Origin of the sequence: Sandarakinorhabdus sp. AAP62, from assembly GCF_000331225.1 — a bacterium.
Taxonomy (GTDB): domain Bacteria; phylum Pseudomonadota; class Alphaproteobacteria; order Sphingomonadales; family Sphingomonadaceae; genus Sandarakinorhabdus.
The window spans coordinates 171,389-229,059 of sequence record NZ_ANFY01000009.1 but is presented as its reverse complement, the minus strand read 5'-3'; the positions used below and the strand labels follow the sequence as shown (position 1 = coordinate 229,059).

51 protein-coding genes (2 of these 51 running past the window's edge) are annotated in these 57,671 nt (G+C 65.5%); 28 read left to right on the top strand and 23 right to left on the bottom strand.

All coding sequences use genetic code 11. The features are described from left to right. The 14 genes from D619_RS0110635 to D619_RS0110565 all read left to right on the top strand — a co-directional run. On the top strand, window positions 1-243 hold the 3' end of the coding sequence (locus D619_RS0110635) for a phosphoglycerate kinase (protein ID WP_017668575.1). 954 nt of this gene lie to the left of the window's left edge; only the last 243 of its 1,197 coding nucleotides appear in the window; the start codon falls outside the window, past its left edge; it ends in the stop codon at window positions 241-243. Window positions 244-255: 12 nt separating this feature from the next. Continuing rightward, window positions 256-1,170 (top strand): class I fructose-bisphosphate aldolase, encoded by a 915-nt coding sequence (locus D619_RS0110630; protein ID WP_017668574.1) that lies wholly within the window; start codon window positions 256-258, stop codon window positions 1,168-1,170. 116 nt (window positions 1,171-1,286) lie between these two features. Next, window positions 1,287-1,973 (top strand): thiamine phosphate synthase, encoded by a 687-nt coding sequence (gene thiE, locus D619_RS0110620; RefSeq protein WP_017668572.1) that lies wholly within the window; start codon window positions 1,287-1,289, stop codon window positions 1,971-1,973. A gap of 63 nt (window positions 1,974-2,036) precedes the next feature. After that, the gene (locus D619_RS0110615) at window positions 2,037-2,903 is read left to right on the top strand and encodes a DUF5694 domain-containing protein (RefSeq protein WP_017668571.1); all 867 of its coding nucleotides are present in this window, start codon (window positions 2,037-2,039) and stop codon (window positions 2,901-2,903) included. A 221-nt stretch (window positions 2,904-3,124) separates the two neighbouring features. Then, window positions 3,125-3,922, top strand: a complete 798-nt coding sequence (locus tag D619_RS0110610) for an inositol monophosphatase family protein (protein ID WP_017668570.1) — start codon at window positions 3,125-3,127, stop codon at window positions 3,920-3,922. Between the two features lie 169 nt (window positions 3,923-4,091). Next, window positions 4,092-4,469, top strand: a complete 378-nt coding sequence (ndhC, locus tag D619_RS0110605; protein WP_017668569.1) for an NADH-quinone oxidoreductase subunit A — start codon at window positions 4,092-4,094, stop codon at window positions 4,467-4,469. A 2-nt stretch (window positions 4,470-4,471) separates the two neighbouring features. Then, the gene (locus D619_RS0110600) at window positions 4,472-5,008 is read left to right on the top strand and encodes an NADH-quinone oxidoreductase subunit B (protein WP_051033491.1); all 537 of its coding nucleotides are present in this window, start codon (window positions 4,472-4,474) and stop codon (window positions 5,006-5,008) included. Between the two features lie 48 nt (window positions 5,009-5,056). Next, window positions 5,057-5,659, top strand: coding sequence for an NADH-quinone oxidoreductase subunit C (locus D619_RS0110595; protein WP_152417413.1), 603 nt, complete (start codon window positions 5,057-5,059; stop codon window positions 5,657-5,659). A gap of 89 nt (window positions 5,660-5,748) precedes the next feature. Continuing rightward, on the top strand, window positions 5,749-6,900 hold the full coding sequence (locus D619_RS0110590) for an NADH-quinone oxidoreductase subunit D (RefSeq protein ID WP_243442636.1): 1,152 nt from the start codon (window positions 5,749-5,751) through the stop codon (window positions 6,898-6,900). After that, entirely contained in the window at window positions 6,897-7,229 is a 333-nt protein-coding gene (locus D619_RS0110585; RefSeq protein ID WP_017668565.1) for a nuclear transport factor 2 family protein, read from the top strand. Before D619_RS0110590 ends, D619_RS0110585 begins: the two co-directional genes overlap by 4 nt. Continuing rightward, window positions 7,226-7,483 carry a hypothetical protein gene (locus tag D619_RS0110580; RefSeq protein ID WP_017668564.1) on the top strand — a complete coding sequence of 86 codons (258 nt, stop codon included), beginning with the start codon at window positions 7,226-7,228 and terminating at the stop codon, window positions 7,481-7,483. The genes D619_RS0110585 and D619_RS0110580 overlap by 4 nt, the downstream gene beginning before the upstream one ends. Continuing rightward, a complete protein-coding gene (nuoE, locus tag D619_RS0110575) occupies window positions 7,476-8,069 on the top strand; it encodes an NADH-quinone oxidoreductase subunit NuoE (RefSeq protein WP_017668563.1) in 594 nt (197 codons plus the stop codon). Before D619_RS0110580 ends, nuoE begins: the two co-directional genes overlap by 8 nt. Beyond that, window positions 8,069-9,376, top strand: a complete 1,308-nt coding sequence (gene nuoF, locus D619_RS0110570) for an NADH-quinone oxidoreductase subunit NuoF (RefSeq protein WP_017668562.1) — start codon at window positions 8,069-8,071, stop codon at window positions 9,374-9,376. The genes nuoE and nuoF overlap by 1 nt, the downstream gene beginning before the upstream one ends. A 133-nt stretch (window positions 9,377-9,509) precedes the next feature. Beyond that, a complete protein-coding gene (locus D619_RS0110565) occupies window positions 9,510-9,818 on the top strand; it encodes a GIY-YIG nuclease family protein (RefSeq protein WP_017668561.1) in 309 nt (102 codons plus the stop codon). A 132-nt stretch (window positions 9,819-9,950) separates the two neighbouring features. Here the strand turns inward: D619_RS0110565 and D619_RS0110560 are convergent, their stop codons facing one another. The 13 genes from D619_RS0110560 to D619_RS0110495 form a co-directional block, all read right to left on the bottom strand. Continuing rightward, window positions 9,951-10,661: a hypothetical protein gene (locus D619_RS0110560; protein ID WP_017668560.1), complete on the bottom strand. Its 711-nt coding sequence runs from the start codon at window positions 10,659-10,661 to the stop codon at window positions 9,951-9,953. Continuing rightward, window positions 10,658-11,638: a sterol desaturase family protein gene (locus D619_RS0110555; protein WP_017668559.1), complete on the bottom strand. Its 981-nt coding sequence runs from the start codon at window positions 11,636-11,638 to the stop codon at window positions 10,658-10,660. The genes D619_RS0110560 and D619_RS0110555 overlap by 4 nt, the downstream gene beginning before the upstream one ends. Before the next feature lie 184 nt (window positions 11,639-11,822). Beyond that, window positions 11,823-14,171, bottom strand: coding sequence for a TonB-dependent receptor (locus tag D619_RS0110545; protein ID WP_017668558.1), 2,349 nt, complete (start codon window positions 14,169-14,171; stop codon window positions 11,823-11,825). A 199-nt stretch (window positions 14,172-14,370) separates the two neighbouring features. Continuing rightward, window positions 14,371-15,927: a tetratricopeptide repeat-containing sulfotransferase family protein gene (locus tag D619_RS0110540; protein ID WP_017668557.1), complete on the bottom strand. Its 1,557-nt coding sequence runs from the start codon at window positions 15,925-15,927 to the stop codon at window positions 14,371-14,373. A gap of 14 nt (window positions 15,928-15,941) precedes the next feature. Further along, entirely contained in the window at window positions 15,942-16,871 is a 930-nt protein-coding gene (locus D619_RS0110535) for a hypothetical protein (RefSeq protein WP_017668556.1), read from the bottom strand. Between the two features lie 11 nt (window positions 16,872-16,882). Continuing rightward, the gene (atzF, locus tag D619_RS0110530; RefSeq protein ID WP_017668555.1) at window positions 16,883-18,646 is read right to left on the bottom strand and encodes an allophanate hydrolase; all 1,764 of its coding nucleotides are present in this window, start codon (window positions 18,644-18,646) and stop codon (window positions 16,883-16,885) included. Next, window positions 18,643-22,233 (bottom strand): urea carboxylase, encoded by a 3,591-nt coding sequence (gene uca, locus D619_RS0110525; protein WP_017668554.1) that lies wholly within the window; start codon window positions 22,231-22,233, stop codon window positions 18,643-18,645. The genes atzF and uca overlap by 4 nt, the downstream gene beginning before the upstream one ends. After that, complete coding sequence (locus D619_RS0110520; protein ID WP_017668553.1) at window positions 22,230-22,865, bottom strand: urea amidolyase associated protein UAAP2; 636 nt, start codon at window positions 22,863-22,865, stop codon at window positions 22,230-22,232. Before D619_RS0110520 ends, uca begins: the two co-directional genes overlap by 4 nt. 20 nt (window positions 22,866-22,885) lie before the next feature. Further along, window positions 22,886-23,734, bottom strand: a complete 849-nt coding sequence (locus D619_RS0110515; RefSeq protein ID WP_017668552.1) for an urea amidolyase associated protein UAAP1 — start codon at window positions 23,732-23,734, stop codon at window positions 22,886-22,888. Further along, window positions 23,731-24,231, bottom strand: coding sequence for a CopG family ribbon-helix-helix protein (locus tag D619_RS0110510; RefSeq protein ID WP_017668551.1), 501 nt, complete (start codon window positions 24,229-24,231; stop codon window positions 23,731-23,733). The genes D619_RS0110515 and D619_RS0110510 overlap by 4 nt, the downstream gene beginning before the upstream one ends. Further along, window positions 24,228-25,007 (bottom strand): ATP-binding cassette domain-containing protein, encoded by a 780-nt coding sequence (locus D619_RS0110505; RefSeq protein ID WP_017668550.1) that lies wholly within the window; start codon window positions 25,005-25,007, stop codon window positions 24,228-24,230. Before D619_RS0110505 ends, D619_RS0110510 begins: the two co-directional genes overlap by 4 nt. Next, complete coding sequence (locus D619_RS0110500; protein WP_020480464.1) at window positions 25,004-25,819, bottom strand: ABC transporter permease; 816 nt, start codon at window positions 25,817-25,819, stop codon at window positions 25,004-25,006. Before D619_RS0110500 ends, D619_RS0110505 begins: the two co-directional genes overlap by 4 nt. A 33-nt stretch (window positions 25,820-25,852) precedes the next feature. Beyond that, window positions 25,853-26,917, bottom strand: a complete 1,065-nt coding sequence (locus D619_RS0110495; protein WP_026090945.1) for a putative urea ABC transporter substrate-binding protein — start codon at window positions 26,915-26,917, stop codon at window positions 25,853-25,855. Between the two features lie 215 nt (window positions 26,918-27,132). Here D619_RS0110495 and gyrA point away from each other — a divergent pair, with 215 nt between their 5' ends. Beyond that, window positions 27,133-29,862, top strand: a complete 2,730-nt coding sequence (gene gyrA / locus D619_RS16375; protein WP_033373399.1) for a DNA gyrase subunit A — start codon at window positions 27,133-27,135, stop codon at window positions 29,860-29,862. Here gyrA and D619_RS0110485 read toward each other — a convergent pair. Next, window positions 29,859-30,548, bottom strand: a complete 690-nt coding sequence (locus D619_RS0110485) for a lysoplasmalogenase family protein (RefSeq protein ID WP_017668545.1) — start codon at window positions 30,546-30,548, stop codon at window positions 29,859-29,861. The two genes, gyrA and D619_RS0110485, sit on opposite strands and share 4 nt — an antisense overlap. A gap of 181 nt (window positions 30,549-30,729) precedes the next feature. Here D619_RS0110485 and D619_RS0110480 point away from each other — a divergent pair, with 181 nt between their 5' ends. The 4 genes from D619_RS0110480 (at window position 30,730) to D619_RS16370 (ending at window position 35,229) form a co-directional block, all read left to right on the top strand. Next, a complete protein-coding gene (locus D619_RS0110480) occupies window positions 30,730-31,965 on the top strand; it encodes a hypothetical protein (protein ID WP_017668544.1) in 1,236 nt (411 codons plus the stop codon). A 116-nt stretch (window positions 31,966-32,081) separates the two neighbouring features. Beyond that, window positions 32,082-33,575 (top strand): IMP dehydrogenase, encoded by a 1,494-nt coding sequence (guaB, locus tag D619_RS0110475; protein ID WP_017668543.1) that lies wholly within the window; start codon window positions 32,082-32,084, stop codon window positions 33,573-33,575. Beyond that, window positions 33,572-34,717: an RsmB/NOP family class I SAM-dependent RNA methyltransferase gene (locus D619_RS0110470; protein WP_020480463.1), complete on the top strand. Its 1,146-nt coding sequence runs from the start codon at window positions 33,572-33,574 to the stop codon at window positions 34,715-34,717. Before guaB ends, D619_RS0110470 begins: the two co-directional genes overlap by 4 nt. Before the next feature lie 26 nt (window positions 34,718-34,743). Beyond that, a complete protein-coding gene (locus tag D619_RS16370; RefSeq protein WP_017668541.1) occupies window positions 34,744-35,229 on the top strand; it encodes a tetratricopeptide repeat protein in 486 nt (161 codons plus the stop codon). Window positions 35,230-35,249: 20 nt separating this feature from the next. On the opposite strand, the gene D619_RS0110460 is transcribed toward D619_RS16370, so the two are convergent. From D619_RS0110460 to lptD, 5 genes are all read right to left on the bottom strand, one after another. After that, entirely contained in the window at window positions 35,250-36,908 is a 1,659-nt protein-coding gene (locus D619_RS0110460; RefSeq protein WP_017668540.1) for a M20/M25/M40 family metallo-hydrolase, read from the bottom strand. Window positions 36,909-36,986: 78 nt separating this feature from the next. Beyond that, complete coding sequence (gene rsmA / locus D619_RS0110455) at window positions 36,987-37,808, bottom strand: 16S rRNA (adenine(1518)-N(6)/adenine(1519)-N(6))-dimethyltransferase RsmA (protein ID WP_017668539.1); 822 nt, start codon at window positions 37,806-37,808, stop codon at window positions 36,987-36,989. Then, complete coding sequence (gene pdxA, locus D619_RS0110450; protein WP_017668538.1) at window positions 37,805-38,803, bottom strand: 4-hydroxythreonine-4-phosphate dehydrogenase PdxA; 999 nt, start codon at window positions 38,801-38,803, stop codon at window positions 37,805-37,807. The genes rsmA and pdxA overlap by 4 nt, the downstream gene beginning before the upstream one ends. Next, a complete protein-coding gene (locus D619_RS0110445) occupies window positions 38,803-40,146 on the bottom strand; it encodes a peptidylprolyl isomerase (protein ID WP_017668537.1) in 1,344 nt (447 codons plus the stop codon). The genes pdxA and D619_RS0110445 overlap by 1 nt, the downstream gene beginning before the upstream one ends. A 134-nt stretch (window positions 40,147-40,280) precedes the next feature. After that, window positions 40,281-42,482: an LPS assembly protein LptD gene (gene lptD / locus D619_RS0110440; protein WP_193743294.1), complete on the bottom strand. Its 2,202-nt coding sequence runs from the start codon at window positions 42,480-42,482 to the stop codon at window positions 40,281-40,283. A gap of 221 nt (window positions 42,483-42,703) precedes the next feature. On the opposite strand from lptD, the gene D619_RS0110435 reads away from it, so the two are divergent. Together D619_RS0110435 and ndk are read left to right on the top strand one after the other, a co-directional pair. After that, window positions 42,704-44,179 carry a leucyl aminopeptidase gene (locus tag D619_RS0110435; protein WP_017668535.1) on the top strand — a complete coding sequence of 492 codons (1,476 nt, stop codon included), beginning with the start codon at window positions 42,704-42,706 and terminating at the stop codon, window positions 44,177-44,179. A 100-nt stretch (window positions 44,180-44,279) separates the two neighbouring features. Beyond that, the gene (gene ndk, locus D619_RS0110430; protein ID WP_017668534.1) at window positions 44,280-44,702 is read left to right on the top strand and encodes a nucleoside-diphosphate kinase; all 423 of its coding nucleotides are present in this window, start codon (window positions 44,280-44,282) and stop codon (window positions 44,700-44,702) included. Between the two features lie 93 nt (window positions 44,703-44,795). Here ndk and D619_RS0110425 read toward each other — a convergent pair whose 3' ends face one another. Beyond that, entirely contained in the window at window positions 44,796-45,674 is an 879-nt protein-coding gene (locus tag D619_RS0110425; RefSeq protein ID WP_017668533.1) for a hypothetical protein, read from the bottom strand. A gap of 221 nt (window positions 45,675-45,895) precedes the next feature. On the opposite strand from D619_RS0110425, the gene D619_RS17340 reads away from it, so the two are divergent. Next, window positions 45,896-46,336, top strand: coding sequence for a DUF3237 family protein (locus D619_RS17340; RefSeq protein WP_017668532.1), 441 nt, complete (start codon window positions 45,896-45,898; stop codon window positions 46,334-46,336). Window positions 46,337-46,362: 26 nt separating this feature from the next. Here D619_RS17340 and purN read toward each other — a convergent pair whose 3' ends face one another. Both purN and purM read right to left on the bottom strand, forming a co-directional pair. Continuing rightward, window positions 46,363-47,301 carry a phosphoribosylglycinamide formyltransferase gene (gene purN / locus D619_RS0110415; protein ID WP_017668531.1) on the bottom strand — a complete coding sequence of 313 codons (939 nt, stop codon included), beginning with the start codon at window positions 47,299-47,301 and terminating at the stop codon, window positions 46,363-46,365. Continuing rightward, window positions 47,294-48,394, bottom strand: coding sequence for a phosphoribosylformylglycinamidine cyclo-ligase (gene purM, locus D619_RS0110410; RefSeq protein ID WP_026090941.1), 1,101 nt, complete (start codon window positions 48,392-48,394; stop codon window positions 47,294-47,296). Before purM ends, purN begins: the two co-directional genes overlap by 8 nt. Before the next feature lie 83 nt (window positions 48,395-48,477). On the opposite strand from purM, the gene D619_RS0110405 reads away from it, so the two are divergent. From D619_RS0110405 to D619_RS0110390, 4 genes are read left to right on the top strand one after another with little or no spacing between them, the layout of a single operon-like run. Then, entirely contained in the window at window positions 48,478-49,713 is a 1,236-nt protein-coding gene (locus tag D619_RS0110405) for a hypothetical protein (RefSeq protein ID WP_017668529.1), read from the top strand. A 10-nt stretch (window positions 49,714-49,723) separates the two neighbouring features. After that, entirely contained in the window at window positions 49,724-50,335 is a 612-nt protein-coding gene (locus tag D619_RS0110400) for a hypothetical protein (protein WP_017668528.1), read from the top strand. Between the two features lie 50 nt (window positions 50,336-50,385). Then, complete coding sequence (locus D619_RS0110395; RefSeq protein ID WP_017668527.1) at window positions 50,386-52,572, top strand: RNA degradosome polyphosphate kinase; 2,187 nt, start codon at window positions 50,386-50,388, stop codon at window positions 52,570-52,572. After that, window positions 52,565-54,091 carry a Ppx/GppA family phosphatase gene (locus tag D619_RS0110390; protein ID WP_243442635.1) on the top strand — a complete coding sequence of 509 codons (1,527 nt, stop codon included), beginning with the start codon at window positions 52,565-52,567 and terminating at the stop codon, window positions 54,089-54,091. Before D619_RS0110395 ends, D619_RS0110390 begins: the two co-directional genes overlap by 8 nt. Here D619_RS0110390 and rnd read toward each other — a convergent pair. After that, window positions 54,088-55,257 (bottom strand): ribonuclease D, encoded by a 1,170-nt coding sequence (rnd, locus tag D619_RS0110385; protein ID WP_017668525.1) that lies wholly within the window; start codon window positions 55,255-55,257, stop codon window positions 54,088-54,090. The two genes, D619_RS0110390 and rnd, sit on opposite strands and share 4 nt — an antisense overlap. A 93-nt stretch (window positions 55,258-55,350) precedes the next feature. Here rnd and aspS point away from each other — a divergent pair, with 93 nt between their 5' ends. Beyond that, window positions 55,351-57,132, top strand: coding sequence for an aspartate--tRNA ligase (aspS, locus tag D619_RS0110380; protein ID WP_017668524.1), 1,782 nt, complete (start codon window positions 55,351-55,353; stop codon window positions 57,130-57,132). A gap of 73 nt (window positions 57,133-57,205) precedes the next feature. Beyond that, a protein-coding gene (locus D619_RS0110375; protein WP_017668523.1) for a hypothetical protein crosses the window boundary here: on the top strand, window positions 57,206-57,671 show its 5' portion. The gene runs 323 nt beyond the window's last position; only the first 466 of its 789 coding nucleotides appear in the window; its start codon is at window positions 57,206-57,208; its stop codon lies off the right edge, out of view.

Sequence of the window (57,671 nt, the reverse complement as noted above, 5' to 3'; positions counted from 1 at the left end):
CCGCTGGGCGCGTTCGAAATCCCGCCCTTCGATGCCGCCACCGTGGCACTGGCCCGCACGGCGGCTGCGCTCACGCAAGGCGGCACACTTCTCACTGTCGCGGGTGGCGGCGATACCGTGGCGGCGCTGGCCCATGCCGGCGTCACCCGGGATTTCAGTTTCATTTCCACTGCCGGCGGTGCCTTCCTGGAATGGATGGAAGGCAAGGCGCTGCCCGGCGTGGTGGCACTGCAACAGGCTTAAAGGGGACAGACCATGTCGATCACGCCCACCGTCAAGGCGATCCTTGCCAATTACGAGAGCGACAATCCCGGCACCAAGGGCAACATTGCCCGCATGCTGATGCAGGGCCGCCTGGGCGGCACCGGCAAGATGGTGATCCTGCCGGTGGACCAGGGTTTCGAGCACGGCCCGGCACGCAGCTTTGCGCCCAACCCGGAAGCCTATGATCCGCATTATCACTACCAGCTCGCCATCGATGCCGGCCTGTCGGCCTATGCGGCGCCCTTGGGCATGCTGGAAGCTGGCGCCGACACGTTCGCCGGCCAGATCCCGACCATCCTGAAGGTGAACAGCAGCAACAGCTGGGCCACCGGCATCAACCAGGCCGTCACCGGCGGGGTGGACGATGCGCTGCGCCTGGGCTGCGCGGCCATCGGCTTCACCATCTATCCGGGTGCGGACGACGTGTTCGACATGATGGAGGAGTTCCGCGAACTGGCCGCCGAAGCCAAGTCGGTTGGCCTCGCCACCGTGCTGTGGTCCTATCCGCGTGGCGGCAATCTCACCAAGGACGGTGAGCTGGCGCTCGACGTCGGGGCCTATGCCGCGCACATGGCGGCGCTGCTGGGCGCGCACATCATCAAGGTGAAGCTGCCGAGCGCGCACATCGAGCAGAAGGACGCCGTGAAGGCCTATGAAGGCGGCGATTGGTCAACGCAGGCCAAGCGCGTGTCCCATGTGGTGAAATCCTGCCTGAATGGCCGCCGCCTGGTGGTGTTCTCGGGCGGCGCCACCAAGGGCACCGATGCGGTGTTCGAGGATGCGGTGGCCATCCGTGATGGCGGCGGCAACGGCAGCATCATCGGCCGCAACACCTTCCAGCGCCCGCGCGCCGAAGCGCTGGCGATGCTGGACAAGATCGTGGACATTTACCTGGGCAAGGCGTGAGAGGGGGGCTTTTGCCCCCCATCTGTCATGCTGGCGCAGGCCAGCATCCACTTTGCCGGAAGCATTGTCTGCACGGTGGATGCTGGCCTGCGCCAGCATGACGAAGGGTTTGAGACATGACTGAAGACGAACTCGTTCCGCTCCCCACCGATTTTGCTGACCGCTTCGAGGCTGAAGAGCGGCCGGCCTGCCAGCTTTATGTCGTCTCGCCGCCGCGCATTGAAATCCCCGCCTTCACCGAAAGCCTGAAGGCGGCGCTGGATGCCGGCCCGGTGGCGGCGTTCCAGTTGCGGCTGAAGGACGTGAGCGACGATGACGTGCTGCGCGCCTGCGAGGCGTTGCTGCCGCTGTGCAAGGCGGCCGACGTCGCCTTCATCCTGAATGATCGCGCCGATCTGGCCAAACAGGCGGGCGCTGATGGCGTGCACCTGGGGCAGGGCGATGGCTCGATTGCGGATGCCCGCGCGCTGCTGGGCCGCGAGGCGCAGATCGGCCGCACCTGTCACGACAGCCGGCACCTCGCCATGGAAGCGGGTGAGCAGGGCGCGGATTATGTGGCGTTCGGGGCATTTTATGACACCACCACCAAGCCCAGCCATTACCGCCCGCAGCCGGAAATCCTCAGCTGGTGGATCACGCTGAGCCAGCTGCCCTGCGTCGCCATTGGCGGCATCTTCCCGCATAATGCGAAGCCGCTGGTGGAAGCCGGCGCCGATTTCATCGCCGTGGTGCGGGCGGTATGGGATCATGAAGGCGGGCCGGGGGCTGGCGTGAAGGCCTTTGGCGACGTGCTGGGCTGGTGAACCAGCACGCTTGACGTGGGGCTGTCGGGCGCTCACTGTATTGCAAATGCAATACAGGAGTGAATGATGCGTCAGGCAATCACGGCAGTGGCATTGATGATCGGGCTGTTTGCGGGAAGTGCGATGGCCCAGACAGGCGCAAAGCGCGGGCCGGCACCCGAGCCGGTTCAGGTGATGGTATTGGGCACCTATCACTTCGGCAATCCTGGCCTTGATATCAACAACATGAAGGCGGATTCGGTGTTGACGCCGCAGCGTCAGCGCGAACTGGAGCGCGTGGCTGATGCGCTGGCGAAATTCCGCCCGACCCATGTGATGGTGGAGATGCAGAGCCGGGAGCCCGATCTGGCGATTGGCGAATATCGCCGTTTCGATGCGAAGATGCTGGCCAGCGACGCCAACGAGATCGTGCAGATTGGCTACCGCACTGCGCAGCGCGCCGGCCTTGCCGCGGTGCAGGGCATCGATGAGCAGCCCGGCGACGGCGAGCCGGATTATTTCCCCTATGACAAGCTGGAAGCCACGGCAGGCCGGTTGGGCAAGACACCGCTGCTGCAAGCGTTGAACGCCGACACGGCGGCATGGCTGAAGGATTTTGAAGCAGCGCAGAAGACCAGCAGCGTCGGCCAGTTGCTGCTGCGGATGAATGATCCGGGCGGGCTGCAGGGCGGGATGGATTATTATTACAGCGCACTGGCCATCGGTGACCGGGATGATCAGGCTGGTGCCGATCTCAACGCCATGTGGTATCTGCGCAACGCCAAGATTTTCAGCAAGTTGATGCTGATCGCCAAGCCGGGCGCCAAGCAGCCGGCGCGCGTGCTGGTGGTGTATGGCGGTGGGCATCTGTTCTGGCTGAAGCATTTCGCCCGCCACACGCCGGGCTATGTCGATGTGGACGTGATGCCCTATTTGAAGCGCGCGCGCTGATTCCATCGGGAATTGTCATGCGGGCGCAGGCCAGCATCCATGGCGGACCAGGGGCTTGATCGAAGGTGGATGCTGGCCTGCGCCAGCATGACAGCGATTGGGAAGTTGTTGCCCCTGTGCGCCGCATCCGCTAAGGCGCGCCGCGTTCCCGCATTGCTCTTTCGCATCCCTGTTCCCCCAATCGCCGCCCGCGCGCTCGCGCCGGCTGCAAGGATTTCGCCATGGTCGCCCATAGCTCGCTCATCACCGTCATGGAAAAGGCCGCGCGCAAGGCCGCGCCCAAGCTGCGCCGCGATTTCGGGGAAGTGGATGCGCTGCAGGTGTCCCGCAAGGGCCCGGCCGATTTTGTTTCCAATGCCGATCGTGCCGCCGAAGCCAATGTGGTGGAAGTGCTGCGCCACGCGCGCCCGGATTGGGGCCTGCTGCTGGAAGAAGGCGGCGAGATCAAGGGCGCGGATGAACGCTGCCGCTGGATCGTCGATCCACTGGATGGCACGTCCAATTTCCTGCACGGCATTCCGCATTTCGCCATCTCCATCGCCGCCGAAATCGATGGTGAAGTGGTCGCTGGACTGATTCATCAGCCGCTGACCGGCGAAAGTTACTGGGCGGAAAAGGGCCGCGGCGCCTGGCTTTCCACCCAGCGGCTGCGCGTATCGGGGCGGCGTGATCTGAACGATTGCCTGATCGCCACCGGCATTCCCTATCAGGGCCATGGCGACCGCGCCCAGTTTGCCACCATCCTGAACGCCGTGATGCCGGAAGTGGCGGGCGTGCGCCGCTTTGGCGCCGCCAGCCTTGATCTGGCCTGGGTGGCGGCCGGGCGCTTTGACGGTTTCTGGGAAACCGGCCTTTCCTATTGGGATATCGCAGCCGGCATGTTGCTGATCCGCGAAGCTGGCGGCTTTGTCAGCGATTTCCGCGGGTCCGATGGCATGGTCGGCCGGCGCGAGATCATCGCCGGCAACCAGTCGATCCAGTCGCGCCTGCACAAGATCGTGGCCGGCGCGCTGCGCTGACCTCTGCCATCACCCCGGCGCAAGCCGGGGTGACATGACCGCGTGGGGCAAGCCCGCCAACGCCGCAGCCTTGACAAAATGTCGCATTTTTCGCGTGTCAGAGGTTGCCGCAGCGCAGCGGGGCGGCTAATCATGGTGCATCGCAACAGCTGTTGGAAACCCCCAGGCCATGTCGGCCATTGCCTCTGAATATCTGCCGGTCCTGCTGTTCTTTGCAGTCGGGATCGCCTTTGCCCTGATTTTCGTCAGTGCGCCCATCGCCGTTTCGGCGCTGATTGGCACGTCCAAGCCCGAAGCGGTGAAATTGTCGGAATATGAAAGCGGCTTCCCCGCCTTTTCCGACGCGCGCACCAAGTTCGATGTGCAATTCTACCTCGTCGCCATCCTGTTCATCGTGTTCGATCTGGAAGCGGCCTTCCTGTTCCCGTGGGCGGTGTCGCTGCACTGGGGCGGTGAAGCGGCGTGGTGGGCGATGATGGAATTCCTCGGCGAACTCGGCATCGGCCTTGTCTATGCCTGGAAAGTGGGAGCGTTGGAGTGGGAGTGATCGTGCCTGAGAATTCCGGTGCAATCGCGCTGCCGGAAACCAACCGCGACCTGTTCCTGGCCGATGTGAGCCAGGAAGTGGCGGACAAGGGCTTTCTGGTCACCTCGACCGAAGACCTGTTTCACTGGGCCCGCACCGGCAGCCTGTGGTGGATGACCTTTGGCCTCGCCTGCTGCGCGGTCGAGATGATGCACACCAACATGCCGCGGTACGACATGGAACGTTTCGGCATCGCGCCGCGCGCTTCACCGCGCCAGAGCGACGTCATGATCGTGGCCGGCACGCTGTGCAACAAGATGGCCCCGGCGCTGCGCCGCGTGTACGACCAGATGGCCGAACCGCGCTATGTGATTTCGATGGGCAGCTGCGCCAATGGCGGCGGCTATTATCACTACAGCTATTCGGTCGTGCGCGGCTGCGATCGCATCGTGCCGGTGGACATTTATGTGCCCGGCTGTCCGCCGACGGCGGAAGCCCTGCTGTACGGTATCCTGGCCCTCCAGCGGAAAATCCGCCGGGTGGGCGTGTTCGAGCGCTGAACCATGACGATTGTTGCTCCTGAATTGGGCAAGCACAGCTGGCCCGTGATGGCCACGCACAGCGGCCTGGCGGCGCGGTTGGGCGAAGTGCTGGGCACGGCCCTGATCGCGATTGTCGAGCATGCGGGTGAAACCACCGCGGTGGTGCAGCGCGACGCGCTGGTGACGGTGATTGCCGCGCTGCGCGATGCCGAGGATCTGAAGTTCAACCAGCTCACCGACCTTTGCGGCGCCGATTATCCGGAGCGGGCCGAGCGGTTCGAGATTGTCGTGCACCTGCTGTCGATGGCGCACAATCTGCGGCTGCGCGTGAAGGTTTCCACCGATGGCCGCGCGCCGGTGCCGTCGCTGACCACGCTGTTTCCCAACGCCGGCTGGTATGAGCGCGAGACCTGGGATTGTTATGGCGTGATGTTTGCCGGCAATCCCGACATGCGCCGCATCCTCACCGACTATGGTTTCGAAGGCCATCCGTTCCGCAAGGATTTCCCGCTGACCGGCCATGTCGAACTGCGCTGGTCGGAAGAGCATAAGCGGGTGGTGTACGAGCCGGTCAAACTGGCGCAGGATTTCCGCAGCTTCGATTTCCTCAGCCCATGGGAAGGCACGGACTATGTGCTGCCCGGTGACGAGAAGGCCGCAGGACAATGAGCAGCTTGGGCAATGCCGGCGTCGCCTGGACAGCCGGAGACACCACTGACGTGCTGCCCGCCAAGGACGGCAATGAAATCCAGAACTACATGATCAATTTCGGGCCGCAGCATCCGGCGGCCCACGGCGTGCTGCGCCTGGTGATGGAACTGGACGGCGAGATCATCGAACGCTGCGATCCGCACATCGGCCTGCTGCATCGCGGCACCGAGAAACTGATCGAGTACAAGACCTATCTGCAGGCGCTGCCCTATATGGACCGCCTCGATTATGTGTCGCCGATGTGCATGGAGCACAGCTATGTGCTGGCCATCGAGAAGCTGGCCGGCATCGAGGTGCCGCTGCGGGCGAAATATATCCGCACGATGTTTGCGGAAATCACCCGCATTCTCAATCACATCCTCAACACCACCGCGCACGCGATGGACGTTGGCGCGATGACGCCGATGCTGTGGCTGTTCGAGGAACGCGAAAAGCTGATGGAATTCTATGAACGCGTGTCGGGTGCGCGTTTCCATGCGGCCTGGTTCCGCCCGGGCGGCGTGCATCAGGATCTGCCGGCTGGCCTGCTGGAAGATATTGGCGCCTGGTGTGAGGGCTTCCCGCGCCTGCTCGATGAATTTCAGGGCCTGGTGGCGGACAATCGCATCTTCAAGCAGCGCAATGTCGATATCGGCGTGATCTCCAGGGAAGACGCCATCAACTGGGGCTTCACCGGGCCGTGCATCCGCGCTTCGGGCGTGGCCTGGGATATCCGCAAGGCCCAGCCGTACGACGCCTATCACCTGATGGATTTCGACGTGCCGGTGTCCAACGACGGCGATTGCTATGCCCGCTTCATGGTGCGGATGCAGGAAATGCGCGAGAGCCTGAAGATCATCAAGCAGTGCGTGAAGGACATGCCGGCCGGCAGCCACATCACCGACAATCGCAAGGTGGCGCCGCCCTCGCGCGGCGAGATGAAGCGTTCGATGGAAGCGCTGATCCACCATTTCAAGCTCTACACCGAAGGCCTGCACGTGCCGGCCGGCGATGCCTATGTGGCGACCGAAAGCCCCAAGGGCGAATTCGGCATCTACATGGTGGCCGATGGCACCAACAAGCCGTGGCGCTGCCACATCCGCGCCACCGGCATGGCGCACCTGCAGGCGATGGATTTCCTGTGCAAGGGCCATCTGCTGGCCGACGCGCCGGCGGTGCTGGGTTCTCTGGACATCGTGTTTGGCGAGGTTGACCGGTGACACGCCTTGAAATCGCCGAGGCGATGATCGCGCATTACAACGCGCAGGATGCCGATGCCTATGTGGCGCTGATGACCGACGATGCGGTGGAGGCCGGCTATCGCGGTGCGGCGCTGCGCGACGGCAAGGAAGGCGTGCGGGCGGGCCTGAAGGCGATGTTCGCGCAATTCCCCGAAAACCGCGCCGAAATCATCACCGGATACGAACTGGGGCCGTTTGCCGTGCTGCACGAGAAGGTGTGGCGCACGAACGATGGCGAGCCGTTCGAGGTGATGAGCGTCTACAGTTTCGAGGGCGAGCTTTGCAGCCGCGTGGAGTTCATCCGGTGAACCTGTGGCACGCCATCACCACTGTCGATGACTGGCTGCATGCCAATCATGTGCTGGTGGCCGGTGTGTCGATCGCCGCGTTCGTGCTGAGCTGCGCGCATTATGCCGGTTTCCTGCGACTGCCCGAACTGTGGCAGCTGCCGGCCCAATTTGCCTGGATCATCCCGGCCCTGCGATATGGTGTGTGGGAAGCCGCCGTCACGCCCAAGTTGCGCGACCGTCGCGCCCGCCTTGAAGGCAAGAGCAATGACTGATTTCGCCGATTTCACCTGGACTCACCAGAACGCCGCCGAGGCCGAGCGCCTGATTGGCCTCTATCCGCCCGGTCGCCAGGCCAGCGCGGTGATGCCGCTGTTGTGGCTGGCGCAATATCAGGTGCGGGACATGACGGGCGTGGCCTGGCTGCCGGTGCCGGTGATCGAGTTCGTCGCGAACCAGATCGGCATGCCCTATATCCGCGCCTATGAAGTCGCCAGCTTCTACACCATGTACAATCTGAAGCCGATCGGCCGCTTCCACGTGCAGGTCTGCGGGACCACGCCGTGCATGCTGCGTGGCAGCGACGACATCATGAAGGCCTGCAAGGACAAGGGGATGAAGAAGGGCGCCACCACGGCGGATGGCCTGTTCACCCTGACCGAAGTCGAATGCCTGGGCGCCTGCGCCAATGCGCCGATGGTGCAGATCAATGATCATAATTATGAAGACCTGAGCTACGACAGCATGTCCGCCATCCTGGACATGCTGGCGCGTGGCGAGGAACCGAAGGTGGGCAGCCAGATCGGCCGCACCGCTTCGTGCCCCGAAGGTGGCCCGACGACATGCAAGGAGATGGTGTGATGCTGGCCGACAAGGATCGCATCTTCACCAACCTCTATGGCTTCCAGCCGTGGACCCTCGATGCCGCGAAAAAGCGCGGCGATTGGGCCGACACCAAGGAGCTGATGAGCATTGGCCCGGATGCGCTGATCGACGCGGTGAAGGCCAGTGGCCTGCGCGGGCGCGGCGGCGCCGGCTTCCCGACCGGGATGAAGTGGAGCTTCATGCCCAAGACGCCGAACCCGGACCGGCCGAGCTATCTGGTGATCAACGCCGATGAATCCGAACCTGGCAGCTGCAAGGATCGCGAGATCATCCGCCACGATCCGCACAAGCTGATCGAAGGCGCGCTGATCGCCGGCTTTGCCATGCGGGCGCGCGCGGCGTTCATCTATATCCGCGGCGAATATATTGCCGAAGCCAAGGTGCTGATGGCGGCCGTCGAGGAGGCTTATGCCGCCGGCCTGATCGGGAAGAACGCCTGCGGCACGGGCTATGATTTCGATGTCGTCGTGCATCGCGGCGGCGGCGCTTATATTTGCGGCGAAGAAACCGCGATGATCGAAAGCCTGGAAGGCAAGAAGGGCCAGCCGCGCCTGAAGCCGCCGTTCCCGGCTGGCGCCGGCCTCTATGGCAACCCGACCACGGTGAATAACGTCGAGTCCATCGCCGTGGTGCCGACCATCCTGCGCCGTGGCCCGGAATGGTTTGCCGCCATCGGCCGGCCCAAGAACGAAGGCACCAAGCTGTTCCAGATTTCGGGCCATGTGAACAAGCCGTGTGTGGTGGAAGAGGCGATGAGCATCCCCTTCCGCGAACTGATCGAAGCCCATTGCGGCGGCATTCGTGGCGGCTGGGACAATCTGCTGGCGGTCATCCCCGGTGGCTCCTCGGTGCCGCTGGTGCCGGCGCACCAGATCATCGATGCGCCGATGGATTTCGACGCCCTGCGCGATCTGAAATCCGGCCTCGGCACCGCCGCGGTGATCGTGATGGACAAATCCACCGACATCGTGCGGGCGATTGCGCGCCTGTCCTACTTCTACAAGCATGAAAGCTGCGGCCAGTGCACGCCGTGCCGCGAAGGCACCGGCTGGATGTGGCGGGTGATGGAACGGCTGGTGACCGGCGACGCCGAACCGCACGAGATCGACATGCTGCTGGAAGTGACCACCCAGGTGGAAGGCCACACCATCTGCGCACTGGGCGACGCGGCGGCCTGGCCGATCCAGGGCCTGATCCGGCATTTCCGCCCGGAGATCGAGGCGCGGATCGCGAAGCGCAAGGGCTTTGTGCAGGTGCCGGCGATGGGGATCGCGGCGGAGTAATTTCCCAAGTCGTGTCATGCTGGTGAAGGCCAGCATCCATCATGCCGCCAGGGCCCTTGTTTGATTGTTGAGTGGGCCTGCGTTCCACGGTGGATGCTGGCCTGCGCCAGCATGACATGGAAGGGTGCAGACAGTGTCCAAGCCCGGTTGGGTTTATCTCATGGCCAGTGCGCCGCGCGGGACGTTGTATCTCGGCGTAACCTCCAACCTGATGAACCGCGTGCAGCAACATCGAATGGGTCACTTCGAAGGCTTCACCGCGCGCTACAACGTGAAGCGGCTGGTCTGGAACGAGGCCTATCCCGACATTGCCGATACCATCCGTCGCGAGAAGGCGATGAAGTTTTGGAAGCGGGACTGGAAGATCCGGCTGATCGAGGAGCACAACCCGCAGTGGCTGGATCTGGCCGTCGATTGGGGCTTTCCACCGATTGGGGATTGAGCACCCTACAACTTCACCTGTCATGCTGGCGAAGGCCAGCATCCACCTTTCCGCCTGGGTCCTTTTGGTTGCTGAGTGGGTCCATTTTCCACAGTGGATGCTGGCCTGCGCCAGCATGACCGGGGTGGGGGCTTATGAGGAGCCCGGTTCCTCGCCATGCAGCGCCCTGCGGAACAGGCGGGCCGCCAGCCTTTGCTCCAGAAAACGGCCGACCAGGTAAAGCGCGGCAAAGATTCCGGCGAACACGAATGCCGGGGTGGTTGAGGCCGGCTCCTTTTCCTTTTCCGCCCTGTCCTTCTCGCGTTCCTTGATGGATTTGGGCGGCGGGGCGCCCAGGGCGATATCGATGGGGTGGCGCGGCAGTTCCTTGAGCGCCTTCTTCTTCTTCTTGGCCTTCTCGGTCTTGCTGGCCGCCGTGTCGGGCTTCTTGTCGGTCCAGATGGTGATCTGGGCAAAGCTCAGGAACAGCAGCGGTGCCAGGAAGCAGGCGAGCAGGATGCGGCTGCGCATCTGATAGCGCAGCACCGGGCCATCGGCGCCGCTCTCGACGTGCAGGATGCCGCTGTCGAACACGGCCAGCCGATCCTGTGCGGCCGGGTCCTTCTTGTGAAAGATCAGGCCATCACGCAGGCGCTCGTGGCGCGTGCCCACGGCGTGGAACAAGGGCTCCAGCCGATCGAGCGCAAGGCTTGCCGGCTGGCCATCGGGCAGGGGCACTTCCCCCTGGATGTGCCAGATGGGCCGCAGATGACGCCACAGGCTGTCACTGGTATCCGCTGGCGCGGCAAGCCTGGCGGCAGCAGCCTCCGGGGTGAGGGACGTCGGGGCGGTTTCCGGCGTCACTCTGCGGGCACAGTCGATGATGCGCCAAAACGCTTGCGGGCGTCTTTCCAGCCCTCGGTGAACGGGTGCAGCATCTGTTCGGGGATCGACATGCGGCGGCCGCCATCCTGGCCCAGGATTTCGGCTTCGCCATCAACACAGGTGCCAAAGATGCGATCGATGAAGATGTAGATGCCGGCAAAATTGCTGCGGGTCGCTTCATAATCCTGGCTGTGGTGAATGCTGTGATGTTCGGTGGTGTTGAACAGGAAACGCCACCAGCTCGGCGTGTTGAAACGCACGTTCAAGTGCATGTAGCTGCCGACGGCCATGCCGATGGCGCCCGAAAGCAGGAAGGCGCGCGGCAGGAAATCGAAGAAGCCGCCGATGCCCAGGCCAATCAGGAACAGCTCGATCGGGTTGCCGACAGCGCCCTTGTTGATGTTGAACTGGGTGATGTAGTGGTGGATCTTGTGGGTCAGCCACAGCGGGTACCAGTTGTGCATGCCGCGGTGCATCCAATATTGGCCGAAATCGAAGATGAACGAGATCAGGAAGGCTTGCAGCAGCAGCGGCAGGCCAATGAACCAGGCGAGTTTGTCCCATTCGAACGAGTCCCGCACCAGTTCGATCAACACGTCGCTGCCGATGAAGCCGTCCACCGTTTCCAATATGGTGGCGCCCAGGCCGACATAGAACAGATCGACCGCCAGTTCCTTCCACGTCATCTTCCAGCTTTCGTGGCGCGGGAAGAACCATTCCAGCGTGAACAGGATCAGCCGGAAGCCGAGGCCGATGCCGAAGGCGACCGAGGCCTTGGCGATGCTGTTGGGGGCATAATACCAGAACAGGATGGCGCAGAAGAGCACGGCCGGCTGAAACCAGGTGAAGAACAGCACCTTGAGGCGGCTGCCTTCCACGCGCGGCACATTTTCCCAGCCGATGGTGACCGGCGCCTCTGCCCCGATGATCCTGTTGCCGACACGAACCCCAGCCATGAAGTCATTCCCCCGCAATCAACCGGCCCATCAGGACTATGGTCGACTTCCCCCCGGCCACGCATACGCCAACGGACGTAGCACCAATTTGCCGCAGGACCATCATGCGACGCAAACAGCAAGGCCAACGGGCCAGCAGGGTGACTGCAGCAACCCTGCGCTGCAATCCCCCGGCCGGACCATATCAGAAGTTGAACGTGGCTTCGACACCCACCACGCGCGGTGTCAGCACCGAACGGGCATAATAGCGCGAGATGACGCCGCCATTGACGAAGCCAAAGCGGCTGCGATCATTGCTGACGCCCGTCACGGCATATTTGTCGAAGATGTTGTTGGCAAACAGCGACATCTGGAAGGCCTTGCCCGTGCTATAGGTGATGGCAGCGCGGTGGGTGACATAGCCCGGCAGGGTTTCGCCAAAGCCGCGACCGCCGACGCGGGTGAGGATGTCGCCGATATAGGTGGCGGTCCAGTTGAAATTCAGATCCTCATCATCGCCGACGGGCAGCAGATAATTGGCCGCGAGCGAACCGCTGTGCCGGGCCGAACCGGGCAGGCGGTCGCCGGCCAGCACGTCCACGCGCGAGAATTTCGGCCGGTTACGCGGGTCCTGGCTGGTGCGGATCTGCAGCAGTTCCGGCACGCCTTCGGTCAGCTTGGCATCCAGGTAGCTGTAGTTGCCGCGCAGTGACAGGCGATTGGTGACCTGGGCATTGAACGACATGTCGAAGCCGCGGTTGCGGGCCTTGCCGCCGTTGGCGGTGATGCCGATGGCGCCGTTGATGGTGGAACTGGCCAGCTGGATCCCGTCCCAATTGACCTGGAAGGCCGACAGATTGAGCGTCAGCTTGTTGTTGAACAGGCCGGCGCGCAGGCCCAGTTCGAAATTCTCGGTCTCATCCGGACCGAAGAACAGCTCGTTGGGCAGGGCGCAGATATTCTGGATATTGGGGTTGAGCGGCAACACGCAGGGCGCCGCCCCGGTGTTGGCGCCGCCGATGCGATAGCCGGTGCTGTAGGTGGCATAGATCAGCGCATCGGGGCTGAACTTGTAGGAGGTGTTGAGCTTGTAGACAAAGCCATCGGACTTGGCCTGGCCGGTGCTTGACGGGATATCATCGTCGCTGGCCACCGGTCCGTCGTAATAGGGCAGGGTGGAACCGCCGATCCGATCCAGATCATAGCTGTAATAGCGCAGGCCACCGGTGATCTGCCATTCGGGCGTCACCTTCCAGGTGACTTCGCCAAATACCGCCCGTTCCTTGATCGTGTTGCGGCCGAACGAGGCATATTCATTGTCGTCGGCATTGGGGATCACGCCGAAATCGATGCCGGTGGGTGACGCGCCAAAGCCGGGGATGAACTCGCGATAGCTGGTGCGGCCCTGCACCTCGTTGTAGAAGCCGCCGAGCACCCAGCTGAACGGCCCGCCATGCTTGGACACCAGCCGCAGTTCCTGGTTGAACTGGCGCGAGCGGGCGGTGGAGCGGGTGAAGCCGGTGAAGGCCGGGAAGCTTTCATAGCCATAATCGAGATCGAGCAGCAGATCGGTGACGTCCACCGAGCTGTCGTTCTGGGTGTAGGTGAAGGCGCTGGACGAAACGAGTTGCGCCACCTCACCCAGATTGGCTTCGACTTCGAGGCTGACGAGGTGAGACCGGCGGGTGGCCGGTTCGCGCACGCGCCACGGGCCTTCGTAGCGGCCTTCGCCCACCACGCCGCCGCCATTGGCCTGACGGCCGCCGGTGCGCACTTCCTGATAGGCATAGGTCAGATAGGCGTTGAGATTGTCGAGCGTCAGGCCCAGCTGGTTGCGGGTGGTGAAGGTCTTGCCATAGTTCACGTCGCGTTCGCGGCGGAAATTGGCCGAGCGCTGGGCTTCGGTGCCGAGCGGGTTGCTGGCCGGGCCCGGCTGCGGCAGCGACACGCCGATCTGCTGCACGGTGAAGGGATAATCGATGAAGCCCGGATCGAAATAATAGCCGGTGGCGCTGCGGAAGGCGAGCCGGTCCTTGATGATCGGCACGTTGACCGCGCCATCGGCGACATAGCCGAAACTGCTGCTCTCGCTCACGCCAAAGCCGCGGCCATGGACATAGCCACTGAATTGGGTGCTGTCGGGCCGTACCGGGATGTAGCGGATGGCGCCGGCCAGCGTGCCGAGGCCATAAAGCGTGCCCTGCGGCCCCAGCAGCACTTCGACGCGTTCCATGTCGATCAGCTTGAAATCGAGATAGAGCGGCACTTCGCCAAGATAGACGCCGATGGCGCTGTTGCCATTGTCGGCAAAGGTGCTGCTGTCGTCGGCCGAAAGACCGCGCATGACGATGGTGCCGGCGCCGCGCGGGCCGGTATCGGTGACGGTGATGCCCGGCGTGAAGGCGCCCAGATCCCGAATGTCGTTCAGGCGCTGCTGGGCCAGCTGGCCGGCATCAACGGCCGAAATATTGATCGGCACATCCTGCAGACGTTCGGAACGGCGGGTGGCGGTGACGACAATGGTCTGGTCGCCATCGTCGGCAGCGGCTGCCACTTGCACCTGTGCGGATGCAATATGCGGCAAACCGGCCAGAAAAGTGGTTGCAACTATTTGTGCCCGAACAAATTTCTGCATTTCGACCGCCCTCGAATCCCGCTGCGAATATTGCAACGCAACAATTCAGCATGGACAGGCGAGGGAGCGCCAATGGGCGTTTGACGTAGCAGAAATGTCACATGCCGCGCCGTGACGATCAGACCTTGATATCGTGCTGCGCCAGATAGTCTGCCACCGGGGCCATGGCGGCTTCGTGCGTGCGCCAGCGGGCCACCGCATCGCGATAGATGGGCCGACGCACCTGGGCCGCGCTGGGCGTGGCGACCGCGGCGCTGTTGGTGTGGAAATCCAGCGCTGCCTCTGTCCAGCCAAGGCCGCAATGGGCGAACAGTCGCTGGCTCTGCCCGGCCTGATCCGCGACCAGTTCCTCATAGTGCAGCTGCAATATGCGGCCGGGGAACAGCGCTGCCCACAGTCGCATCAGCCGGTCGAACCGCACATAATAGCGGGCGATATCCATCAGATCATAGCTGTAGCCATAATAGGGCGAGGTGGTGGCAAACAGATTCTTGTAATTGCTCCAGATCGTATCCATCGGATGCCGGCGCAGGCAGATGATGCTGGCTTGCGGCAGGGCGCGGGCGATGTGGCCGATGTAGAGAAAATTGGCCGGCAACTTGTCGATGAAGCGGCCATCGCGCCGCAACAGATGCTGGTGCGCGCGATCGAGATAGGCGCGGCCGACGGCATCGGGCGACAGGCCGGCCGACGCCGCAATCGTGTCGGGATCAGTGACAAAGCGCGACCGCGTGTTTGACAGCAGCTTCACCGCCAGTGGCATCGCCTGCAGCTCGCCAGCGCTGTGCACGTCTGGGTGCGACGAAAGGATGCGGTCCACCAGGGTGGTCCCGGTACGCGGCATGCCGGTGATGAAGATCGGGGCTTCGGTCTGCTGGCTGTCACCCTGGAAATGGCCGGGATTGGCAAAGCCGGTTTCCAGCGCGTCGAAGATCGCGGCGTCGCGGGCGAAATCATAGCCGATGCGGCGGCGGTGGGCGGCGTTGGCGCAATCGAGATGCTGGCGCGCGCGTTCCGGCTCGCCAACATCCTCATATTCCTTGGCCAGCGCATAGCGGATGCGCAGTTCATCGTCCGGCCCGGGGCGGCGGGCCAATATGGCTTCCATGCGGGCCAGGTGATTGGCCGCGCGGCTGGCCTTGCCAAGCCCGGCCAGCGCGAGATGGACGCGGCCATTGGCCGGCGCGCGCTGCAGGATCGTCTCATGTTCGGCGGCCGCGGCGGCCACCTCGCCAACAAAGCCCAGCGACATGGCGAGGTTCAGCCGATATTCGTCATTGCTGGCCTCACGCGCGACCGCGGCGCGGAAGTTGCGCACGGCGGCGGCATGATCGCCCAGCCGGGCCTGGATATTGCCGATCGTATCGAAACTCAGCGCATCGCGCGGCCCCAGCGCTTCGGCAGCGCTGGCGGCCGCCGCTGCCTCGGCATCACGGCGCAGCAGCATCAGCAGCCGCGCCCGCTGCGCCTGATATTCGGCCGATGGGGCCAGCGCGACGGCGGCCTCGATATGGGCGAGGCCGGCGCTGATGCGGTTTTCGCTGGCATCGGCAATGCCGAGCAGGAAGCGGCCTTCGGCGCTGGCAGCCGGCTCTGCGGCAGCGGCCATCACCAGCGCCAGTTGCCGCACACGGGCCAGATCGCCGCGCGCCAGTGCTTCCCGGGCGATTGCCATTGCCATGCCCTGCTTCAGGGCTGTTTTGGCTTGCCCATTGCCGGGGCCGGCCAGAAGGTGAGGGTGAACACGTCGTGCGCGCTGGTCCACACGCCGTCGGGTGTCCAGCGCAGCGCGCCGCTGCCCACCGGCTTGCCGACCCGCGCCAGGATGGCCAGCGATCTGGCGTCAACCACGGCATATTCCTGATCGTCGGTGGTGCGCAGCCACACCTTGCCATCACCGGTGTCGATGTCGCCCCATTTCAGATTGGCGCCCACCTTCACGCGGCCGCTCACCGTGTTGGTGGCCGGATCGATGCGCGCCAGCGTGCCATCACCCTGTTCCTGCACCCACACCGCGCCTTCGCCGGCCGTCAGGAACCCCGGCTGCTTGCCCAGCGGCGTGCGCGCCACCACCGTGTTGCTGGCGGGATCGATGCGCTGCAGCGTCTGGGTGCCCGCGCTCACCGCCCAGATCGCGTCGTGGCCAAAGGCGAGATAGGAGGTGCCGGCATCAACACTGACGCGGGCGATGATGGCGCCGCTCATCGGATCGACCCGCGCGACGACGCCCTTGGCATCGCTGGCCACCCAGATGGCGCCGGCGCCGGCCACGACATTCATCTCGCCGGTCTTGTCGGCGATGCCGGTGGCGACGGTCAGCGTCTTGGTGGCCGTGGCGGTATCGATGCGCTGCAGCAGGCCGTCTGTGCAGTCGGCCACCCACAGCTTGCCCGCAACCAGCGCCATCGTTCCGCACGGCCGGGTCATCGGCACGCTGGCGATGCGGCCCGTGCGCGACCAATGTTCAACGCGGCCCTTGTTGGTCATCCACACGCCCGGGCCATCGACGACGAGGAAATCGCCGAAATCCGCGATCTTCTGCACCTCGCCGCCTTGATCGCTGGCCGCCGTCGCGGCGCAGGCGGAAAGCAGCAAGAGGGGGAGCAGATATCGGCGCATGGGTTTTCCTTTCAGGCCGTACGCTGGGCGATATAGGCGCGCCAGCCGCCCAGATGGGTGATGTCCTGCGCGCCGGTCAAGGCCCGTGGTTCGGCGACAAAGCCCTTCACGCTGCTGCCATCGGCCAGCGTGACGGTGCCGATGGCCAGCGGCGGCGGCACATCGACGACAAAGCTGCCGAATTCGGCGACGCCCAGTTCATATACTTCCACCTTGATGGCGGCGCCATCGTCGCTGAACACCAGCGCCGGCTTGGGCGGGGTGCTTTCAGCCATGGCATAGAGGCGATAGCTGGGCGCGGTTTCAAACGCGCCAGCAAACACGGCATTGCGCGAGGTCAGCTGCCAGTGCAGCGGCATGTCCTTCAAATGGGCGCCAACAACGGCCAGCTTCACGGTCTGCATCTTGCCCTCCAGATCGAGCGGTGGTGGTGACGGGTGGCCGGTGGCAGCCGCCCAGGTTTCGGCGAGTTCGATCAGCGCCACATCGCTGTCGGCCGGGCCGATGAAGCTGATGCCATGGCCAACGCCATTGCTGCGCGTGCCGGCGGGCACGGCGATGGCGGCCATGTCGAGCAGATTGACGAAATTGGTGTAGAGCCCGAGATTGCTGTTGAGCGCCACCGGTGCCGCCAGCATTTCGGCGAGGCGGTAGCTGGTGGGCGTGGTCGGGAAGGCCAGCACGTCGATGCGGTCCCACATCAGATCGGCGGCGCGCTTGATGGCAGCCAGGCGATATTGCGCGTTGAACAGGTCAACCGCGCTCTTGCCCCAGCCCTGTTCGACAACGCTGCGCACGGTTGGGTCAACCGCTTCGGGACGGCGGGCGAGGAGGGAGGCCATGGCGGCAGTGCGTTCGGCCACCCATGGGCCGCCATAAAGCAATTGCGCGGCTTCGAGCAGCGGTGCGATGTCGATTTCGACCAGTTCACCGAGGCCGGCCAAGGTTGCCATGGCGCGGTCGTGCAGGAAGGCGGCTTCGCCATCGCCGAACCAGTTCATCTGGTCGCGGCGCGGCACGCCAAAGCGGCGCGGGGCGAGGGGACGATTGGCGAGCGGTTTGGAATAATCATCGGCCACATCAAAGCCGGCGATGACCGCATCCAGCAGCCGCGCATCGGCCGGCGTATCGGTGAAGATGGTGATGCAATCGAGCGTGCGGCAGGCCGGCACCAGCCCGCGCGTGCTCCAGCGGCCACGCGTCGGCTTGAAGCCGATCAGGTGATTGAACGCCGCCGGCACCCGGCCGGAACCCGCCGTATCGGTGCCCAGCGCAAACGGCACCAGCCCGGCGGCGACCGCGACCGCCGAGCCGGAACTGGAGCCGCCGCTGACATAATTCAGATTATGCACATTGCGCGGCGCGCCGTACGGGCTGCGGCTGCCGTTGAGGCCGGTGGCGAACTGATCGAGATTGGTCTTGCCCACACAGATGGCGCCGGCCGCGGCAAGCCGTTCGATGACGCCGGCAGAGGCTGTGGGCTGATAGGCGAAGGCCGGGCAGGCCGCCGTGGTGGCAAGGCCGGCGACATCGATATTGTCTTTCGCGGCATAGGGCACGCCGGCCAGCGGCAGGGTTTCGCCGGCCGCGATGCGCGCATCGATGGCGCGCGCCTGGGCCAGCAGGGCCTCCGGCGCGGCGCGGCTGATCCAGGCCTGCGGCTGCACCGCATCATAGGCGGCCAGACGGGCGAGGGTTTCGGCCATGATCGTTTCGGCCGTGCTGGTGCCGCTGTTGATGGCGGCGGCGATGGTGGAGACGCTGAGACGGCTCATGGCTGCAACGCCAGCATGGGGGCACCGGGCTGCACGGGCTTGCCTTCCTCCAGATAGAGGGCGACCACGGTGCCGGCCGCCGGGCTTTCGACCGGGCATTCCATCTTCATGGCTTCGATGATGGCGATGGTGTCGCCGGCGGCCACCGTGTCGCCGGGAGCGACCAGCAATTTCCACACGCTGCCGCCAAAGGGCGATTCCACCAGCTCGCTGCCGTCGGGCACGATGATCTCGGCCGCGGCCGGTGCGTCGTCGCTGCTGATGGCGGCAATCCGGTCAAATTCGCCGCTGGCGGCCCAGGCGGCGCGCTCATCGTCAAAGGCGGCCTGACGCACGGACTGGAAGGCAGCGATGCTGGCCGCGTTGTCGGCGAGGAAGCGGCGATAATCGGCGAGGCGGAATTCGGAAGGCTCGATGCGGATGGCCTGGCGGCCGCTGGGGAAATCGCGCCGCCACAACGCCAGTTCCTCGGCGCTGACCGGGAAGAAGCGGATTTCATCGAAGAAGCGCAGCAGCCACGGCTTGCCCTCGATGAAGGCGTCGGTCTGGCGATGGGTGTTCCACACCTGCACGGTGCGGCCGAACAATTGGTATCCGCCCGGCCCTTCCATGCCATAGATGCACATATAGGCGCCGCCGATGCCAACGACGTTGGGCGGGGTCCAGGTGCGGGCCGGGTTGTATTTGGTGGTAACCAGCCGGTGGCGCGGATCGACCGGCGTCGCGACCGGTGCACCGAGATAGACATCGCCGAGGCCCAGCACGAGATAGCTGGCGTTGAAGATCAGATCCTCCACGGCGGCCACATCGGGCAGGCCGTTGACGCGGCGGATGAACTCGATGTTGTCCGGGCACCAGGGCGCGTCGTCACGCACGGCAGACATATATTTGGTGATCGTCTCGATCGTGGCTGGATCGCGCCAGCTCAACGGCAGGTGGACAATGCGCGAGGGGATAGTGAAATCCTCCAGCGCGCCCAGCCGGTCGTCGGCGCCCAGCAGCACGGCCAGCGCGCCGGCCTGATCGAGCAATTTGCCATCGAAATGCAGCTGCAGGGATCGGATGCCGGGGACGATGTCGATGACACCGGGGACGTTCATTCGGGCCAGTTCGGTGGCCAGCGCCTCGATGCGGATACGCAGCTCGATATCGAGCACGATGGGCCCATATTCGACGAGGATATTGCGGTCACCCTGGGCGCGGTAGACGGCGCGCGGGCGGGCGCCAGCAGCCGGCGTGTCGGCCAGGATCGGCGACAGGGCAGTGATGGCGCAGGCCGGGCCTTCGGTGATCGCGGTGCCGTGGGCCAGCAGCGCGGCAGCGGCGGCATCGGCGGCACGGGCATCATCCAGCGTGACCGGCACGAAGCGCAGCGTGTCACCGGGGGTGAGCTGGCCGATCTTCCAGCGATCAGCCGCGATCACCACGAACGGGCAGACGAAGCCGCCCAGCGATGGCCCGTCGGGGCCAAGGATGATCGGCATGTCGCCGGTGAAATCGACGGCGCCGATGGCATAGGCATTGTCGTGGATGTTGGACGGGTGCAGCCCGGCCTCACCCCCGTCCGCCCGTGCCCACGCCGGCTTGGGGCCGATCAGGCGCACGCCGGTGCGGTTGCTGTTGTAATGCACCTGCCAATCGGCCGAAACGACGGTGGCGATATCGTCGGCGGTGAAGAAATCGGGCGCCCCGTGCGGGCCGTAGATGACCCGCAGCGACCAGCTGTTCGGCAGCGCCGGCAGTTGCGCCGCGGCCAATGCCGGCCCGGTGGCCGCATCGCCCAGATGCAGCACGTCTCCCGCCAGCAAGCGGCGTGCGCCGTGGCCGCCAAAGCCGCCCAGATCGAAGGTGGCGCGGCTGCCCAGATAGGGCGCTAGGTCGAACCCGCCCGCCACCAGCAGATAGCCGCGAAAGCCGCCGCCCTTGGCCCGGCCCATCGTGAGCACCTGGCCGGCCACCACGTCGATGGCGACGCCGCGCGGCACGGGCACGCCGTCCAGCGTGGCGGCGAAATCGGCGCCGGTCAGGCAGATGCGCGTGGGTGCGGCGAAACTGAGGCTGGGGCCGGTGACGGTGATTTCCAGGCCGGCAGTGCCTTCATCATTGCCAAGCAGGCGGTTGCCGAGCCGGAACGACAGATCGTCCATCGGGCCAGACGGCGGCACGCCCACCGCCCAGTAATGCAGCCGGCCCGGCCAATCCTGCACAGTGGTCGACGTGCCGCCGGCCAGCACGCGGATGCAGCGCGGCTGGTGGACAACGTCGTTCAAGGCGCGGGTCGAGACATTGCCGCTGACAAAGGCCGGCATCCGTACCACGTCACGCAGCCAGCGCAGATTGGTTTCCAGGCCGTCGATGCGGCTGGCATCGAGCGCGCGGGCCATGGCGGCCACGGCGTCAGCGCGGGTGGCGCCGTGCACGATCAGCTTGGCCAGCATCGGATCATAGAAGGCGCTGATCTGGCTGCCGGCCGCCACCCAGGTTTCGGTGCGCACAGCGCCGGGGAATTCCACCGCCGTGAGCAGGCCCGTCGTGGGCCGATAATCCTGCGCCGGATCTTCGGCATAGAGCCGCACCTGCACGGCGTGGCCCTGCGGTTGGGGTGGCGGCGCATCGAGGAAGGCAAAATCGCCCTTCGCGCCGCGCACCATCCATTCGACGAGATCGATGCCCATCACCGCTTCGGTGACGCCATGTTCGACCTGCAGCCGCGTGTTCATTTCAAGGAAGAAGAAATCCTGTGCGTCTGCGTCGTACAGGAACTCCACGGTGCCGGCGTTCCTGTAGCGCGCGGCTTCGCCCAGTCGCACGGCCGCTGCCATCAACCGGGCGCGCACGGCGTCGGGCAGATCGGGGGCAGGGGCTTCTTCCACCACCTTCTGGTTGCGGCGTTGCAGGGAACAGTCCCGCTCACCCAGCGCCATCACCCGGCCTTGGCCGTCGCCAAAGATCTGCACTTCGACATGGCGGGCGCGGGCGACGAAACGCTCCAGGAACACGCCGGCGTCGCCAAAATTGCTCTGGCCCAGCCGCGCCACGGCATCAAACGCCTGTGCCAGCGCCGCTTCATCAGCGCACACCCGCATGCCGATGCCGCCGCCGCCCGCCGTCGCCTTCAGCATCACCGGGAAGCCCACGTCACGCGCCGCCGCCACGGCGGCGGCAACGTCGTTCAGCAGCGCGCTGCCGGGGGCCAGCGGCACGCCATGGGCGGCGGCCAGGGCGCGGGCGCTGTGCTTCAGGCCGAAGGTACGGATATTGTCGGGCGTCGGCCCGATGAAGATGATGCCTGCCGCCGCGCATTGTTCGGCGAATTCGGCATTTTCGGCCAGAAAGCCATAGCCGGGATGGATGGCGCCGGCCCCGGTTGCCTTGGCCGCCGCGATGATGGCAGCCCCATCGAGATAGGTTTCCGATGGCCGGTCGCCGGGCAGACGCACCGCCACATCGGCCGCTGCGACATGGGCCGAACCTTCGTCGGCATCGGAATGGACGGCGGCCACGCGCAGCCCCATGGCCTTTACGGTGCGGGCAATGCGCGTGGCGATGGCGCCGCGGTTGGCAATCAGGACGGTATCAAAGCTCATGCGGAAATGATCATTCTGACCGGGGTGGGGTTGAAGGCGTTGCACGGGTTGTTGATCTGCGGGCAGTTGGACACGACAACGATCACATCCATCTCGGCGCGCAGATCGACGGTCAGGCCCGGTGCCGACAGGCCATCGACGATGCCCAATGCGCCATCTTCTTCCACCGGCACGTTCATGAAGAAATTGATGTTGGGGACGATGTCGCGCTTGCCGCGGCCCTGGCGCAGATTGGCTTCGAGGAAATTCTCGACGCAGGCATGCTGGCTCACCGTGTGATGACCATAGCGCAACGTGTTGGATTCGCAGCTGCAGGCCCCGCCGATCGTATCGTGATAGGGCACATCGCTGGCCGTGATCGTCATCAGCGGCCGGCCCTCGTTGGACATCAGCCGCGTGCCGGTGCGCAGGAACAGATTCGCCTGCGCCGCCACCGTGGCTTGCGCACAATAGCGTTCGGCATCGTCGGCGGCGGCATAGATCAGGAAATCGACCGCCTGATTGCCTTCCAGATCGACGATGCGCAGCGTTTGGCCTGCTGCAACCTTGTGCAGCCACGGCGCGCGTGCGGGCACGATCTCGTCGTGGACGATGGGGCCGGGCAGGCGGTTCAGATGGGGATCAGCGCTCACGTTGGTGTTCCTTGCAAGCCTCAGCGGCGGTAATGATCTTCGACGTTCAGAAAGGCGCGCAGGCCTTCCGGCGTGGCGTTGCGGATATCGTCCTCAGGCGGCGTGACCGGTCCGCGCCACGCCGTCGCCCGCAGCGGGGTGACGCTGTATTGTTCACGCGGATCAAGCACATGCGGGCAATTGGCGATGATCAGGATGAGGTCCATCTCGGCGCGCAGCAGCACGTGGCGGCCAGGCGCGAAGGGGCCGACGTTGGGCAGGATCGCGCCGTCTTCGGCAATGCGCGCGCCCTTGAACAGGGTGATCGACGGGTGGATGTCGCGGCGGCCGAGGCCATGCTTGGCGGCGCCGAGCAGGAAGCGATCGCGCGCCGAGGGGCACGCACCGCTGTTGCGGCCGTCGCCATAGCGTGCCGCGTTGCTGGCCGGGCTCGACGCGCCGCTGAAGCAATCATGGGTGCCGGCGCTGTCTTCCACGATGCTCATCAGCACCCGGCCCATGTCGGACAACAGCAGCTTGCCGGGGCCCAGATAGGCGTTCCACTGCACCTTCACCGTATCGGCCATGTTCAGCCGCTCGGTCGGCAGGCCGGCGTTGAAGATCTGCAGATGGGCGGCTGCATCACCATGCACATCGATCAGCCGCACGCGCGCGCCGCGCGGCAGGCGGCGCGTGGCATAGCCGCCGGCCGCGATGGTTTCTTCCCACAGCAGATCAGCCGCCTCCACATCGGCGGGCAGATCATCGGCCACCGGCGGCAGGATCGGCATGGCTTCCACCCTGGTGCCGCCCTGGGCGCGGGCGTGGGCCCGGGCGGCATTGGGATCGGCCAGCGCGCCATCCGGGCGCGGCGTGTGCGGCGTGTTCATGGCAAAACCTTTCTGGCGCTGGCGGCAGCGCCTTGCTGGTGGAGCGGGGGCAGCAGCGCCGTGGTGGTGACCAGATCCAGCTGCTGCACGCCGCGCACGACGCGCAGGGCATCGGCCAGCGCATGGAGGCGCAGCGCGGGGCCCTGCACCAGCAGCACTTCCAGCGATTGATCATCCTCCAGAAACACATGCTGGGCGGAGATGACTTCCTTCAGATAGTCGGCTTCGATCTGCGCCAGTTGTTGGCGCACGCGGCCGCGATCGGCGCGATAGACCAATGTGATGGTGCCGGCGAACATCGCGTCGGGCTGGGTGAGGCCTTCATGTTCGGCGACCGCATGGCTGATCAGTTCGGCGATCAACTGCGAGCGCGAGGCGAGCTGGCGTTGCTGCAGCATGGCATCGAGCTTGTGCATCAGCGTGGCCGGCAGGCTCATGCTCAGCCGCGCCAGGCGCGGGGGCGCATCGGTGATCGGGATGGCAGCCAGGCCCTTCATGTCGTTTCGGTCCCCGTCCTAACCGCAACCGCAGCCGCGTGCGCAATCGCCGGCTTGGGCTTGAGTTTCAGATCATAGGTGGCGGTGGCACCATAACGGTGCGGGGCGTGCGGATCGTGGCGGCGCTTGTCGAGCGTGATGACGCGGGTGCCCAGCGTGAAGGCCTCGCGGATATCGTGGGTGACCATGATGATCGTCAGCTGCTGCTCCTGCCACAGCTGGCGGATCAGCCCGTGCATATCGGCCCTGATGCCGGGATCGAGCGCGCCGAAGGGTTCATCCAGCAGCAGGATGCGCGGCCGCATCATCAACGCCTGGGCGATGGCGAGGCGCTGCTGCATGCCGCCCGACATCTGCGCCGGATAAAGATTGGCGGCATCGGCCAGCCCGACGGCGGCCAGCATGGCCAGCGCCTCCGTGCGGGCCGCGGCGCGGCGGCGGCCGAACAACCGGGCCAGCAGAGGGGCGCCGGCAAAATCACGGGCCAGCATCACATTGCCCAGCGCGGTGAGATGCGGGAACACCGAATAGCGCTGGAACACCACACCGCGATCCGGCCCGCATTCACCCGGCATCGGTTTGCCATCCAGCGTGATTGTGCCCCGCGTTGGCCGTTCCTGGCCCAGCACCAGCCGCAGCAGGCTGGTCTTGCCGGCACCAGATGGCCCGACGATGGACACGAAACTGCCGGCCTCGATCGCGAGGCTCAATTGTTCCAGCACGATGTGATCGCCATATTCGACCCACACGTTGCTAATGTTCAGCAGCGCGCTCATGATCTTGGCCCGTGCGCCCAGGGGAACAGGCGGCGATCGGCGGCGACCAGCGCCATGTCCATCGCGATGGCGAGCAGGGCGATCCACGCGACATAGGGGATGATGACGTCCATCGACAGATAGCGCCGCACCAGGAAGATGCGGTAGCCCAGCCCGACATCGGATGCGATGGCTTCGGCCGAGATCAGGAACACGAAGGCCGGGCCCAGCGCCAGGCGTGTCGCCTGCAGCAGCCGCGGCATGGCCTGCGGCAGCGCCACGCGCAGGATCACCTGCCAGCTGCTGGCCCCCAATGTTTGCGCCTTGATGATCTGTTCGGCGGGCAGGGCGGAAACGTGCCCGGCGAGATCGCGGATCATCACCGGGGCAACGCCAATCACGATCAATGCCACCTTGGCGGTTTCGCCCAGGCCCAGCACGATGAACAGGATCGGCAGCAGCGCCACCGGCGGGATGACGGCGATGCCCACCACCAGCGGCCCCAATGTGGCCCGCGCCGGCGGCAAGGCGCCGATGATCAGCCCGACCAGCAGCGCCATCGCCATGGCAATGCCGATCCCCAGGCCCAGCCGCTGCAGGCTGGCCGCCGTATCGGCCCAGAACAACAGGCTGCCGGTCAGCGGATCGGGCTGGGTGGCCAGCCCCCACAGTGCTGCGGCCATGGCGCCGGGCAGCGGAATGATGCGATCGGCCGGATTTTCGGCATGGCGCACCGCCGCGACGATCAGATACAGGATCGCCAGCGTCAGCAACGGCAGGGCGCCGAGCTGGAACGCCTTGCGGCGATCGATCTTGCGGCTCACCCAGCGCAAGGCGGGCAGCCGTTGTTGGCGGGCGGCATCGGTTTACAGGCCCTTGTCGGCGGCCATTTTCATGAACCGATCGTCAAAGCGCAGGGTGACGCGGGCCGGATCGCCCAGCGTCTTGCCACCGGGGAAGGACATGCCCACCGCATCGGCCGAACTGGCACCCTTGAACAGGCCGCGCGCGAAGGAGAAATCGCGCACGCGGGTCATGGTGGTGATCAGATCGGGGCTGTTTGCGGCGGCCACGGCGGCCTTGGGATCGGCGTAGAGGAAGGTGGTGGCCAGCTGCTGATCAAACACCGCCGGCGTGGTGCCGGCCAGCTGCGCCATGGCGGCGCGGGCGGCCTTGCCTTGGGCATCATCGCGCACCATCAGCGCCATGGTTTCATACCAGATGCCGGCCAGCGCCTTGCCCAGGTTGGGATTGGCCTTCAGCGTGGCGGTATCGACCACCAGCAGATCGATGATCTCGCCGGGCACATCGGCCGAACTGAACAGCAGTTTCGCCCCTGGCTGGGCCTTGATCACCGAAAGCTGCGGGTTCCAGGCCACGGCGGCCTTGACATCGGCGCTGCCGAACGCGGCCACGATATCGGCATCGGCGGTGTTGACGGTGCGCACATCGCGCGGGCTGAGCCCGGATTTCTCCAGCGCGCGCGCCAGCAGATAATGGGAAACCGACAGCTCGACCAGATTGACCGGCTGGCCCTTCAGGGCCGCAATACTGTCGATATTCTTCGCCACCAGGCCATCATTGCCGTTGGAATAATCGCCGATGATGATGGCGCTGCTGTCCTTGCCGGCAGCGGCAGGGATGGTCAGCGCGTCCATGTTGGCGACGGTGACGCCGTCCAGCTTGCCGGCGGTGAACTGGTTCACCGATTCGGCATAGTCGTTGACCTGGACGATGTTGATGGTGAGGTCATATTTATCGGCCCATTTCTTCACGATGCCGGATTGCTGGGCATAGGGCCATGGCATCCAGCCGGCATAAATTGACCAGCCGATATTGAATTCCGACCCCTTTTCGGGCGGTGCCGATCCGCTGCAGGCCGCCACCAGCAGCAATGCCGCCGCGCTCAGCAGCCCCAATAGCCTGGTCATCATCGTGCGCACGGGCTGCCCCCTCTTCAAATCGCAGCGCACCAGACAGGCGGGCCCGCCCACCAGCAATCGGCCATATTACGTATTTCGCTTTTCGTAATACCGGAGCGGCTTTCCCTGCCCGCCGGCTGCGCCTTTCCACTGGCGTTTTGCCGCACATTCCCCTAATCCGGACGGGCATCTGAAACCCGTCTGAAAGCGCTGCGAAAAGCCAAATGGAATCAACGACTACACCCCCCGCCGGCGAACCCGATATCAAGCCGATTTCCATCGTCTCGGAAATGCGGACGAGTTTCCTCGATTATGCCATGTCGGTCATCGTCGCCCGGGCGCTGCCCGACGTGCGCGACGGGCTGAAACCGGTGCACCGCCGCATCCTGTGGGGCAGCTACGAAAACGGCTTCACGCACAACAAGGCCTATCGCAAATCGGCCCGCATCGTCGGCGATGTGATGGGCAAATATCACCCGCACGGTGACAGCGCGATTTATGACGCGTTGGCGCGCATGGTGCAGGATTGGTCGATGCGGCTGCCGCTCATCGACGGCCAGGGCAATTTCGGCTCGATGGATCCGGATGCCCCGGCGGCCATGCGCTATACCGAAGCGCGGCTGGCGAAATCGGCCGAAGCACTGCTCGCCGATATCGAGAAGGACACGGTTGATTACGTCGCCAACTATGACGGTTCCGAACAGGAACCGACGGTGTTGCCGGCGCGCTTCCCCAACCTGCTGGTCAATGGCGCCGGCGGCATCGCGGTGGGCATGGCGACCAATATTCCGCCGCACAATCTGAATGAAGTGATCGACGCGGTGCGGGCCTGGCTGGCCGATCCGCTGATCAGCGTCGAAGGGTTGATGCACCATCTGCCGGCCCCGGATTTCCCCACTGGCGGCATCATCCTGGGCACCAGCCAGCTCAAACAGGCCTATGAAACCGGGCGCGGCAGCATCCGCATCCGCTCGCGCCATGTCATCGAACAGGGGCGCGGCGACAAGGTTTCTGTGGTGCTGACCGAAATCCCCTATCAGCAGGGCAAGAACGCGCTGGTCGAAAAAATCGCCGAAGCAGTGAAGGACAAGCGCATCGAGGGCGTGTCCGATCTGCGCGATGAATCCAACCGCGAGGGCGTGCGCATCGTGCTTGATCTCAAGCGCGACGCGACGCCGGAAGTGGTGCTCAACCAGCTGTGGCGCTTCACGCCGGCGCAGCAGAGCTTTGCCTTGAACATGCTGGCCATCCGTGGCGGCCGCCCGGAACTGATGGGCCTGAAGGACATCATCCACGCCTTTGTGGAGTTTCGCGAACAGGTCATCACCCGCCGGTCCAAGCATGAACTGATGAAGGCGCGCGAGCGGGCGCACCTGTTGATCGGCCTGGTCATCGCGGTCGCCAATCTCGATGAGGTCGTCCGCATCATCCGGGCCAGCGCCAGCCCGGCCGAAGCGCGCGAAACGCTGATGGCGCGCGATTGGGATGCCGCCGAGATCCGGCCCTATCTGGCCCTGGTCGAAGCCGGCACGGTGGATGTGGACGCGCCCACCATCCGGCTTTCGGATCTGCAGGTGCGCGCCATTCTCGATCTGCGGCTCAACAAGCTCACCGCGCTGGGCCGCGATGAGATCGGCAGCGAATTGCAGGAACTGGCCGGCGTCATCACCGATCTGCTCGATATCCTGACCAGCCGCGTGCGGCTGCGTGCGGTGTTGAGTGCCGAACTGGATGCGGTGGCCGACGAGTTCCAGTCCAAGCGTCGCACCGAGATATTGGCGGTACACGACGACATCGACGACGAGGATCTGATCGAGGTCGAGGACATGGTGGTGACCGTGACCCGCGACGGCTGGATCAAGCGCGTCGCGCTGGCCGAATATCGGGCGCAGGGGCGTGGCGGCAAGGGCCGCAACGCCATGGGCACCAAGGACGAGGATGCGGTGACGACGCTGTTTGTCACCTCCACCCACAATCCGGTGCTGTTCTTCTCCTCGGCCGGCAAGGTCTATCGCCTGAAGGTGTGGCGCCTGCCGCAGGGTTCACCGCAGGCCAAGGGCAAGCCGATCAACAATCTGCTCCCCCTGGCCGATGGCGAGACGATCATCACCACCCTGGCGCTGCCGGAGGACGAGGCCGAATGGGGCCGCCTGCACGTGATGTTTGCCACCGCGCACGGCTATGTGCGGCGCAACGCCATGGACAGTTTCACCAACGTGCCGACCGCTGGCAAGCTCGCCATCCGTTTTGAGGAAGGCGACGATGATCGGCTGATCGGCGTGGCGCTGTGCGACGAAGCCGATGATGTTTTCCTGGCGGCGAAAAGCGGCAAGGCCATCCGTTTTGCCGTGGAAGATGTGCGCGAGTTTGTCTCCCGCACCTCGACGGGTGTGCGCGGCATGACGCTGGCTGCGGGCGACGAAGTTGTGTCGATGGCGATCCTGAAGGGCTTTGAGGCTTCGACCGAGGAGCGCGAGGATTATCTGAAGGCGGCGGCCTGGAAGAATGATCCGGGTGAGCGCGTGCTGTCGGAAACCCGCATGGCACAGTTTGCGGCGGCCGAGGAGTTCATCCTCACCGTTTCGGCCAATGGCTTTGGCAAGCGCAGTTCGGCGTTTGAATATCGCCAGTCGGGCCGTGGCGGGCAGGGCATCCGCAACATCGCCGAAAGCGACCGCAACGGCGATGTGCTGGCCAGTTTCACCGCGCGCGATGGCGACGACATCATGCTGGTGACCGATCAGGCCAAGCTGATCCGCCTGCGCGCCGGCGACATCCGCATCATGGGCAGAGCCACCAACGGGGTGACGCTGTTCAAGGTCGCCGATGACGAACATGTGGTGTCGGCCGCGCTGATTCCGGCTGATGAGGAAGCGGAAGGCGACGAAACGGTTGAAGCGGCCGATGCGGCGGTGAACGATCCGGCCAGCGAACTGCCGGGCGACGACGCCTAGGCGCTGCGGGCGGCGCGGGCGAGGAGCCCGCGCCCCACGCCCAGCGTGATCAGCCACTGGCCGCCGAAATAGAAGGCCCACACCATCGCGCCATCCGCCGTTGGCCCGATCAGCCGGCCGCCGCCCAGGCGCAGCACCAGGATCGTGTCGGACAGCACGAAGGCCAGCGCGCCCAGCGCCGCCAGCCGGGGGAAACGGCTGAGCCACAGGCTGGCCGCCATGCTGGTGAGCAGCACGGCATAGATCAGCGTCTGGCCAAAGGGCAGGCCGGCCGGGGTGAGCAGGGGCGGCATCGCCAGCCCGAACAGCAGCAGCAGCGCTGCCACCAGCCAATCCCGGGCGCCAACTGCACGGCGGTGGCGGGCATAGAAGATGATGGCCACCAGATGCCCGGCGGCAAAGCTGGCGGCCCCGGCGATGAACAGGCCGGGCAGCGCGAGCAGCACATCGCCCAGCGCGCCGAACGCCATGATTGCCGCCAGCCAGCGCGCACCGGCCACGCGCAATTGCAAGGCCGACAAGGCCAGCAAGGTGACGCCGCAGCCTTTCAGCACGACATTGGCCGCGCCCGCCAGCATGGGTGACAGCAGCAGATAGGCGAGGCCCGCCGCCAGCGCAGCCGTGAGCCCGACGCGGAAGCGCACAGGCAGGCCGGCCAGCGGCAGGGAAGCGGCAAGAGCCGTCATAGCAATGTCGTTCTCGCGCTTTGCGGCAGGCAGGGCAAGGGCTGGCCGGCCGTCTCACCTGCAAACTCACTGATTGTTCATGTTGGGGATGCAAAAGAGCAGCATCTGCATTGCCTGTGGCCGGTTGACGCGGCGGCCCTCGCGGCTTAGCTCAACTCCATATTGCTTGAGGGAGGCATGAATGAGGACGATTGGAACCGCCCTGGTGCTGGCGCTGATGACCAGCACATTGGGGATGGCCAGCCCGGCGCTGGCGCAAAAGAAGGAAAAGGCCGCCGACAAGCCGGCTCCGCCCAAATTGTCCAAGCCCATTCTGGCGGCCGTGATGGCCGTGCAGAAGCTGCAGACGGCTGGCGATCACGCTGGCGCGCTGGCCGCGCTTGATGCTGCCGCCTCGGTGCCGCGTGTCGAGAAGGACGACGCGCTGATCATGGCCAAGCTCAAGCTGTTTTCGGCCCAGAATCTGAAGGACAATGCCAAGCTGGAAGAGGCGTTGACCGAAGCGGTGGAGGCGCCGTCGATCACGCCCGAGGAAAAGCTGACCTTCTCCAAGTTCATCGCTGGCCTGGCGAGCAACCGCAAGGATTATCAGAAGGCCTGGAAATGGTATGAATTCTACCTCGCCCAGAAGCCGGATGATGTGGACATGCTGGTACAGGCTGCCAGCGTGAATGCCGCGCTGAACAGCAAGCCGCGCGTGGCGGAACTGCTGGGCAAGGCCATCGAACTGCGCGAAGCCGCCGGCGAGAAGGGCGATCGCAGCTGGTATGAATTCCGCGCCCAGACCGTGATCGACAGCAACATGGGCGACAAGATCATGCCGGCGCTGCTCAGCTGGGTGCGGGCCTTCCCGGAACCCAAGAGCTATAATCTGTCGATCGAGCTGGTGAAGCAGCGCGCCGGCAACATGGACAACAACCTTCTGCTGGATTGGGGCCGGCTGATGTATGCCGCTGGCGCCATGACCACCGGCAACAATTATCTGGAATATGCCGATGCTGCCATCGAACGCGGCATGCCCAATGAGGCCGACATGGTGCTGAAGGAAGCGGCCGCCAAGAAGCTGATCGATCCGACCAAGATCAACATCGCCGAATTGATGAAGCTGGCATCGTCGAAGATCAACGAGACCAAGGCGTCGCTGCCGGGCCTGGAAAAGGAAGGCAAGACGTCGCCACGCATCGGCCTGGTGGTGGCCGACACGCTGGCCAATCTGGGCCAGAATGAAAAGGCCGTCACCTTCTACAAGGGCCTGGTGGGCAATGCGCTGGTGGATCAGGATACGGTCAACCTGCGGATGGGCGCGGCCCTGCTGAAGCTGGGCGACAAGGCCGGTGCCAAGGCCGCCTTCGATGCCGTGAAGGCAGGCCCGCGGGCGCAGATCGCGCAATTCTATGGCGTGGTCGGCAGCCTCTGAACCGCTTTCGCACAAGCAGATGAGGGGAGCGCGCCGTGGCAACACGGCGCGCTCTTTTCATGAGCGCCCTTCACCCCTATGGAGGCCCACCGCCGCTGCCAGAGGAGTCGCCCAACATGTCATCACGTATCAAGGAACCCCGCCTGGGCCTGACCTTCGATGACGTGCTGCTGGTGCCGGCCGCCTCTGCGGTGCTGCCCAGCATGGCCGATACCTCGACGCGGGTGACCCAGGGCATCAGCCTCAACATCCCGATCCTTTCCGCCGCGATGGACACGGTGACCGAGGCCAATATGGCGATCACCCTGGCGCAATTGGGCGGTATTGGCGTGCTGCACCGCAATCTCACCGTGGAAGAACAGGCGCTGGCGGTGCGGCAGGTGAAGCGGTTCGAGAGCGGCATGGTGGTCAATCCGATCACGCTGACGCCGGATCAGACGCTGGCCGACGCCCGCGCGCTGATGGCCAGCCACGGCATTTCGGGTTTCCCGGTGGTGGAAAAGGTGGGCCCGGGCGGTGCGCCGGGGCGGCTGGTGGGCATCGTCACCAACCGCGATCTGCGCTTTGCCGAAAATGACGCGCAGCCGATTGCCGAGCTGATGACGAAGGAAAATCTCGTCACCGTGCGCCCCGGCGTGACCGAGGCCGAATGCCGCCGGCTGCTGCACAATCGCCGCATCGAGAAATTGATCGTGGTGGATGATGATGGCCATTGCATCGGCCTGATCACCATGAAGGACATCGTGCGCGCGGTGAACCATCCCAGCGCCACCAAGGATGCTGCCGGCCGCCTGCGCGTTGCCGCCGCCACCACCGTGGGCGATACCGGGTTCGAACGCACCGAGGCGCTGCTGGATGCGGAATGCGACCTGATCATCGTCGATACCGCCCATGGCCACAGCGACCGCGTGGCCGAAGCCGTGGCGCGCATCAAGAAGCACAGCAATTCGGCGCAGGTGATTGCCGGCAACGTGGCCACCGCCGCGGCGGCCATGGCGCTGATCGATGCCGGTGCCGATGGCATCAAGGTGGGGATCGGGCCGGGTTCGATCTGCACCACGCGCGTTGTCGCCGGTGTGGGTGTGCCGCAGTTGACCGCGGTGATGGACACGGCCGAAGCCGCGTGGAAACAGGGCATTCCGGTGATCGCCGATGGCGGCCTGCGTACCAGTGGCGACGTCGCCAAGGCGCTTGCCGCCGGGGCCAGCGCGGTGATGGTGGGCAGCCTGCTCGCCGGCACCGAGGAGGCGCCGGGTGAAACCTTCCTGTGGCAGGGCCGCACCTACAAGAGCTATCGCGGCATGGGCAGCGTGGGTGCCATGGCGCGCGGTTCCGCGGACCGTTATTTCCAGCAGGACATCAAGGATCAGCTGAAGCTGGTGCCGGAAGGCATTGAAGGCCAGGTGCCTTACAAGGGCCCGGCCGCCAATGTGCTGCACCAGCTGGTGGGCGGGGTGAAGGCGGCGATGGGCTACACCGGTTCCGCCACGCTGGAGGCGTTCCGGGAACGCGCCGAGTTCATCCGCATCACCAATGCCGGTCTGAAGGAAAGCCATGTGCACGACGTGACGATCACGCGTGAGGCCCCCAATTATCCGACCGGCGGATGATTCCCGCCGCACGCTTGGCAGCCGCCATCGAGATACTGGATCAGGTGATCACCGCTGCCCGCGACGGCGGCGCGGCGGCTGACACGATCATCCAGCGGTATTTCTCCACCCGCCGCTATGCCGGTTCCAAGGATCGCCGCGCGGTGCGTGATCTGGTGTTTGCCGTCATCCGCTCGCTGGGGGAGCGCCCGGTTTCGGGGCGCGCCGCCGTGATCGGCCACGCCCGCGCCCATGATCCCGAATTGCTGGCGCTGTTTGGTGCATCCGGCCATGCGCCGCCGGCGCTGGTGCATGGCGAACCGGCCGCGACGCCCGGCCTCGCCCCGGCCTGGCTGGAGCGGATGCTGATCGAACGCTTTGGCGATGATGCGGAACGGCAGGTGACGGCGCTGCTCGACCGGGCGCCGCTGGATGTGCGGGTGAACGCGATGCGCGCCAGCCGCGACGCCGTGCTGGCGGCGCATCCCGATTGGGAAATCCTGCCCAACACCGCCCACGGCGTGCGGTTGCCTTCGGGCACCAATGTCGAAGCACTGCCGGAATATGGCGAGGGCCTGATCGAGGTGCAGGACGCCGGCAGCCAGATCGCGGCGGCCACGCTGGCGGCGCAAGCGGGCGAGACGGTGGTGGACCTGTGCGCCGGGGCCGGCGGCAAGACACTGGCGCTGGCGGCAGACATGAATGGCGAAGGCCGGCTGATCGCCTGCGACACCGATCGCGCCCGGCTTTCGCAGCTGGCGCCGCGCGCGGCGCGGGCCGGCGCAGCGGTCGAAACCCGGCTGCTCAATCCCGGGGCGGAAGCGCAGGCGCTCGCCGATCTGATCGGCAGCTGTGATGCCGTGCTGATCGATGCGCCCTGTTCGGGCAGCGGCACCTGGCGACGCAATCCGGAAAGCCGCTGGCGGCTCACGCCCCAGCGCCTGGAACGGCTGGTGGCAACGCAGGCGATGCTGATTGACCTCGCCACATTGTTGCTCAAGCCGGGGGGCCGGATCGTCTATATCGTCTGCTCGCTGTTGCCGGCCGAAGGCGAAGCCCAACTGGCAGCCACGCCGCAGCTTGGCCCGTGGCAGACCCGCGTGCTCACGCCGGCCAATGATGGGTGCGACGGCTTTTTCATCGCACAGTCATCCCGGCTTTGATAAGACGGTCCGCAGGGAGATATTTCATGCGTGTGACGTTGCTGCTGCCGATCCTGATGCTGGCGACTTCTGCCATGGCGGCGCCGGGCCGGGATGATCAGTTGAAGCCGGTGTCGCTGCAGCTCGCCGCTGCCGGCCAGGCCGCGCTGGCTGACGGCAAGCCGCAGGACGCCATCGACAGTTTCGAAGCCGCGCTGGCCAGCGATCCGCGCAACGTCGCGGCCTTTGCCGGCATTGCGGCGGCCTATGAAAAGCTTGGCCTGCCCGGCAAGGCGATCAAATATTATCGTGAAGCCCTGGCCATGAACCCGTCTGACATTGGTGCGCTGGAAGGCCAGGGCCGGGCGCTGGTGGCGCGCGGCGCGACGGCGCGGGCGCAGATCAACGTGGCCCGCATCAAGGCGCTGTGCAAGACCGACTGCAGCGCCGCAACGCGGCTGGAAGGCGTGATCGCCAAGGCGAGCCAGCAGGCCAGCGTGGTTCCCGCCAAGCCGGCGATCGAGCGCAACTGAGAACGGGCGGCGCGGGCAGCTTATTTGTCGCCCGGCGGATCCCGCACGAAGGCAGGCACCGCAGCATCATTGGCCAGCCGCCACGCCGACAGATAGGACAGCTGCAGGATCTTCGTCATCTTGGCGTAGTTGATCTTGTCGGCCGTGTCGCTGGTGTGATGATAATCGGGGTGGAAGCCGGTGAAGAACCAGAAGGCCGGCACATCCTTCAGCACGAAGGGGAACTGATCGCTGCGGAAGAAGATATTGAGGGCATTTTCCTTGTCGAACCGATCATCGAGCACGAGGCCGATGCTGCGGTTGGCATCGTTCACGACGCGATTGAAATCCGGGCTGTAGCCGGCGCCGATCAGGTTGAGCCGGTTTGAAGTGTCAGCCGGAATGGTGATCAGGCCGTCGGTTTGCTCGCTGGCCTTTTCGTCGCGGCCAATCATGTCGAAATTGATCATGGCGCGCGTGGTGGCGAGCGGACGCAGCGGGTTGGCGGCGAGATGATAGGCCCCCAGCAGCCCGCGTTCCTCGGCGGCGAACACCGCGAACAGGATCGAACGTTTCGGCCGCACCGGATTGGCCATGAAGGCGCGCGCCATGGCGATGACGCCCACCGTGCCGGAACCATTGTCGTCGGCGCCGTGCCAGACTTCTGCGCCATTGAAGCCATCATGATCGTGGTGGGCGCTGATGATGACGGTTTCAGGCGCCAGGGCGGGATCTGAACCGGCCAGCAAGCCGACGACGTTGCTGGAAACGCCGCGGGTGCGGACGCTGTTTTCCAGATGCAGGCTCAGGCTGGCGCCGGGCAGGTCAAGCGATTGCGGCGTGAAGCCCGTGTCGATCGCGGCCTGCAGTTGCTGCGGCGTGCGGCCACTGGCCGCGAGCAGGCTGGCGCCCACTTCGTCGGAGACGCTGATGACCGGAATGCGCAGCGCATCATCGACCAGCGCCTGCGTGGGCAGGCCCGGCACGCGCCGGGCGCTGCCGCCGATGCGGTTGACACGGTCGCGGTTGGATGGGTGCTTGCGGTTGGGTTCGGCCATCACGATGATCGCCAGGGCGCCGTGCGCCTGCGCGTTCAGCGCCTTGACCCGGTTGGTGGCGTGGCGGGTATTGCCGGTGCCGCCAAAGCGGGATTTGGGATCATCCTCCTGCGGTTCATGTTCGAACACCACCACGATCTTGCCGCGCGCATCGAGGCCCTGATAATCATCATAGCCGACACCGGGTGCCGTGATGCCGAAGCCGGCAAAGGCCAGTGGCGCGGTCAGATTGAGATCATTCTTGTAACCGCCGGTAAAATCAGGCGCTTTCCAGCTTTGGCTGGTCGTGCCCTGTTGCAGCGTCATCAGATTGGCAGCGGTGTTGGGGCGATATTCGATCAGCGGCACGGGCTGGAGATAGCTGGGCTTGCCCGCCGCGTCGGTCGCGGCCGGTTGCAGGCCAGCCTTGGCAAATTCGGCGGCCACCCATTCGATGGCAGCCTCGTCACCGGGTTGCAGCGACATGCGCCCCAACAGCCCGTCGCCGGCCAGAAACCCGAGATCGGCGCGCAGATCGGTTTCGCGGATCCGATCATATCCCGCCTTCTGGTCCCTTGGCACCGGGGCCAATGCAACGGGGGCCGCCTGGGCCTCGGATACGGCAAGCACCGACAGCGCCAGCCCAAAGATGCTCTTCTTCATGTGCCCGGCTTCCCCCTGCAGTGGCGTCCCACGATTATGGCGATGTTCGCCGGGCCGTAAAGCCCGCTCGGTCGCCGGCTACAACCGGGCTGCGGCCCTGGCAAAGGCCTCCACCGGCACCGTTTCCGCCCGCGCTTCGGCCTTGATGCCTTCCGCTTCCATCGCTTCCAGCGCGCCGGGCAGGCCTTTCAGGCTGGCGCGCAGCATCTTGCGGCGCTGGCCGAAGGCGGCGGCGGTCAGCGCGGCGAGGCGGGCCGGGGTGGCGGCGGACATCGGCGCCGAGGGCACGAGGTGGACCACGGCGCTTTCCACCTTGGGCGCCGGCACGAAGGCGCGGGCGGGCAGGGTGAGGGCGATTCTGGGCGTGGAGCGCCACTGCGCCAGCACCGCCAGCCGGCCATAGGCGTCGCTGCCGGGCGCGGCGATGATGCGCTGGGCGACTTCCTTCTGGAACATCAGGGTCAGGCTGGCCCACCACGGCGGCCATGTCACGCTTTCTAGCCAGCCGGTGAACAGCGCCGTGCCGATATTATAGGGCAGGTTGGCAACGATGTGGGCGCCATCGCCGGCCAGCGCGCGCGGATCGACGGCCATGGCGTCGCCGCCCACCACCGTGAGGCGGCCATCGGCGGCCAGCGCCAGTTCGGCAAGGGCGGGCAGAGCACGATCATCGCGTTCCACGGCAAACACCCGGGCACCGGTGCGCAGCAGCGCGCGGGTGAGGCCGCCGGGGCCGGGGCCAACTTCATACACGCACGATTCCGGGCCGAGGCCGGGGATGCGGGCGATGCGATCGAGCAGATTGGTATCGGTGAGGAAATTCTGGCCGAGCGATTTCTTGGCATTGAGACCGTGCCGGGTGATGACCTCGCGCAGCGGCGGCAGATCGGCCAATGTCATGCAGCGTTGCGGCGGGCAGCGCATTCGCCGGCCATGCGGATGGCGGCGATCATGGCGCTGGGGGTGGCCTGGCCCTTGCCGGCGATATCGAAGGCGGTGCCATGATCGGGCGAGGTGCGCACGATCGGCAGGCCAAGCGTGACATTGACGCCTTCATCGAAATGCAGCGCCTTCAAGGGGATGAGCGCCTGATCATGATACATGCACAGCGCCGCATCATAACGGGCGCGGGCGGCGGGGTGGAACATGGTATCGGCCGGTAGCGGCCCGATCACGTCGATACCCTCGGCGCGCAGGGCCTCGATGGCCGGGCGGATGATCTCCACCTCCTCGCGGCCCAGCGTGCCCTGTTCGCCGGCATGCGGGTTGAGGCCGGCGATGGCCAGGCGCGGGTTGGCGATGCCGTAATCGCGGGCAAGAGCCCGGGCGGCAATGCGGGCGCGGCAGAGGATCAGATCGGCGGTGACCAGCCGCGGCACATCGGCGAGCGGCACGTGCACGGTGAGCGGTATGGTGCGCAAGGATGGCCCGGCCAGCATCATCACGGCATTGGCCGGCGAGATCCCGCAGCGTTCGGCCACAAATTCGGTCTGGCCCGGATAGGTGAAGCCGATGGCGAACAGTTGCGCCTTGGATACCGGGCCGGTGACCAGCGCCGATGCCATGCCCTGGCGGGTGATGCCGGCGGCCAGTTCCAGGCTGTCGAGCGCGCAACGGGCGCCGGGCAGATTGGGTTCGCCCGGCACGATCTCGCCGGGATCATCGACCTGGATCAGCGGCAGCGCCGTATCGAAGGCCGCTGCGGCCACCGCCGGATCGGAGAGCACGGCAATCGGCCCATTCCACACGGCGCGGATGGAGCGGGCGTCGCCAATGGCGAGGAAGGGCGGCAGGCCAGCCTCGATCCGCCGTTCCCAGGCGCCGGCGATGATTTCCGGGCCGATACCGGCCGGATCGCCGATGGAAACCGCCAGGGGGGCGGGCAGGGCCGGCATCAGCGATAATCGACGATGGCGTCGCGCCGCAGATCGCGCAGATAGCGGCGGGCGCGCATGTTGACGCGCTCATCGTTCATCTGGGCGTAGATTTCCTCGAAATTGGGCGCCTTGGCCTGCACTTGCGTGTCGTCGCGGCCGCACAACACCAGCACGCGCAGGCCTTCTTCGGCAGAACCAAAGGCCGGGGTGGCCTCGCCGATCGACATGCGCCCGAGGATCGCCTGCAGCGGCGCGGGCAGATCCTTCATGCGCACCGCATCGTTCACGGCCACTTCGCCGCCCACTTTCTGCGCCAACGCCTCGACGCCGCCGCAACCGCCCATATTCTGGGTGAAGCTGCCGATTTCCTCCACCTTGGCACGGGCCTGGGCTTCGGTGGTATCGGCCTTCAGCGGCACGGTCAGCTGCTTCAGGCTGAGCATGGCCATCAACGGATCGGCGGCCAGCACCTGGCGCTTTTCGATCAGCGCCATGATGGCCACACCGCCCGCCACCGGGATGGCATCGGTGATCTGCCCCGGCTGCAGCGCCGCCACGGCGGCCGAAACGGCATTGTTCAGCTGCTCGCCGCGCACCCAGCCCAGATCACCGCCCAGGCCCGCCGAAGAGGCCTCGGAAAACTGGCGGGCATAGGCGACAAAGCTGGCGCCGCCGCGCACCTGGCCGACGATGCGCGAGGCATCCTGCATCACTGCATCCAGGGTCTCGGGCGTCGCCGACAGGAAGATTTCGCCAACGTGAAACTCGTCCTTGCCCTTGGCGGCGTTCAGCTTGTCGATCACCTGCTGCACTTCGTCGTCGCCAACATTGACCAGCGGCTCGACCTTGCGGCGCAGCACCCGGCTCCACGCCATTTCGGCGCGGATCTGGGCCTTCAGACTGGCCGGCGAGCTGTTGTTCTGGCGCAGATAGGCATCGAACTGGGCCGGCGAGCGCTTGAAATTCTGGGCAATGCGCTCGAACGAGCGGGTCACTTCCGCTTCGTTGATGCGGATGTCGTTTTCCTCGGCTTCCTGCAGCTGCAGCTTTTCATCGATCAGGTTGCGGATGATCTGCAGGCGCAGGCGTTGCTTTTCGTCCTCGTCGATGCGGCCACCATTCGCCGCCAGCACCAGGCCCAGCCGCTGATCGATATCGGTATCGGTGATCACGTCGCCATTGACGATGGCCTGGGCCTTGCGCAGCGCCGGATCGACATCACCCATCACCACCAGTTCCGGCAGATCATTGGCCGAAAAGCTGCGGGTGGTGGCCTGGGCGAACAGGCTGGCGTTGCCAGTGGGCACGGCCAGGGCGAGTGCTGCCACTGCCAGCGGTCCGTTCAGAAACTTCACCTTCATTCACATGCTCCGAAGCGCCGCGGCGCACCCCCCGATGCCATGCCCTTAGCGCAAGGGCAGCGGCCGGGGAAAGCGCTTGTTTGGGCCAGTCTGCGCTGCCATGGCGCCCGCCGCCTGAACGGGCGCTGAAAAACTCATTGACCCAGCGTCTTGAAGGCGATGCTGATCTGGAAACTGTTGCCGGGACGGAAATCGCGGTCGCCCACATAATCGCGGCGCCAGCCGATGCCGAAGCGGAAACATTCATCCTCATACTGGATGCCAACGCGGTGGCGGATGCCGCGGAAGCCATCACCATTGGCGAGGGGATTTTCCGCCTTGGTGGTGAGATCGATGATGGCATTGCCGAACATCGCCCAATAGCGCGCGATGGCCACGCGCCCGGCTATGCGCAGTTCCTGCCGGTCTTCCAGATCTTCCAGCGTGACGTTGCGGTTGAGGCGGATATAGGCCGCCGACACATAGGATCGCCGGCCGCCCAGGGTGAGATCGATCTCGTTGCGGCGCACGGCGAAATTGTCCTTGTCCAGCCGGAAACGGTGGGTGAACTCCACCAGCCGGCCGATCTTCAGGCTGGTGCGGCCCACCACATCCGACAGGCGGCCGCGAAAGCCGGTGCCATCGGCAAATTCGCGGCCATCGCCGTCCAGCCGCAGTGACTGGCCGATTTCGGCGCGCAGCTGCCAGCCCGGCCGATCGAGCGTATATTCGGCGCCATAGGTGAGGCGGCTGCCGCTTTCGACCCGGTCAAGCCCGGGCGTGCGGTTGAGATCGAACAGCGACACATCTTCCAGTTCGAAGGCGCGGGCATCTTCGTTGGCAAAGCCATTGTTGGCGATGCGCGGCGCGGCGACCAGCTGCACGCGCGGGGAAATCACCTGCTCGCCGCCGAACGCCGGGCCGGCAAAGGGCCAGCTGACATCCACCGCCGCCAGCGCCACGCCGCGCCCGCGCCAGCCATCGCGGCCGGCATAATCGGGGAAGGTGGCCTGCGCCGAATTGCGCACATCATAAAGATCGCCGCGCACCAGCCCGGTCAGGCTGACACGGTGGCCCAGATCGGTGAAGAAGTTGCGATCCCAGCGGCCCCAGCCAACGGCGCGAAACATGTCCTGCCCGCTGGACCGGGTCAGCAGCAGCGAATTGGCGCCCAGCCGCACCTTGCCACCGGCCACGGACCAATCGGGCCGCCAGTCATAATCGATCAGCGGCAGCGCCAGCGGGATCTCGCCGGCACGGTCGCTGGCGCGCAGGCCCTGGAAATACCAGGCTGAAATCGACAGCCAGCTTTCATCGGTGACGCGTTCCAGCGCATAGGATGATCGCAGCGTATCATCAAAGCCCAGGCCATAGCGGCGGTTGAACGTATCGTCGGTGGTCAGCCGCACCGAAAACACCGATCGCCACGTGCTGTCGTGCTGCAAGCGGCCCTTCACGCCCAGATAGCCGCGGAATTTCTCGCCCTGGTCCACTTCCGTCACGCCATCGGCCACCAGATCAAAACGGCGCGAGAAGGTGAACATGCCGTCCACCTGGATCGGGCCATCCTTCAGCAGCCGCCGCGCCTGGAAGGCCAGCGCCGGATTGGTGGCGGAATAGAGCCAGGGGGTGAGGGTGAAATCCCGATCCGGGCCGCTGGCAAAATGGATCGGCACCGAAATGCCGACGCCCAGTTGGCGCTGGATTTCCAGCGCCGGCACCAGCACGCCGCCAGCACGCGGGGAATCGCCATCGGGGTGAGACAGGCTGGGCAGGAAGAACACCGGCAGCCCGAACATTTCCAGACTGGCATCGCGATAGGAAATGCGGTGGCGCTGCTGATCATAGACGATCTTCACCGACTTGATCTTCCACACCGGCACCTGCGGGCAGCCCTGGCCATCCACCACGGCGCACGGGCTGTAGACCGCGCGGTCCATGGTGTAACGCTGATCGCTGCGCGTGGCAGCCTTGGCTCCCAGCCGGCCGCCATCGTTCAGCACCAGCAGCATGTTGGCGATGGCGCCATCCTTCAGACTGTCGGTGAGGGTGACGCGGTCGCCCAGCGCCTGGTTGCCGCCGGGATCGGTGATCTGCACATTGCCGATGGCCACCACTTCGCCGGCCTTGCTGTCGGTGCCGCGCGTATATTCCACCCGGTCGGCCACCAGCGCATAGCCATCGCGCGACACGCGCACGCGGCCGCTGGCAACCACCAGCTGCTGATCTTCGGCATAGCTCAGCTGATCGGCTTCGAAATCCACCGAATCGCCGGCCTGGGGCAGGCTGCTGCGTCGCAGCGGCGCATCCGGGTCGCGGTTGGCAGGCTCGCGATTGCCCAGCAGGGCCGGCGACATGCGCTGCGCCAGCGCCGGCGCGGGCAGCAGAGCCAGGACCGATGCAGCCGTGGCCGCCGCCAGCAGCAGGCCACGACGCAGGCCAGAGCGTAAGGCTGGTTGGGGGGCAGAAGCGAGCACAGTTGGTCGATAGCCGGGCCATGACGGGCCTGCAACCATCTGCTTGGCGCGAGCAGGGTGAGCGCCTAATCAAAGCGCCTGTTCGAATCGAAAGGAAGACCATGCTCGCCATTTCCTATCTGCCGGCGGTTGCCGAAGCTGCGGCCGCGCTGGTGGTATTTGCCGGCCCGGATGGTGCGCTTTCTGCCGGGGCCAAGGCCGCCGATGCCGCCTGCAATGGCGCCGTGCAGGCCGCCGCGAAGGCGGCGCGCTTCGAAGGTGACGTGGGCGGCATCGTGGAGCTGCTCGCCCCCGCCGGGTTGACGGCGTCGCGGCTGCTGCTGGTCGGCACCGGCCCTGCCGACAAGATCGATGCCAGCGTGGCCGAACGGATCGGCGGCGCCATCGCGGCGCGGCTGCTGCTGAGCGGGGAAACCACGGCGAGCGTGGATGTGGCCGGCGTCGCCGCGGGCGATCTGGCCGCGCATCTGGCGCATGGCGCGGTGCTGCGGTCGTGGCGGTTCGATCAGTATCGCACCACGCAAAAGGCCAAGCAGAAGCCGACGCTAACCAGCCTTGCCATTGTCGGCGCCGGCGAGGTGACCGCGCACGATCGGCTGATGGCGATTGCCGGCGGCGTGGCGCGCACGCGCACGCTGGTTTCGGAACCGCCGAACATCATCTACCCGGAAAGCTTTGTCGAAAGCGCCCGCGACCTGGCGGCGCTGGGCGTGGAACTGACCATCCTTGATGATGCCGAGATGAAGAAGCTCGGCATGGGCGCGCTGCTGGGCGTGGCGCAGGGCTCGGTGCGGCCGGCGCGCATTCTCGCCATGCGCTGGAACGGCACCGGCAAGAAGGATGTGAAGCCGCTGTGCCTGGTCGGCAAGGGTGTCACCTTCGATACCGGCGGCATCAGCCTGAAGCCGGCCGCCGGCATGGAAGACATGAAGTGGGACATGGGCGGGGCAGGGGCCGTGACCGGTGCCATGCACGCGCTGGCGGCGCGCAAGGCCAGGGCGCATGTGGTGGGCGTCGTTGGCCTGGTCGAGAACATGCCCGATGGCAATGCCCAGCGCCCCGGCGACGTGGTGACCACCATGAACGGCCAGACGGTGGAAGTGATCAACACCGATGCCGAAGGCCGGCTGGTGCTGTGCGATGCGATCTGGTGGGCGCAGGAAAGGTTCGAACCGGAAGTGGTGGTCGATCTCGCCACGCTCACGGGTGCGATCATCATCAGCCTGGGCCATGAACATGCCGGCATGTTCTGCAATGATGATGGCCTGGCTGGGCAACTGGCAGCCGCTGGCGCGGCGGTTGGCGAGAAATTGTGGCGGATGCCGATTGGCGACGCCTATGACAAGTTGATCGACAGCGACATTGCCGACATCAAGAACGTCGGTCCGCGCGAAGGCGGCTCGATCACCGCGGCGCAGTTCATCGGCCGCTTCATCAAGCCCGGCGTGAAATGGGCCCATCTCGATGTGGCCGGCACCGTGTGGGCCAACAAGCCCGGCGCGCTGCACGACAAGGGCGCCACGGGCTATGGCGTGCGCCTGCTCGATCGCTTCGTGGCGGACAATTTCGAAGGCTGATTTTGGGGCTGAGCCACGCGCTCACGGCTTGCAATCAGGGGGCGCGGCCTGTAGGGGGCCGCGCATCCTTTCTTCCCGCACTGCAACACAGGAATTTTCCATGGGCGTAACCCGCACCTTCTCGATCATCAAGCCCGATGCCACCCGTCGCAACATCACCGGCAAGGTGAACGCGATGATCGAAGGCGCCGGCCTGCGCATCGTGGCGCAAAAGCGCCTGCACCTCACGCAAGCCCAGGCCGAGGGCTTCTACGCCGTCCACCGCGAGCGCGGCTTCTTCGGTGAACTGGTGCAGTTCATGATCAGCGGCCCGGTCGTCGTGCAGGTGCTGGAAGGCGAAGACGCCGTTCCGGCCTATCGCGCCATCATGGGCGCCACCAACCCGGCCAACGCCGATGCCGGCACCATCCGCAAGGAACTGGCCGAATCGATCGAAGCCAACACCGTGCACGGCTCGGACAGCGACGAGAACGCCGCGATCGAGATCGCCTATTTCTTCGCGCAGACCGAGATCGTCGGTTAATCCGACGCGCCTCGCGTATTGAAAGGGCCGCAGCGCATGCTGCGGCCCTTTTTCGTGCTTATCTTCCCGCGGCAGATTGTGCCAGCCGGCGCGTCACTTCTTCTTCACATAGGGTGTGATCTCCAGCGCGCCCGGCTCGACGGCGTGGACGCCGCTAAACACCATCATACCGCCGCGAAATTCGAGCAGCTTGTAATCCTTGTAGCTGCCCAGGTCCCAGCCCCGCCACTTGATCGGCTTGCCGACAAAGGGCAGCGAGCCGTTGATATCCAGCCTGGCATCATCATTGCGCGCGAACGGCCGGTGGCGGTCCGTCAGCATCAGGCGCATGGCGGTTTCCAGCTCGGTGTTGAGCAGGGCCTTCAGCTTCTCGCCGTTGTTTTCGGTGAGGCTGCCCTCACCGGTCAGCGGCATCGCCGGGCCTTCGCAGCAGAAATACTTGATGGTCTTGGGCTTCTTGCTGCCGGCTTCGGGCTCAAGCTTGGTCTTCAGCACGATATAGGGCCGCACGTCGGTTGGGTTGACGAAGGTGAGGACGATATAGGGTACCACCGGCATGGCCGACGGGCTCTCCTCGCTGGCGAGCGTGTAGGCGCCGCGATATTCCTCCTCGGCCAGCATGCTGGTGGCCAGTTCGGTGGCCCGGCCGGCGACGTCGAAGCGCAGCGCGTCCTGGATGTCGTTCGTCCGCTTGCCGCCGGCATCGGTGTTGGCTGCGCTCTGGATGGCCACGCCGACAACGCCGAACAACATGCCCAGCGCGCCGCCCTTCTGGTGGCCGGAAACGACGATGTTGCTGTCGGGAATCCGCTTCACGCCCATGGGCAGATCGCTCATCCCGTTCGGCCCCTTGCCGTCGATGAAGAGGCTGAGCGGAGGCGCGACGGGCGCGGTGGCGACGGCTGCTTCCTGGGCCAGCAACGGTTGCGCCAAAAGCCCGGCCAAGGCCGCAGCAAGAAACAAATATCGCATCAGATCGTCCCCCGTTGCATGGCCGCGCCCTTTTGCGCGTCGGCTGCATCGCTGGAATAGGCGAGGCGCCTGCCGGGGGCAATGGTTTCGGCATTTCCCGCGTGTCAGAAGGGCACAGCATCGCCAACTGGAAGAAAACGCACCCACGTCATGGTAACGGCGATTTGCGCTCATCTCCTTTATCGGGCAGCCTTGGCAATCGGGATTTGGGGGGAGCCACAATGCTGGGCGAAAAGATCTACGAGTATGTCGTCGATTTGACGGGCACGATCGAGTATGGGTTGAGCCTCGCTGATGTCGTGGCGGGAACGGCGGCGCCGCCGCTGCATGGCGCGCGATTTGATGCCGGATTTGCCGGGCAGGTGAAGGGCAGGCTCCAGGGGTCGATCAGCGGCACCGATTTTGCCTTCTTGCGACCTGACGGCGTACTTGAGCTGAACATTCACGCGACCATCGACGCAGGCAACGGCGTTCTTATCGCCATGTGGGCTGACGGCATCGGTCGATTTCGTGCCGGCGAGCCGATCATCGACCTGGCCGAGAATGTGCGCCTGACGACATCCCATGAATCGCATCTCTGGGTGAATGGTCGGCAGATCTGGGCGACGGGAACGGCCGATCTGGAAGCCGGGAAGGTTTCACTTCAGGGCTTCTTGCAGTGACTGGCTGAAGTCGAGATCTTGAGCGATCAAATTGGCAGCATTGCCAGCCGCTTGGGCGCACACAGGCGCCAAGCCGCGCTCAGCATCGCCTCGATCATCGCCCAGTCCGGCCCGTCAGTCAGCACGATGCCCACCCAGCCGGCGGGGCCGAAATATTTGGGGCGGAAGAAGCGATCCGGGTCCTGCTCGATCAACATGGCGGCTTCGTCGAGGCCGGAGACCTTCAACAGCAGCGCGGTGATGCCGTCGCCGTGGTGGTTGTCGCTGAAATAGGCGAAGAACTTGCCGCCTTCGACGAAGAAGCCGGGCGAGCCGTGGGAGAGTTTCTCGGCGGCGGCCGGCAGGTTAAGCGCGAGGCCGCGCACGCGTTCCAGCAGGGCTTTGGGGCAATCCGCCGCCGAGACGAAATCGGCGAGCACGCGCGGGTAAAGCTGGTGTTCGGCATATTGCACCCGCACCGCCAGCGTTTCGGGCGTGTCGCCGGACAGCACCTTGATGCGGGCCTGACCCAGGATCGGGCCATCGTCGAGTTCGGGGGTGACGATGTGGATGGTGCAGCCCGTCTCAAGCTCGCCGGCGGCCAGCACGGCTGCGTGGGTGTGCAGGCCCTTGTGTTTGGGCAGCAGCGATGGGTGGATGTTGAGGCAGCGGCCCTGCCAGTGGGTGACGAATTCGGCGGAGAGCAACCGCATGTAGCCGGCCAATGCGATGTGGGTGACGCCGGCTGCCTCCAGTTCGCGGGTGATGATCGCGTCGAACTCGGCGCGCTTCAGGCCCTTGTGGCTGTGCGCGAAGGTGGGGATGCCCTCGGCCGACGCCAGCGCAAGCCCGGCCGCAGCGGGATCATTGCTGCCGACCACCACGATCTCATAGGGGCAATCATAGAGCCGGCTGGCGTAGAGCAGCGCGGCCATGTTGCTGCCGCGACCCGAAATCAATACGCCAACGCGGGCCTTCTCAGGCATCGTGACTGGCCGTCCAGGCGGCGGTTTCGCCCCACTGGCCGGGCGCGCCGTGGATTTCGCAGCCCTTGCTGCCGGCAATGATCTCGCCGATCACGCTGGCCTGTTCGCCCGCTTCGTTCAGTGCCGCAATCACGGCTTCGGCTTCGCTGCGCTCCACGACCAGCACCATGCCGGTGCCGCAGTTGAAGGTGCGCGCCATTTCGGCCGCCGCGACCCCGCCTTCAGCGCGCAGCCAGTCAAACAGCGGCGGCAGCGTGGGGGCGGCGACCAATGCACGCGAACCGGCGGGCAGCACGCGCGGGATATTCTCGAGGAAGCCGCCGCCGGTGATGTGGGCCAGCGCCTTGATACGGCCCGCGCGGATCAGGGGGAGAAGCGGCCTCACATAGATGCGGGTGGGTTCCAGCAGGGCTTCGGCGAGGCTGCGGCTGGTATCGAACGGGGCGGGGGCGTCCAGATCGGCGCCGGAACGCGCAAGGATGCGGCGGATGAGGCTATAGCCGTTGCTGTGCGCGCCGGATGACGCGACGCCAACAATGAGCTGGCCGGGCGCCACGCCGTCGCCGGTGAGCTGCTCGCCGCGTTCGACGGCGCCAACGGCAAAGCCGGCCAGATCATAATCGCCGGCCGCATACATGCCGGGCATTTCCGCCGTCTCGCCGCCGATCAGGGCGCAGCCGGCTTGGCGGCAGCCATCGGCAATGCCGGCGACAACGCGGGCCGCAACGCCGTTCTCCAGCTTGCCGGTGGCGAAATAATCCAGGAAAAACAGCGGCTCAGCACCCTGCACGATAAGATCGTTGACGCACATGGCGACCAGATCGATGCCCACCGTGTCGTGCCGGCCGGTCTCGATCGCCAGCTTCAGCTTGGTGCCGACGCCATCATTGGCGGCAACCAGCAGCGGATCCTTGTAACCCGCCGCCTTGGGATCGAAGAAACCGCCAAAGCCGCCCAGTTCCGCATCCGCCCCCGGCCGGGCGGTGGCCCGGGCCAGCGGGGCGATCATCTTCACCAGTGCGTTGCCGGCAGCGATATCCACGCCGGCATCGGCATAGGTAAGAGGGGGGGTAAGGGGGCGTTTTTCGCTCATGCGCGCCGCCATAGCGCCAGTCGGAGCGGAGCGCCAGCATCGTGGCTTGGCAAGCGTGGCGTCCCCGCCCTAAACAGCCCCTCATGAAGCGCATTCTTGCCCTGTTTGCCGGTGCCGGCCTGATCGCGGTGATTGCCGTTGCCCAGCAGGCCAGCCCCAAGGCCGAACGCCCGGCGTCTGATCCGTCAGATGGGGCGGGCAGCGCCTATGCCGTGGGCGGCATCGATGTGGATGTGACGGCGAAAACGGTGGACGATGCCCGCCGCGCCGCCTGGACGCAGGCCATGCGCCGGGCCTGGCCGAAACTGTGGGCGCGGCTGGCAAACCGGCCCGAAGCCGAGGCGCCACGGCTTTCCGATGGCCAGATCGACAGCATGGTTGCCGGCATCGAAAGCCAGGGCGAGCAATTTTCGGCCACCCGCTATATCGCGCGGCTGGGCGTGGTGTTCGATCGCAGCCGGGCGGCCGACTATGTGGGCGGCGCGGCCAGCCTGCAATCGCCGCCGATGCTGCTGTTGCCGCTGCTGGTGGATGGTGGCGCCGCGCAGGTGACGCAGACCCGCACCGCCTGGCGCGATGCCTGGGGCCGCTGGCAGGGCAATGTGACGCCGATCGATTATGTGCTGCCCGGCGGCACCGCGGCCGACAATCTGTGGCTGAGCGCGGCGCAGGTGCGGCGCAGCGATCCGGCCGGCTGGCGCAGCATCATCACGAGGTTTGACACGGTGGATGTGCTGGTCGCCGAAGCGCGGTTGACCCGCCAATATCCCGGCGGGCCGATCCGCGGCCTGTTCATCGCCCGCCATGGCGCCAGTGGCCAGGAACTCGGCCGCCTGGCGCTGCGCGTGGGCAGCGAGGCCGGGCTGGCGCGGCTGCTGGATGAAGGGGTGAAGGGCATTGACGGCTTTTATGCGCAGGCGCTGCGCGAAGGCCGGCTGCGTGCCGATGCCGATCTGGCGATTGATGTGGGCGCGATCATCGCGGCAGATGTGATGATCGGCACGCCGCCGCCTGATGTGACCACGCTGATGGTTGCCGCGGTCACGCCCGACAATGCCAGCCTGGCCGCAGCCGAGCGGCTGCTGCGCGGGATCGCTGGTGACGTGATGATGGCCCAGGTGGCGGTGGGCGGTACCAGCCGCGCCGAAGTGGCCATGCCCGGCGGTGAGGCTGCGCTGCGCGAGGCACTGGCGGCGCGGGGCTGGGGGCTGGAACGCGTTGGCAGCGAACTGGTGCTGCGCAGGCTGACAGCGGCCCCGCCACCCGCGGCAGCAGCCGCCCCGCCCCCCGCGGCAGCAGCCGCCCCGCCAACGCCGTGAGCCGGCTCTGGTGATTGAGGCGCCTGAACCGGCACTGCCGCTGGCCTGGCCGGTTGATCTCAGCCCCGATCGGCTGGCCATCACCGAAGCCAATCGCGCCGCGGCAGCCTGGCTGGCAGCACCTGGCCTGTGGCCGGTGCCGGTGACGCTGGTGGTGGGCCCGGCCGGCAGCGGCAAGACCCACCTGGCGCGCTGGTTTGCCGCCCACAGCCAGGCCATGGTGATCGAAAACGCCCAAGGCGAAGATCCGGAACGCCTGTTCCACGCCTGGAACGCCGCCAGCCGCGAAATGCCGCTGCTGCTCACCAGCCCGCTGGCCCCGCGCGACTGGGGCCATGGCCTGCCTGATCTGGCCAGCCGGCTGGCCGCCACGCCGCTGGTGCGGCTGGGGGAACCGGATGACGAACTGCTCGCCGCCGTGCTGACCAAGCTGTTTGCCGAACGCGGCATCAAGGTGGGCGATGATCTGATCCGCTGGCTGGTGGTGCGCATCGAACGCAGCCTGGTGGCGGCACGGGCTGCTGTTGACGCGCTGGATGCCGCCGCACTGGCCCGCCGCCGCGCCATCACCATCCCGCTGGCCCGCGAAGTGGTGGACGGGCAGGGCGAATTCGGCTTCTGAACGCCGCGTCCCTCTACCCAGAAGGCGCGTTGCGGGCTAAGGCTGTGGCGATGCCCACCACCGCCGCCACCCCGTTTGTCGCCGCCGCCCTTCCGGCCAGCGAGCGCTATTTCAACCGCGAGCTGTCGTGGCTGTCGTTCAACGAACGCGTGCTGGCCGAAGCCATGAACCGCGCGCACCCGCTGCTGGAACGGCTGCGCTTCCTGTCGATTTCGGGCAACAACCTCGATGAATTCTTCATGGTCCGCGTTGCCGGCCTGCGCGGCCAGGTGCGGGCCAATATCGATACGGTGAGCGCCGAAGGCATGACCCCGGCCCAGCAGCTGGTTGCCATCGCCGAACAGGCCGATCACCTGATGGAGGAACAGCAGCGGGTGTGGAGCCTGCTGACCAGAGAACTGGCGCGCACTGATTTTCACGTCGTCACTGCCGGCAAGCTCAGCAAGGCGGAGCGCGACTGGCTGCAATCGCATTTCCTCGATCAGATCTTCCCGGTGCTCACGCCGCAGGCGATCGATCCGGCGCACCCGTTCCCGTTCATCCCCAACAAGGGGTTTTCGCTGATCCTCGAATTGCGCCGCCAGTCTGATGATGAACTGCTGCGCGCCCTGTTGATGCTGCCGGCGATGCTGCCGCGCTTCATCCGTCTGCCCGGAAAGGCGGTGCGCTGGATCAGCCTTGAAAACACCATTCGCGCCTTCTTCGATCAGTTGTTCCCCGGCTATGCTCTGGTGGGCGATGGCGCATTTCGGGTGATCCGCGATTCCGATATCGAAGTGGAAGAAGAAGCCGAAGATCTGGTGCGTTTCTACCAGACGGCGCTGAAGCGTCGCCGCCGCGGTGAGGTCATCCATCTCACCATGGAGGAAAACGCCCCGCCCGGCCTGCTGATGCTGGTGAAGAGCCAGTTGGGCGTGGATGAGCGCGACACCATCCTGGTTTCGGGCGTGCTGGGCATCAATGATCTGGCGCTGCTGGTGGAGGAAGACCGGCCCGATCTCAAGTTCGAGCCGCACACGCCGCGTTTCCCGGAACGCATCCGCGAACATGGCGGCGATTGCTTTGCCGCCATCCGCAGCAAGGATCTGGTGGTTCACCACCCGTACGAAAGCTTTGAAGTGGTGCTGGCCTTCCTGCGCCAGGCCGCGGCCGATCCGGATGTGATCGCCATCAAGCAGACGCTGTATCGCGCCGGCAAGAACTCACCCATCGTGCGCGCCCTGATCGATGCGGCCGAGGCTGGCAAATCGGTGACGGCGGTGGTCGAGTTGAAAGCCCGCTTCGACGAGGAACAGAATATCCGTTGGGCCAGCGAGCTGGAGCGCGCCGGCGTGCAGGTGGTGTATGGCTTTGTGGAATGGAAGACGCACGCCAAGTTGAGCATGGTGGTGCGGCGCGAAGGGGCGGCGATCCGCACCTATGTGCATTTCGGCACCGGCAATTATCACCCGATCACGGCGCGCATCTATACCGATCTGTCCTTCTTCACCGCCGACCCCTTGCTCGCCCGCGATGCGGCGCAGGTGATGAACTACATCACCGGCTATGTGCAGCCCACGAAGCTGGAAAAGCTGGCGATGGCGCCGCTGGCCATGCGCAGCCGGCTCTATGGGCTGATCGACGAGGAAATCGCCCACGCCCGCGCCGGCCGCCCCGCCGCCATCTGGGTGAAGCTGAACAGCCTGGTGGATGCCGGCATCATCGAGAAACTCTATGAAGCCAGCGCGGCCGGAGTGGAGATTGATCTGATCGTGCGCGGCATCTGCTGCCTGAAGCCGGGCGTGCCCGGGCTTTCGGACAATATCCGGGTGAAATCCGTGATCGGGCGTTTTCTGGAACATAGCCGCATCTGCGTGTTCAGCGGCGGGCATGAATTGCCCAGCCGCCATGCACGCGTGTTCATTTCGTCCGCCGACTGGATGCCGCGCAACCTTGATCGCCGGGTGGAGATCATGGTGCCGATCGAGAACCCGACCGTGCACGCCCAGGTGCTGAACCAGGTGATGCTGGCCAATCTGAAGGACAATCAGCAGAGCTGGGAACTGGGAGCCGATGGCCGCTACACCCGCGTGGTGGACGACCGCGAAGAGCCGTTCAACCTGCACCGCTATTTCATGACCAACCCCTCGCTTTCGGGGCGTGGCCAGATGAAGGACGCGAAGGCCGTGCCGGTGCTGATGCTGCCGGATGAAGACGAGGATCTGAGCGAGCAGAGCGATGCCGCCGGGCTTGCCTGAACCCGTGCTCAACCTGGCGCGCAAAGTTGGCCTGAGCCCGGCACCGGCTGGCGATGACCGCTGCGCCATCATCGACATTGGCAGCAATTCCATCCGGCTTGTCGTCTATCACGGCCGCACCCGCATGCCGGAAACCATGTTCAACGAAAAGGTCATGGCCGGGCTGGGGCGGGGCATCGCCGCCAATGGCCGGTTGAGCGACAATGCCATGGATGTGGCGGTGGCCGGGCTCCGCCGCTTTGCCGCATTGGTGCGGGCAATGGGCGTCATGAACGTCCGCACCGTGGCCACCGCGGCAGTACGCGAGGCGAAGAACGGGCCGGCGTTCATCAACCGGGTGGCGGCTGAATGCGGGCTGGCGATCGAGGTGATCGATGGCGAGGCCGAAGCGCGCGGTGCCGCCATGGGGCTGGTGTCGGGCATTCCCCTTGCCGATGGTGTGGTGGGTGATCTGGGTGGCGGCAGCCTGGAACTGATCCGGGTTTCGGGCGGCGAGATGGGCAATCGCATCAGCCTGCCGATCGGTGCGCTACGGCTGGACGCGGTGCGCAAGCGCGACCGCCGTGCGCTTGGCCCGTTCATCGCCAAGGCGCTGGACAAGGTGGACTGGTCCGGCGAGGGCAAGGGCAAGCCCTTCTACATGGTGGGCGGATCGTGGCGGGCGCTGGCGCAGATCCACATCTGGATGACGGGCCATCCGCTGCCCATCGTCCACCAGTATGAAATGCCGGCAACCGCGCCGGGCAAATTGTTTCGCAGCCTGTCGCACACCGAACTCGCCACGCTGAAGGCGGTGCCACATCTGTCCACCTCGCGGTTGCCGTCGCTGCCGGGCGCGGCGATGCTGCTGGCGGCGGTGGTGAAGAAACTGGGATCGTCCTGCGTCATTGCGTCGGGCTTCGGCCTGCGCGAAGGGCTGCTTTATGCCGATCTGTCGCCGCAGGATCAGGCGCTCGATCCGCTGATCACCGCCGCCAGGGCGGAAGGCGCGCGCCAGGGCCGCTTTGCCGAACATGGCGACATGTTGTTCGACTGGATGGACCCGCTGTTTGCTGACGAGCCGGCCGGGGACCGGCGCTTGCGGCTGGCGGCATGCCTGCTTTCCGATATCGCCTGGCGCGCTCATCCGGATTTCCGCCCGGAACGCGGTGTGGACGTGGCGCTGCACGGCAATTGGGTGGCAGTCACCGCCGCCGAACGCGCGGCGCTGGCCTGCGCCCTGCACTATTGCTTCGGCGGCGATCCGGAAGCGCCGGTAATGAATACCCTGATCGCACTGGCGCCAGTGCCGCTGCTGGTGCGCGCTCGTGCCTGGGGGCTGGCGCTGCGGCTGGGCCAGCGCCTGACCGGCGGCACGGCCGTAGGCCTGGCGGCGAGCCGGCTGGAACGCCATGGCGACACGCTGCTGCTGCGGCTGGGCCAGCCGCAGGCCGATCTGGCTGGTGGGGACGCCGTGCAGCGCCGGTTGAAACTGTTGGGCAGTGCACTCGGGCTGAGCCCGCAGCTGGAAATGGCCTAATCGCCGCTCAACTGGCTCATCTTGAGCTTGCCGTCAGAGACGGCAAAACCCAGCCGGCCTTCGACCAGCGCCAGGGCATCGGCGCCAAAAATATCGTGCCGCCAGCCCTGCAGCATGTCGAGCCCCTCGCGCTGGCCGGCGGCGAGCAGTTCCAGATCATCGGCGCGCACGATCAGGCGCGGCGCCACGCCGGCTTCCTTGGCGCGAATCTTCAGCAGCAGCTTGAGCAGATCGGCGATCAGCGCGCCTTCGCTTGACAGGCCGGGCCGCTGCGGTTCGCGCGCCGGCATTTCGTCGGCTTCCAGCGGCGCTGCGTCTTCCAGCGCAGCCATCAGCCGGGCGCCGATGGCATTGCCGCCCCACGCCGCCGACAGCCCGCGCACCTTGGCCAGATCGGCCTGGCTGCGCGGCGGGGAGGAGGCGAGATCGGCCAGCGTTTCGTCCTTCACGATGCGGCCGCGCGGCACATCCTTGTCCTGCGCTTCCAGTTCGCGCCAGCGCGCCAGCGCCTTCAGCCGGCCCAGCACATCGGCCTTGCGGCTGGGCAGGCGCAGGCGCAGCCAGGCGCGTTCCGGATCATTGGCATAGGTGGCGGGATCGGACGCGCGCGCCATTTCATCGTCCAGCCACTCACCGCGGCCGGTGCGGCGCAGCTTGTCCACCATCCGGGGGAACAGGCGGGCGAGGTGGGTGACATCGCCAATGGCATAATCGATCTGGCGATCGTTCAGCGGCCGCCGCGCCCAATCGGTGAAGCGGGCGCCTTTATCCACCTGGATGTTGGCATAGGCCGCCACCAGGTTGGTGTAGCCGATCTGTTCGCCCAGCCCCAGCGCCATGGCGGCGATCTGCGTGTCGAACAATGGCTGCGGTGTCTTGCCGGTGAGATTGTAGATGATCTCCAGATCCTGGCCGCCGGCGTGGAACACCTTCAATACCGGTTCTTCCACCAGCAGCTTCAGCAGCGGCGCCAGATCGAGATCGGGGCTCTTGGGGTCGATGGCGGCGGCTTCGTTCGGGCAGGCAACCTGCACCAGGCACAGATCGGGGTAATAGGTGCTCTCGCGCATGAACTCGGTATCCACCGCGACAAAATCGGCGGTGGCCCAGCGGGCACAAAGTTGTTCGAGAGTCGCGGTGTCCGTCACCAGCGGATGAATCAGCATGGCGCCCGTTACACCCAATCTCGCCGCTTGACAAAGCGGTGAATGACGTGTGCTAGCCGCCCTTCAAAACAAAGTTGCCGGATCGCGGGATATATGCACGCTTATCGCTCTCACACTTGCGCCGCCCTGCGCGCCGCCGATGCCGGCCAGACGGTTCGCCTGTCGGGCTGGGTGCATCGCAAGCGCGACCATGGTGGTGTGCTGTTCATCGATCTGCGCGATCATCATGGCCTGACCCAGATCGTTGCCGGCCCGTCGTCGCCGGCGTTCCCGGTGCTGGACAAGATCCGGGTGGAATCGGTCGTCACCATCACCGGAGAGGTCGTGCTGCGCGATGCCGGTGCGATCAACGCCCGCCTGCCCACCGGCGAAGTGGAAGTGCGCGCCAAGGATATCGTGGTGCAATCCACCGCCGATGAGCTGCCGATGCCGGTGGCGGGTGAAGCCGAATATCCCGAGGATATCCGCCTGAAATATCGCTTCCTCGATCTGCGCCGCGACCGGTTGCACCAGAACATCATGCTGCGCAGCCAGGTGATCGCCTCGCTGCGTCGCCGGATGATCGATCAGGGCTTCACCGAGTTCCAGACGCCGATCCTCACCGCATCGAGCCCGGAAGGCGCGCGCGATTATCTGGTGCCCAGCCGTGTGCACCCCGGCAAATTCTATGCGCTGCCGCAGGCGCCGCAGATGTTCAAGCAGCTGCTGATGGTGGCCGGCTTTGATCGCTATTTCCAGATCGCGCCGTGCTTCCGCGATGAAGACGCGCGGGCCGACCGCAGCCCGGGCGAATTCTACCAGCTCGATTTCGAAATGAGCTTCGTCACCCAGGAAGACGTGTTCGCGGCCATCGAACCGGTGCTGGCCGGCGTGTTCGAGGAATTCTCCGGCTTCGGCGGCCGCGATCCGTGGAGCGTCACCAAGGGGGCGTTCCCACGCATTCCCTATGCAGAATCGATGCTGAAGTACGGCAACGACAAGCCGGACCTGCGCAACCCGATCATCATCAGCGATGTCGGCAGCCACTTCGTCGGTTCGGGTTTCGGCCTGTTCGCCAAGATGGTGGAAGGCGGCAACGTGGTGCGCGCCATCCCGGCCCCGGGCACCGCCGACAAGAGCCGCAAGTTCTTCGATGACATGAACGAGTGGGCGCGCAGCGAAGGCTATGCCGGCCTTGGTTATGTCACCCGCAAGGGCGGCGAGTTCGGCGGCCCCATTGCCAAGAACCATGGCGAAGCCGGCATGCTGGCGCTGTATGAGGCGCTTGGCCTTGGCCCCGATGACGGCTGTTTCTTCGCCGCCGGCAAGGAAGCCCAGGCCGCCAAGCTGGCTGGCCTGGCGCGCACCCGCATCGGCACCGAATTGGGCCTGATCGAGCAGAACGCCTACAAATTCTGCTGGATCGTCGATTTCCCGATGTTCGAATATGACGAGGACGCCAAGAAGATCGACTTCAGCCACAATCCGTTCTCGATGCCGCAGGGCGAGCTGGAGGCGCTGGAAACCCAGGACCCGCTGACCATCAAGGCCTATCAGTACGACATCGTGTGCAACGGCGTCGAACTGTCGTCGGGCGCGATCCGCAACCACCGGCCGGACATCATGTACAAGGCGTTCGAAATCGCCGGCTACACCCAGGAACAGGTGGACGCGAACTTCTCCGGCATGATCAATGCCTTCAAGTTCGGCGCGCCGCCGCACGGTGGTTCGGCGCCGGGCGTGGATCGCATGGTGATGCTGATCGCGGACGAGCCCAACATCCGCGAGGTGATCGTCTTCCCGATGACGCAGAAGGCCGAAGACCTGATGATGAACGCGCCGGCGCCGGTGACGCTCAAGCAACTGCGCGAGCTGCATATCCGCATCGTGGACTAAGGGTTCACCTCTCCCCGCCGGGGAGAGGTGATTGGTCTTGCACTGGTGCATCCGTGCGTTAGCGTGGCTATCCATGAGCCCGCACAATCTCGCCGATTTCGAAGTCGATCATGATCTGCCGCGCGGCGATTATGAAGCGCAGCTGGAAGCGTTGCAGCACCGGCTGGAGCTGATCCAGGCCGCCTATATCATGCAGGGCCTGAAGGGCATCGTGGCCATCGAAGGCTGGGATGCATCGGGCAAGGGCGGGCTGGTGACGCGGATGAACGCGACGCTTGATCCGCGATTCTGCAAGGTCTGGTCGATCGCGGCGCCCACGCGTGAGGAGGCGGCGCGGCATTATCTGTGGCGCTTCTGGCAGCGCCTGCCCGGCAACCGCGAAATCGCCGTGTTCGATCGCACCTGGTACGGCCGGGTGCTGGTGGAGCGGGTCGATGGCTTCACGCCGGAACCGCGCTGGCGCGAGGCCTACGAGGAAATCAACGATTTCGAGGCCCTCCTGCTCGCCGATGGCGTGCGGCTGGTGAAGATCTTCCTGC

Excerpts from the sequence above, each read along its gene's own strand:
- D619_RS0110615 (WP_017668571.1), top strand. The coding sequence starts at position 2,037 with ATGATGCGTCAGGCAATCACGGCAGTGGCATTGATGATCGGGCTGTTT.
- D619_RS0110590 (WP_243442636.1), top strand. The coding sequence starts at position 5,749 with ATGATCAATTTCGGGCCGCAGCATCCGGCGGCCCACGGCGTGCTGCGC.
- lptD (WP_193743294.1), bottom strand. The coding sequence starts at position 42,482 with ATGTCGCCGGCCCTGCTGGGCAATCGCGAGCCTGCCAACCGCGACCCG.
- D619_RS0110395 (WP_017668527.1), top strand. The coding sequence starts at position 50,386 with ATGCCCACCACCGCCGCCACCCCGTTTGTCGCCGCCGCCCTTCCGGCC.
- purN (WP_017668531.1), bottom strand. The coding sequence starts at position 47,301 with ATGCCTGAGAAGGCCCGCGTTGGCGTATTGATTTCGGGTCGCGGCAGC.
- D619_RS0110630 (WP_017668574.1), top strand. The coding sequence starts at position 256 with ATGTCGATCACGCCCACCGTCAAGGCGATCCTTGCCAATTACGAGAGC.
- D619_RS16370 (WP_017668541.1), top strand. The coding sequence starts at position 34,744 with ATGCGTGTGACGTTGCTGCTGCCGATCCTGATGCTGGCGACTTCTGCC.
- ndhC (WP_017668569.1), top strand. The coding sequence starts at position 4,092 with ATGTCGGCCATTGCCTCTGAATATCTGCCGGTCCTGCTGTTCTTTGCA.
- guaB (WP_017668543.1), top strand. The coding sequence starts at position 32,082 with ATGTCATCACGTATCAAGGAACCCCGCCTGGGCCTGACCTTCGATGAC.
- rsmA (WP_017668539.1), bottom strand. The coding sequence starts at position 37,808 with ATGACATTGGCCGATCTGCCGCCGCTGCGCGAGGTCATCACCCGGCAC.
- D619_RS0110595 (WP_152417413.1), top strand. The coding sequence starts at position 5,057 with ATGGCCACGCACAGCGGCCTGGCGGCGCGGTTGGGCGAAGTGCTGGGC.
- D619_RS0110505 (WP_017668550.1), bottom strand. The coding sequence starts at position 25,007 with ATGAGCGCGCTGCTGAACATTAGCAACGTGTGGGTCGAATATGGCGAT.
- D619_RS0110555 (WP_017668559.1), bottom strand. The coding sequence starts at position 11,638 with ATGGCTGGGGTTCGTGTCGGCAACAGGATCATCGGGGCAGAGGCGCCG.
- D619_RS0110495 (WP_026090945.1), bottom strand. The coding sequence starts at position 26,917 with ATGACCAGGCTATTGGGGCTGCTGAGCGCGGCGGCATTGCTGCTGGTG.
- D619_RS0110470 (WP_020480463.1), top strand. The coding sequence starts at position 33,572 with ATGATTCCCGCCGCACGCTTGGCAGCCGCCATCGAGATACTGGATCAG.
- D619_RS0110540 (WP_017668557.1), bottom strand. The coding sequence starts at position 15,927 with ATGGCAATCGCCCGGGAAGCACTGGCGCGCGGCGATCTGGCCCGTGTG.
- D619_RS0110435 (WP_017668535.1), top strand. The coding sequence starts at position 42,704 with ATGCTCGCCATTTCCTATCTGCCGGCGGTTGCCGAAGCTGCGGCCGCG.
- gyrA (WP_033373399.1), top strand. The coding sequence starts at position 27,133 with ATGGAATCAACGACTACACCCCCCGCCGGCGAACCCGATATCAAGCCG.
- ndk (WP_017668534.1), top strand. The coding sequence starts at position 44,280 with ATGGGCGTAACCCGCACCTTCTCGATCATCAAGCCCGATGCCACCCGT.
- thiE (WP_017668572.1), top strand. The coding sequence starts at position 1,287 with ATGACTGAAGACGAACTCGTTCCGCTCCCCACCGATTTTGCTGACCGC.
- uca (WP_017668554.1), bottom strand. The coding sequence starts at position 22,233 with ATGAGCTTTGATACCGTCCTGATTGCCAACCGCGGCGCCATCGCCACG.
- nuoE (WP_017668563.1), top strand. The coding sequence starts at position 7,476 with ATGACTGATTTCGCCGATTTCACCTGGACTCACCAGAACGCCGCCGAG.
- D619_RS0110425 (WP_017668533.1), bottom strand. The coding sequence starts at position 45,674 with ATGCGATATTTGTTTCTTGCTGCGGCCTTGGCCGGGCTTTTGGCGCAA.
- nuoF (WP_017668562.1), top strand. The coding sequence starts at position 8,069 with ATGCTGGCCGACAAGGATCGCATCTTCACCAACCTCTATGGCTTCCAG.
- D619_RS0110610 (WP_017668570.1), top strand. The coding sequence starts at position 3,125 with ATGGTCGCCCATAGCTCGCTCATCACCGTCATGGAAAAGGCCGCGCGC.
- D619_RS0110405 (WP_017668529.1), top strand. The coding sequence starts at position 48,478 with ATGAAGCGCATTCTTGCCCTGTTTGCCGGTGCCGGCCTGATCGCGGTG.
- D619_RS0110515 (WP_017668552.1), bottom strand. The coding sequence starts at position 23,734 with ATGAACACGCCGCACACGCCGCGCCCGGATGGCGCGCTGGCCGATCCC.
- pdxA (WP_017668538.1), bottom strand. The coding sequence starts at position 38,803 with ATGCCGGCCCTGCCCGCCCCCCTGGCGGTTTCCATCGGCGATCCGGCC.
- D619_RS0110445 (WP_017668537.1), bottom strand. The coding sequence starts at position 40,146 with ATGAAGGTGAAGTTTCTGAACGGACCGCTGGCAGTGGCAGCACTCGCC.
- atzF (WP_017668555.1), bottom strand. The coding sequence starts at position 18,646 with ATGAGCCGTCTCAGCGTCTCCACCATCGCCGCCGCCATCAACAGCGGC.
- D619_RS0110535 (WP_017668556.1), bottom strand. The coding sequence starts at position 16,871 with ATGCGCCGATATCTGCTCCCCCTCTTGCTGCTTTCCGCCTGCGCCGCG.
- D619_RS17340 (WP_017668532.1), top strand. The coding sequence starts at position 45,896 with ATGCTGGGCGAAAAGATCTACGAGTATGTCGTCGATTTGACGGGCACG.
- rnd (WP_017668525.1), bottom strand. The coding sequence starts at position 55,257 with ATGCTGATTCATCCGCTGGTGACGGACACCGCGACTCTCGAACAACTT.
- D619_RS0110460 (WP_017668540.1), bottom strand. The coding sequence starts at position 36,908 with ATGAAGAAGAGCATCTTTGGGCTGGCGCTGTCGGTGCTTGCCGTATCC.
- D619_RS0110510 (WP_017668551.1), bottom strand. The coding sequence starts at position 24,231 with ATGAAGGGCCTGGCTGCCATCCCGATCACCGATGCGCCCCCGCGCCTG.
- aspS (WP_017668524.1), top strand. The coding sequence starts at position 55,351 with ATGCACGCTTATCGCTCTCACACTTGCGCCGCCCTGCGCGCCGCCGAT.
- D619_RS0110485 (WP_017668545.1), bottom strand. The coding sequence starts at position 30,548 with ATGACGGCTCTTGCCGCTTCCCTGCCGCTGGCCGGCCTGCCTGTGCGC.
- D619_RS0110480 (WP_017668544.1), top strand. The coding sequence starts at position 30,730 with ATGAGGACGATTGGAACCGCCCTGGTGCTGGCGCTGATGACCAGCACA.
- purM (WP_026090941.1), bottom strand. The coding sequence starts at position 48,394 with ATGAGCGAAAAACGCCCCCTTACCCCCCCTCTTACCTATGCCGATGCC.